General features: G+C 43.2%; 62 protein-coding genes and 1 pseudogene (1 of these 63 running past the window's edge). 48 read left to right on the top strand and 15 right to left on the bottom strand.

Going from position 1 to position 57671, the window contains the following annotated elements; all coding sequences use genetic code 11:
• Positions 1 to 339: 339 nt before the first annotated feature.
• Positions 340 to 2427 (bottom strand): TonB-dependent receptor, encoded by a 2088-nt coding sequence (locus tag GFB57_RS18115; RefSeq protein WP_003030749.1) that lies wholly within the window; start codon positions 2425 to 2427, stop codon positions 340 to 342.
• Positions 2428 to 2821: 394 nt separating this feature from the next.
• Between GFB57_RS18115 and GFB57_RS18110 the strand changes: the two genes are divergently transcribed.
• The 10 genes from GFB57_RS18110 to GFB57_RS18065 all read left to right on the top strand — a co-directional run bounded on the left by GFB57_RS18110 (position 2822) and on the right by GFB57_RS18065 (position 10684).
• Positions 2822 to 4444, top strand: coding sequence for an ABC transporter substrate-binding protein (locus tag GFB57_RS18110; protein WP_003030747.1), 1623 nt, complete (start codon positions 2822 to 2824; stop codon positions 4442 to 4444).
• On the top strand, positions 4444 to 5418 hold the full coding sequence (locus GFB57_RS18105) for an ABC transporter permease (protein WP_003030745.1): 975 nt from the start codon (positions 4444 to 4446) through the stop codon (positions 5416 to 5418). The genes GFB57_RS18110 and GFB57_RS18105 overlap by 1 nt, the downstream gene beginning before the upstream one ends.
• The gene (locus tag GFB57_RS18100) at positions 5408 to 6220 is read left to right on the top strand and encodes an ABC transporter permease (RefSeq protein ID WP_003030742.1); all 813 of its coding nucleotides are present in this window, start codon (positions 5408 to 5410) and stop codon (positions 6218 to 6220) included. Before GFB57_RS18105 ends, GFB57_RS18100 begins: the two co-directional genes overlap by 11 nt.
• Entirely contained in the window at positions 6214 to 7008 is a 795-nt protein-coding gene (locus GFB57_RS18095) for an ATP-binding cassette domain-containing protein (protein ID WP_003030741.1), read from the top strand. Before GFB57_RS18100 ends, GFB57_RS18095 begins: the two co-directional genes overlap by 7 nt.
• The gene (locus GFB57_RS18090; RefSeq protein ID WP_003030739.1) at positions 6992 to 7582 is read left to right on the top strand and encodes an ATP-binding cassette domain-containing protein; all 591 of its coding nucleotides are present in this window, start codon (positions 6992 to 6994) and stop codon (positions 7580 to 7582) included. Before GFB57_RS18095 ends, GFB57_RS18090 begins: the two co-directional genes overlap by 17 nt.
• A gap of 89 nt (positions 7583 to 7671) precedes the next feature.
• Complete coding sequence (gene zinT / locus GFB57_RS18085; protein WP_290366869.1) at positions 7672 to 8322, top strand: metal-binding protein ZinT; 651 nt, start codon at positions 7672 to 7674, stop codon at positions 8320 to 8322.
• A gap of 139 nt (positions 8323 to 8461) precedes the next feature.
• The gene (gene leuE / locus GFB57_RS18080) at positions 8462 to 9100 is read left to right on the top strand and encodes a leucine efflux protein LeuE (RefSeq protein ID WP_003030736.1); all 639 of its coding nucleotides are present in this window, start codon (positions 8462 to 8464) and stop codon (positions 9098 to 9100) included.
• Positions 9101 to 9274: 174 nt separating this feature from the next.
• Positions 9275 to 9637 carry a DUF1971 domain-containing protein YeaR gene (gene yeaR / locus GFB57_RS18075; protein ID WP_003030735.1) on the top strand — a complete coding sequence of 121 codons (363 nt, stop codon included), beginning with the start codon at positions 9275 to 9277 and terminating at the stop codon, positions 9635 to 9637.
• A gap of 3 nt (positions 9638 to 9640) precedes the next feature.
• Positions 9641 to 9823, top strand: coding sequence for a DUF1869 domain-containing protein (locus GFB57_RS18070; protein WP_003030733.1), 183 nt, complete (start codon positions 9641 to 9643; stop codon positions 9821 to 9823).
• A gap of 216 nt (positions 9824 to 10039) precedes the next feature.
• Positions 10040 to 10684 carry a hypothetical protein gene (locus tag GFB57_RS18065; RefSeq protein WP_003030732.1) on the top strand — a complete coding sequence of 215 codons (645 nt, stop codon included), beginning with the start codon at positions 10040 to 10042 and terminating at the stop codon, positions 10682 to 10684.
• 52 nt (positions 10685 to 10736) lie between these two features.
• On the opposite strand, the gene fdhF is transcribed toward GFB57_RS18065, so the two are convergent.
• Positions 10737 to 12884, bottom strand: coding sequence for a formate dehydrogenase subunit alpha (fdhF, locus tag GFB57_RS18060; protein ID WP_290366868.1), 2148 nt, complete (start codon positions 12882 to 12884; stop codon positions 10737 to 10739).
• A gap of 360 nt (positions 12885 to 13244) precedes the next feature.
• Here fdhF and GFB57_RS18055 point away from each other — a divergent pair, with 360 nt between their 5' ends.
• A complete protein-coding gene (locus tag GFB57_RS18055) occupies positions 13245 to 13493 on the top strand; it encodes a GlsB/YeaQ/YmgE family stress response membrane protein (RefSeq protein ID WP_003030729.1) in 249 nt (82 codons plus the stop codon).
• A 49-nt stretch (positions 13494 to 13542) separates the two neighbouring features.
• Here the strand turns inward: GFB57_RS18055 and yoaJ are convergent, their stop codons facing one another.
• Genes yoaJ through GFB57_RS18040 form a run of 3 tightly spaced genes read right to left on the bottom strand, consistent with a single transcriptional unit; the run spans position 13543 to position 14791 of the window.
• Positions 13543 to 13617, bottom strand: a complete 75-nt coding sequence (gene yoaJ, locus GFB57_RS18050; RefSeq protein WP_099530266.1) for a protein YoaJ — start codon at positions 13615 to 13617, stop codon at positions 13543 to 13545.
• Between the two features lie 2 nt (positions 13618 to 13619).
• Complete coding sequence (locus tag GFB57_RS18045; protein ID WP_032941789.1) at positions 13620 to 13718, bottom strand: YoaK family small membrane protein; 99 nt, start codon at positions 13716 to 13718, stop codon at positions 13620 to 13622.
• 47 nt (positions 13719 to 13765) lie between these two features.
• Positions 13766 to 14791: a sensor domain-containing diguanylate cyclase gene (locus GFB57_RS18040; RefSeq protein WP_003030727.1), complete on the bottom strand. Its 1026-nt coding sequence runs from the start codon at positions 14789 to 14791 to the stop codon at positions 13766 to 13768.
• Between the two features lie 186 nt (positions 14792 to 14977).
• Here GFB57_RS18040 and GFB57_RS18035 point away from each other — a divergent pair, with 186 nt between their 5' ends.
• The gene (locus GFB57_RS18035) at positions 14978 to 15226 is read left to right on the top strand and encodes a DUF333 domain-containing protein (protein WP_003030725.1); all 249 of its coding nucleotides are present in this window, start codon (positions 14978 to 14980) and stop codon (positions 15224 to 15226) included.
• A gap of 7 nt (positions 15227 to 15233) precedes the next feature.
• On the opposite strand, the gene GFB57_RS18030 is transcribed toward GFB57_RS18035, so the two are convergent.
• Positions 15234 to 15581, bottom strand: coding sequence for a DUF488 domain-containing protein (locus GFB57_RS18030; protein ID WP_003030722.1), 348 nt, complete (start codon positions 15579 to 15581; stop codon positions 15234 to 15236).
• 177 nt (positions 15582 to 15758) lie between these two features.
• Between GFB57_RS18030 and GFB57_RS18025 the strand changes: the two genes are divergently transcribed.
• Positions 15759 to 16466 carry a CTP synthase gene (locus tag GFB57_RS18025; protein ID WP_003030720.1) on the top strand — a complete coding sequence of 236 codons (708 nt, stop codon included), beginning with the start codon at positions 15759 to 15761 and terminating at the stop codon, positions 16464 to 16466.
• 36 nt (positions 16467 to 16502) lie between these two features.
• Here the strand turns inward: GFB57_RS18025 and GFB57_RS18020 are convergent, their stop codons facing one another.
• Positions 16503 to 17690 (bottom strand): CynX/NimT family MFS transporter, encoded by a 1188-nt coding sequence (locus GFB57_RS18020; RefSeq protein WP_003030718.1) that lies wholly within the window; start codon positions 17688 to 17690, stop codon positions 16503 to 16505.
• A 99-nt stretch (positions 17691 to 17789) separates the two neighbouring features.
• Between GFB57_RS18020 and GFB57_RS18015 the strand changes: the two are divergent.
• A pseudogene (locus tag GFB57_RS18015) lies at positions 17790 to 18582 on the top strand (helix-turn-helix transcriptional regulator); the annotation flags it as partial.
• On the opposite strand, the gene GFB57_RS18010 reads toward GFB57_RS18015, so the two are convergent.
• The 3 genes from GFB57_RS18010 to dgcJ all read right to left on the bottom strand — a co-directional run bounded on the left by GFB57_RS18010 (position 18565) and on the right by dgcJ (position 21188).
• Complete coding sequence (locus GFB57_RS18010; protein WP_003030713.1) at positions 18565 to 19011, bottom strand: DUF441 domain-containing protein; 447 nt, start codon at positions 19009 to 19011, stop codon at positions 18565 to 18567. The pseudogene GFB57_RS18015 and the gene GFB57_RS18010 sit on opposite strands and share 18 nt — an antisense overlap.
• Before the next feature lie 139 nt (positions 19012 to 19150).
• The gene (locus GFB57_RS18005) at positions 19151 to 19654 is read right to left on the bottom strand and encodes a YbaK/prolyl-tRNA synthetase associated domain-containing protein (RefSeq protein ID WP_003030712.1); all 504 of its coding nucleotides are present in this window, start codon (positions 19652 to 19654) and stop codon (positions 19151 to 19153) included.
• 43 nt (positions 19655 to 19697) lie between these two features.
• Positions 19698 to 21188 carry a diguanylate cyclase DgcJ gene (dgcJ, locus tag GFB57_RS18000; RefSeq protein ID WP_003030710.1) on the bottom strand — a complete coding sequence of 497 codons (1491 nt, stop codon included), beginning with the start codon at positions 21186 to 21188 and terminating at the stop codon, positions 19698 to 19700.
• A gap of 164 nt (positions 21189 to 21352) precedes the next feature.
• Between dgcJ and GFB57_RS17995 the strand changes: the two genes are divergently transcribed.
• The gene (locus GFB57_RS17995) at positions 21353 to 22123 is read left to right on the top strand and encodes a class I SAM-dependent methyltransferase (protein ID WP_003030709.1); all 771 of its coding nucleotides are present in this window, start codon (positions 21353 to 21355) and stop codon (positions 22121 to 22123) included.
• Between the two features lie 65 nt (positions 22124 to 22188).
• Here the strand turns inward: GFB57_RS17995 and GFB57_RS17990 are convergent, their stop codons facing one another.
• A complete protein-coding gene (locus GFB57_RS17990; RefSeq protein WP_003030708.1) occupies positions 22189 to 23472 on the bottom strand; it encodes a YeaH/YhbH family protein in 1284 nt (427 codons plus the stop codon).
• Between the two features lie 121 nt (positions 23473 to 23593).
• Positions 23594 to 25528 (bottom strand): protein kinase YeaG, encoded by a 1935-nt coding sequence (gene yeaG, locus GFB57_RS17985; protein ID WP_003030707.1) that lies wholly within the window; start codon positions 25526 to 25528, stop codon positions 23594 to 23596.
• Between the two features lie 78 nt (positions 25529 to 25606).
• On the opposite strand from yeaG, the gene GFB57_RS17980 reads away from it, so the two are divergent.
• The 5 genes from GFB57_RS17980 (at position 25607) to GFB57_RS17960 (ending at position 30299) form a co-directional block, all read left to right on the top strand.
• Positions 25607 to 27553 (top strand): recombinase family protein, encoded by a 1947-nt coding sequence (locus GFB57_RS17980; RefSeq protein ID WP_290366867.1) that lies wholly within the window; start codon positions 25607 to 25609, stop codon positions 27551 to 27553.
• Between the two features lie 415 nt (positions 27554 to 27968).
• On the top strand, positions 27969 to 28121 hold the full coding sequence (locus tag GFB57_RS17975) for a hypothetical protein (RefSeq protein WP_170975151.1): 153 nt from the start codon (positions 27969 to 27971) through the stop codon (positions 28119 to 28121).
• An 84-nt stretch (positions 28122 to 28205) separates the two neighbouring features.
• Positions 28206 to 28751 carry a hypothetical protein gene (locus GFB57_RS17970; RefSeq protein ID WP_137370777.1) on the top strand — a complete coding sequence of 182 codons (546 nt, stop codon included), beginning with the start codon at positions 28206 to 28208 and terminating at the stop codon, positions 28749 to 28751.
• 70 nt (positions 28752 to 28821) lie between these two features.
• The gene (locus GFB57_RS17965; protein ID WP_137370778.1) at positions 28822 to 29301 is read left to right on the top strand and encodes a hypothetical protein; all 480 of its coding nucleotides are present in this window, start codon (positions 28822 to 28824) and stop codon (positions 29299 to 29301) included.
• 506 nt (positions 29302 to 29807) lie between these two features.
• Positions 29808 to 30299 (top strand): hypothetical protein, encoded by a 492-nt coding sequence (locus GFB57_RS17960; RefSeq protein ID WP_137370779.1) that lies wholly within the window; start codon positions 29808 to 29810, stop codon positions 30297 to 30299.
• Positions 30300 to 30451: 152 nt separating this feature from the next.
• On the opposite strand, the gene GFB57_RS17955 is transcribed toward GFB57_RS17960, so the two are convergent.
• Together GFB57_RS17955 and GFB57_RS17950 are read right to left on the bottom strand one after the other, a co-directional pair.
• A complete protein-coding gene (locus tag GFB57_RS17955; RefSeq protein WP_290366866.1) occupies positions 30452 to 31189 on the bottom strand; it encodes a hypothetical protein in 738 nt (245 codons plus the stop codon).
• A gap of 157 nt (positions 31190 to 31346) precedes the next feature.
• Positions 31347 to 32261: a hypothetical protein gene (locus tag GFB57_RS17950; protein WP_290366865.1), complete on the bottom strand. Its 915-nt coding sequence runs from the start codon at positions 32259 to 32261 to the stop codon at positions 31347 to 31349.
• Positions 32262 to 32605: 344 nt separating this feature from the next.
• Here GFB57_RS17950 and GFB57_RS17945 point away from each other — a divergent pair, with 344 nt between their 5' ends.
• From GFB57_RS17945 to GFB57_RS17840, 22 genes are all read left to right on the top strand, one after another.
• On the top strand, positions 32606 to 33331 hold the full coding sequence (locus tag GFB57_RS17945) for an HNH endonuclease (protein ID WP_137370782.1): 726 nt from the start codon (positions 32606 to 32608) through the stop codon (positions 33329 to 33331).
• 34 nt (positions 33332 to 33365) lie between these two features.
• On the top strand, positions 33366 to 33755 hold the full coding sequence (locus GFB57_RS17940) for a hypothetical protein (RefSeq protein WP_137370852.1): 390 nt from the start codon (positions 33366 to 33368) through the stop codon (positions 33753 to 33755).
• 235 nt (positions 33756 to 33990) lie between these two features.
• Entirely contained in the window at positions 33991 to 34284 is a 294-nt protein-coding gene (locus GFB57_RS17935; protein WP_137370783.1) for a hypothetical protein, read from the top strand.
• Positions 34285 to 34296: 12 nt separating this feature from the next.
• Complete coding sequence (locus tag GFB57_RS17930) at positions 34297 to 34566, top strand: hypothetical protein (protein ID WP_137370784.1); 270 nt, start codon at positions 34297 to 34299, stop codon at positions 34564 to 34566.
• A 635-nt stretch (positions 34567 to 35201) separates the two neighbouring features.
• A complete protein-coding gene (locus GFB57_RS17925; RefSeq protein WP_290366864.1) occupies positions 35202 to 35777 on the top strand; it encodes a hypothetical protein in 576 nt (191 codons plus the stop codon).
• A complete protein-coding gene (locus GFB57_RS17920) occupies positions 35677 to 37560 on the top strand; it encodes a terminase gpA endonuclease subunit (protein WP_290366863.1) in 1884 nt (627 codons plus the stop codon). The genes GFB57_RS17925 and GFB57_RS17920 overlap by 101 nt, the downstream gene beginning before the upstream one ends.
• A gap of 11 nt (positions 37561 to 37571) precedes the next feature.
• Positions 37572 to 38057, top strand: coding sequence for a hypothetical protein (locus GFB57_RS17915; protein WP_290366862.1), 486 nt, complete (start codon positions 37572 to 37574; stop codon positions 38055 to 38057).
• Positions 38058 to 38059: 2 nt separating this feature from the next.
• On the top strand, positions 38060 to 39556 hold the full coding sequence (locus GFB57_RS17910; RefSeq protein ID WP_290366861.1) for a phage portal protein: 1497 nt from the start codon (positions 38060 to 38062) through the stop codon (positions 39554 to 39556).
• The gene (locus GFB57_RS17905) at positions 39501 to 41315 is read left to right on the top strand and encodes a phage major capsid protein (RefSeq protein WP_290366860.1); all 1815 of its coding nucleotides are present in this window, start codon (positions 39501 to 39503) and stop codon (positions 41313 to 41315) included. Before GFB57_RS17910 ends, GFB57_RS17905 begins: the two co-directional genes overlap by 56 nt.
• Positions 41316 to 41325: 10 nt before the next feature.
• Positions 41326 to 41652: a hypothetical protein gene (locus GFB57_RS17900; RefSeq protein WP_290366859.1), complete on the top strand. Its 327-nt coding sequence runs from the start codon at positions 41326 to 41328 to the stop codon at positions 41650 to 41652.
• Positions 41652 to 42047, top strand: coding sequence for a hypothetical protein (locus GFB57_RS17895; RefSeq protein ID WP_290366858.1), 396 nt, complete (start codon positions 41652 to 41654; stop codon positions 42045 to 42047). Before GFB57_RS17900 ends, GFB57_RS17895 begins: the two co-directional genes overlap by 1 nt.
• A gap of 10 nt (positions 42048 to 42057) precedes the next feature.
• Complete coding sequence (locus GFB57_RS17890) at positions 42058 to 42945, top strand: hypothetical protein (RefSeq protein WP_290366857.1); 888 nt, start codon at positions 42058 to 42060, stop codon at positions 42943 to 42945.
• A 22-nt stretch (positions 42946 to 42967) separates the two neighbouring features.
• A protein-coding gene (locus tag GFB57_RS17885) for an IS3 family transposase (protein WP_115642645.1) occupies positions 42968 to 44115 on the top strand; the annotation gives its coding sequence in 2 pieces (ribosomal slippage) (positions 42968 to 43205 and positions 43205 to 44115; 1149 coding nt in all).
• Between the two features lie 101 nt (positions 44116 to 44216).
• Positions 44217 to 46259, top strand: a complete 2043-nt coding sequence (locus GFB57_RS17880; RefSeq protein WP_290366856.1) for a hypothetical protein — start codon at positions 44217 to 44219, stop codon at positions 46257 to 46259.
• Positions 46260 to 46316: 57 nt separating this feature from the next.
• Positions 46317 to 46781, top strand: coding sequence for a hypothetical protein (locus GFB57_RS17875; RefSeq protein ID WP_137370792.1), 465 nt, complete (start codon positions 46317 to 46319; stop codon positions 46779 to 46781).
• A gap of 50 nt (positions 46782 to 46831) precedes the next feature.
• Positions 46832 to 47131: a hypothetical protein gene (locus GFB57_RS17870; protein ID WP_290366855.1), complete on the top strand. Its 300-nt coding sequence runs from the start codon at positions 46832 to 46834 to the stop codon at positions 47129 to 47131.
• 32 nt (positions 47132 to 47163) lie between these two features.
• Positions 47164 to 47523, top strand: a complete 360-nt coding sequence (locus GFB57_RS17865) for a hypothetical protein (RefSeq protein WP_290366854.1) — start codon at positions 47164 to 47166, stop codon at positions 47521 to 47523.
• Positions 47510 to 49726, top strand: a complete 2217-nt coding sequence (locus GFB57_RS17860) for a hypothetical protein (protein WP_290366853.1) — start codon at positions 47510 to 47512, stop codon at positions 49724 to 49726. Before GFB57_RS17865 ends, GFB57_RS17860 begins: the two co-directional genes overlap by 14 nt.
• A gap of 60 nt (positions 49727 to 49786) precedes the next feature.
• Positions 49787 to 50347 carry a hypothetical protein gene (locus tag GFB57_RS17855; protein WP_290366852.1) on the top strand — a complete coding sequence of 187 codons (561 nt, stop codon included), beginning with the start codon at positions 49787 to 49789 and terminating at the stop codon, positions 50345 to 50347.
• Positions 50340 to 50966 (top strand): DUF2163 domain-containing protein, encoded by a 627-nt coding sequence (locus GFB57_RS17850; protein WP_290366851.1) that lies wholly within the window; start codon positions 50340 to 50342, stop codon positions 50964 to 50966. The genes GFB57_RS17855 and GFB57_RS17850 overlap by 8 nt, the downstream gene beginning before the upstream one ends.
• Positions 50951 to 51346 (top strand): ornithine carbamoyltransferase, encoded by a 396-nt coding sequence (locus GFB57_RS17845; protein WP_137370798.1) that lies wholly within the window; start codon positions 50951 to 50953, stop codon positions 51344 to 51346. The genes GFB57_RS17850 and GFB57_RS17845 overlap by 16 nt, the downstream gene beginning before the upstream one ends.
• Positions 51347 to 51348: 2 nt before the next feature.
• Complete coding sequence (locus GFB57_RS17840) at positions 51349 to 54606, top strand: fibronectin type III domain-containing protein (RefSeq protein WP_290366850.1); 3258 nt, start codon at positions 51349 to 51351, stop codon at positions 54604 to 54606.
• Positions 54607 to 54633: 27 nt separating this feature from the next.
• Here GFB57_RS17840 and GFB57_RS17835 read toward each other — a convergent pair whose 3' ends face one another.
• Complete coding sequence (locus GFB57_RS17835) at positions 54634 to 55086, bottom strand: glycoside hydrolase family protein (protein ID WP_137370800.1); 453 nt, start codon at positions 55084 to 55086, stop codon at positions 54634 to 54636.
• A 41-nt stretch (positions 55087 to 55127) separates the two neighbouring features.
• Here GFB57_RS17835 and GFB57_RS17830 point away from each other — a divergent pair, with 41 nt between their 5' ends.
• From GFB57_RS17830 to GFB57_RS17805, 6 genes are all read left to right on the top strand, one after another.
• Entirely contained in the window at positions 55128 to 55559 is a 432-nt protein-coding gene (locus GFB57_RS17830; RefSeq protein ID WP_290366849.1) for a hypothetical protein, read from the top strand.
• Entirely contained in the window at positions 55556 to 56128 is a 573-nt protein-coding gene (locus GFB57_RS17825) for a hypothetical protein (RefSeq protein WP_290366848.1), read from the top strand. Before GFB57_RS17830 ends, GFB57_RS17825 begins: the two co-directional genes overlap by 4 nt.
• A gap of 3 nt (positions 56129 to 56131) precedes the next feature.
• The gene (locus GFB57_RS17820; protein WP_137370803.1) at positions 56132 to 56443 is read left to right on the top strand and encodes a hypothetical protein; all 312 of its coding nucleotides are present in this window, start codon (positions 56132 to 56134) and stop codon (positions 56441 to 56443) included.
• The gene (locus GFB57_RS17815) at positions 56440 to 56730 is read left to right on the top strand and encodes a hypothetical protein (RefSeq protein ID WP_137370804.1); all 291 of its coding nucleotides are present in this window, start codon (positions 56440 to 56442) and stop codon (positions 56728 to 56730) included. The genes GFB57_RS17820 and GFB57_RS17815 overlap by 4 nt, the downstream gene beginning before the upstream one ends.
• Positions 56731 to 56992: 262 nt before the next feature.
• Positions 56993 to 57652, top strand: a complete 660-nt coding sequence (locus GFB57_RS17810; protein ID WP_290366847.1) for a hypothetical protein — start codon at positions 56993 to 56995, stop codon at positions 57650 to 57652.
• Positions 57653 to 57668: 16 nt separating this feature from the next.
• Positions 57669 to 57671, top strand: the 5' portion of a protein-coding gene (locus GFB57_RS17805; protein WP_137370806.1) for a DUF2746 domain-containing protein. Its footprint extends 249 nt past the window's final position; only the first 3 of its 252 coding nucleotides appear in the window; it begins with the start codon at positions 57669 to 57671; its stop codon lies beyond the right edge, outside the window.

The following is a 57671-nucleotide window of genomic DNA, read 5'->3' as shown; positions in this document are numbered from 1 at the left end:
CTTGAAGAATTGATTATGTGAATGTATTTTTATTATTATTTTGATAAATGTTTTTTTTGAGGGTAAGGTCTGGTAACTCAGAAAAATATGATGATGTTGGCTTTTGTTTTTCGATTTTTAAAATCCAGGCATTTGTTGTGTGAATAAATCTGATTCTGGTGTTCTTGCCTGGTAAGAATTTAACATGAAAATTAGTTACTTTTAGTTACAGGTGGCTGAGAGTGTTTTAATCATATCCTTATAAAGAGTGCGATTTTATAACATCATCCGCCTGTTATTTGATGTAACATAATTCCTGACGGGCTATCAATTCCAGTCCGTCAGGAAGGGAAAACAACATTAGAACTGATAGTTTAACGATACCCAGTAGTTACGACCCGGGTTTACGTATCCGGTGGTGGATTGTGCAGTCTGATAATAATCACCTGCGTAGGTGCTATTACGGCCCACCTGGTAAAGTTTAACCTCGCTAAAGTCTTTATCCAGCACGTTATTAACTGCCGTATTAAGTGTCAGATCTTTGGTCAGTTTGTAAGACATTCCCATGTCCAGGACGGTCCAGGCTTTTAAATTAGCACCTTTATCGTCATAGACGGCTTTTTGTACTGCGCTGAGATTGTCGTAATTTTCCGTGAAGCGTGGGGCCTTACCGCGATAACGTGCGCTCAGCCAGGCGTTCATATCTTCCGTTGCCTGCCAGTTCAGACGGGCGTTAGCCATATGCTTTGGTGTATAGCTTAACGGCGCGCCTTTATTGTCACCATCTTTTTGCTTGCTCTGAGTGTAGGTGTAGTTGAGAGATAAGGTCAGCACATCCGACCATAGAGGGAAGGTGCTGGCAAATTCAACGCCATCGGTCCTCGCCTTGCCGCTGTTGGTATAACTGTTGGTATTATCATCGATAGAATACGAGACAATTTTATTTTTGTATTCAGTATAGAAGCCGGTAATGTTGGCGTTAAGCCCGGCGTTGTTCTCGTAATACAGCCCGGTTTCGTAGCTGATGCTTTCCTCTGGTTTGAGGTCCGGGTTCCCGACCGTATTCACCGTTCCTTGTGCGGTTACGCCGCTGATCCCGTTATGCAACTGGCTAAGTGATGGCGCTTTATAACCGGTCGTTACGCCGCCTTTGAGCGTCCATTCGTCGGAAACATCCCAGACCATATAGGCTCGTGGGCTGAGATGACCGCCAAAGACATCGTTATGCTCATAGCGTGTTCCTGCGGTTAAGGCCAGCGAATCGAGAATATGCCATTCATCTTCCGCATAGGCTGCCCACGTTTTTTGGTGGAACGTCTCGCCGGTATTGGCCAGCACCACACCATCTTTCATTCGTGCATCCCAGTATTCCCCGCCAAGGGTTAAGAGGTGCGAATCACCTAGTGGTGTCAGTAGCACTGAGTCTAGTATGACGTTGGTGTTCTTCAGTTCACGCGCGTCACCGGCCCGACCTGCGTTCTCTGGTGTGAGTGCGGAGGAGACCAGTTGTCGGCCTTTGTTCTCGGTCTCATTCCAGCCGAGGGAGGATTTCCAGGTGCCAAACGTTAAGGCTGTATCGTGGCCGAGGGTCACTTTGTTACGCTCATAGCGCAGCGTTTTATCATAACCTCCCGTCAGGTTACCCAACTGACCGTCATCGTTGTCATAACGCTGTCTGGCGGAGTCGAGATCCAGCCACAGCGTATTGCTTTCGTTGGCTTTCCAGTCGAATCGCGTGCCAATATTGTAGTTTTCCGACTCGGTTGGATAAGGTACGCGGGTGGAAGAGGTATCGCTCAGCGAAGTGACGCTGGAACCCTGACGCTGGGTTGTGCTCCCCCGAACCTGCATATCCAGTATGCCCGCGATTAACGGGCCGCTTGACCAGAAGTTGGCGACCGTACTGTTACCCCATTTATTACTCTCTTGCAGGTTAACGCCGGTATTGATGGAAGTGCTCCATTTATCGGTGCTTTTTTTGGTGATGATATTCACCACGCCACCGATTGCGTCGGAGCCATAAAGCGTCGACATCGGGCCGCGGATAACCTCAATATGATCGATTGCCGCCAGCGGGGGCATAAAGCTGGTATTCATGGCAGAGAAGCCGTTTGGCGTCACGTCGCTGCTGCCGTTTTGACGAATACCGTCAATCAGGATCAAGGTATAGCTGGCGGGCATGCCACGGATGCTGATCTCCAGACCGCCAGTTTTACCGGTGCTGCTTTCAACATCTACCCCTTCAACAGAACGCAGGGCTTCACCTAAGTCATTATATTTATTGGTTTGTAACTCTTGCTGCGAAATAACAGAGACGCTGGCGGCGGCATTGGTGATTTTCTTTTCGTAACCGGAAGCGGTTACCACCATGACATCTTCAGCAAATACCAGGGGGCTGGAAAATCCTAAACAGGACAGAACGACAGAGGCAACAGGTTTTAAACGCATAGTCAAACTTCCTTTGTTAAAAATCAAAGGCAGTAAGATAAGTGATCGTAATGATAATACAAATAATTATCATTACAAATTTACATAACTTGTCACTTCTGGTGTTTTTTTTGAATAAATATACATAAATTGTCATGAGTTTTAGATAAGGAAATAGCGGGGAGGGTAAATAGTCCGCATGGGTAATTATTAGATAGGGATTAATATTCTTTGAATAAATGGCGAGGGATTAATCTATATTCTGAAATTCACATCGTACTCATAACGGAGTATCAGAAAAAAGTATGATAATTTTAGAAAATCGTCATACTTTTCTGCGCCGCATCATTTTTTTCGTCATTTCTGTCCGCCATAATCCCTTCCCCAGGAGACTGCTTAACGACTGTAAATCGTTATGCAGCATAAAAATAACGTAAATCTGGATAACATAATGATCAAAGGCAAGCTGGCACTGCTTACGTGCGCATTGACTCTCGCATTAACCTCACCACTTCTCGCCGCGCAAAATGCGAGCGAAGGGCAGACGTTAAAACTGGCAATTGGACCGGAGCCAACGGAAGGTTTTGACCCGATGCTGGGCTGGAGTCATGGCAGCTATCTGCTTTTGCATGCACCATTATTAAAACAAAATGCAGATATGAGCTGGGGAAACCTGCTGACGGAAAAAGTAGAGACCAGCGCAGACGGCAAAACCTGGACGTTGACGTTAAAACCTGACCTTAAATTCTCTGATGGTTCGCCGCTAACCGCTGAAGACGTGGTGTTCACCTATAACAAAGCAGCAAAAAGCGGCGGCAAAATTGATATGGGGAACTTCACCCATGCCAGTCTGAAAGATAACCGCACGGTAGAAATTACGTTGCGTAGCCCGCAAAGTACCTTTGTGAACGTGCTGGGTTCATTAGGAATTGTTCCGCAAAAACGGTATGACGAAAAAACATTCGCTAAAAATCCGATTGGCGCGGGTCCGTATCGACTGGTGAGTTTTCAGCCGGGGCAGCAGTTGATCGTTGAGGCTAACCCCTGGTATGCCGGTAAGAAAAATGATTTCAGTAAGCTGGTGTTTGTCTTCCTTGATGAAGATAACGCTTATGCCGCAGCGCGCAGCGGCCAACTGGGACTCGTACGTATCGCGCCATCGATGGCGGTCGCTCCTCAGCAGAAAAATTTGAAACTTTGGGTACGCGACAGCGTGGAAAACCGGGGCATTGTGTTCCCGATGGTTCCTGCAGGTAAAAAAGACGCCAATGGCTATCCGATTGGGAACGATATCACTGCCGATGTTGCCATCAGGCGCGCCATCAACTACGCCATCGACCGTAAGCAGCTTGCCGATCAGGTCATGGAAGGTCATGCGATTCCGGCGTATAGCGCGGTTCAGGGTCTGCCATGGCAGGGACAATCAGTTGCGTTCAAAGATGGCGATAGCGAAAAAGCGCGAACGATTCTGGAAGAAGCCGGCTGGAAGGTGGGTAAAGACGGCGTACGTGTGAAGGACGGTAAAGAGGCTCGCTTAACGTTGTGGTACGCCAGCGGTGACAGTACACGCCGGGATTTAGCCGAAGCCGTACGTGCGATGCTGGAGCCAGTGGGTATTCAGATTTCTCTGCAATCCGGGAGCTGGGAAACTGTTGAGCGGCATATGCATGCCAACCCGACGCTGTTTGGCTGGGGAAGTCTGGATCCGATGGAGCTTTTCCATCACTACAGTAATCAGGCTGCGGGCGTGGAATACTACAATCCAGGCTATTACAGCAATCCTGTCGTTGAGCAGCATCTTAAACAGGCTATTGACGCTCCGGACTGGCAAAAAGCGTTGCCGTTCTGGCAACAAGTTGAGTGGGATGGCAAGCAAGGGGCTGGCGTGCAGGGCGATGCTGCCTGGGCATGGCTGCTGAATATTCAGCATACCTACCTGGCAAATCCGTGTATTGACTTAGGTAAAGGCGCACCGGAGATTCACGGTAGCTGGTCACTGCTCAATAATCTGGACGAATGGACCTGGACCTGCCGTTGATGAAGTCTGTTGTGGGCCATTTTCTACGGCTGATGGTGTTATTGGTGCTGGTTGCGGCTGGCACTTTTATGCTGCTCAGCTTTTCTCCGGTCGATCCGATTCGGGCTTATATCGGCAACGATCTCCTGCATGTGCCGCCGGAGCAATATGCGCGTATCGCGGCTCGCTGGGGATTGGACCAACCGCTATGGGAGCGTTTTAGTCACTGGTTTGTCCGTGTATTACAGGGCGATCTCGGCTATTCAATGTTGTTTAACGCACCGGTTGCCAGCGTGATCAAGGAACGCTTTTCTACCTCGTTTGCGCTTCTTGGTGGCGCGTGGCTGCTCTCTGGCATATTGGGAACGGCAATGGGGTTTGTCGCGGGTCGCTATCTGAATCGCTGGCCGGATAAAGCAATCTGTCGCCTCAGTTATCTGCTTTCTTCGCTGCCGACCTTCTGGATTGGCATGCTGTTGCTGGCGTTATTTGCCGTGCGCTGGCCGGTATTTCCGGTCTGCTGCGCGTGGGAGCCGGGCAACAGCGGCGATATGGCGACGCTGACTGAGCGTCTGCGCCATTTGGTGCTTCCCGTTTGCGCGCTCAGTTTGCTGGGATTGGGACAAATTACGCTTCATACACGGGAAAGCATCGCCAGCGTGATGAAAAGCGATTTTGTCCGTTTTGCGCGTTCTCAGGGAGATAAAGGCTGGTCACTGTTACGCCATCAGGTTCTGCGTCATGCAATTACGCCTGCGCTGTGTTTGCAGTTTGCCTCGCTGGGGGAGCTGTTGGGAGGCGCATTATTGGCCGAAAAAGTCTTTGCTTACCCGGGACTGGGGCAGGCCACTATTGATGCTGGATTACGTGGAGATCTGCCGTTACTGATGGGAATTGTATTGTTCAGTACCGTATTGGTGTTTATTGGTAACTCGCTGTCTACCTGGCTTGTCCGTATGTTGAACCGTGCTCTGGAACGACCTGATGCTCTATAACCCGACGCCGACGCTGATTCGTCTTTTGCTCTCATTTAGCTGCCTGTTATTCATTGCAGTGTATGGTGCCGCAATGCTGGATAACCCGTTGAGCGTTAATCTGCTTGCCCGGCATTTACCGCCTGATGCGCTGTACTGGTTTGGCACCGACAACCTTGGTCGCGACCTGTGGATCCGTTGTTTTCAGGGGGCGTTAACCAGTCTGCAAATTGGTATTGGTGCGGCGTTGTGCAGCGGTTTCATTGCGTTAGTGATGGCGGCGGTTTCGCGCATACATCCGCGTCTGGATGTGCTTATGCGTCTGATTACTGATGCCATGCTGTCGATGCCGCATCTGCTGTTGCTCATTTTGATCTGCTTTACGCTGGGCGGCGGGAAAAACGGCGTGATTATGGCGGTTGCGCTGACCCACTGGCCGCGTCTGGCGCTGATCCTGCGTGCTGAAGCGCAGCGCGTGGCCCACAGTGACTACTTGACGCTGACCTGGCGTCTGGGACACGGCCATTTTTACTGCTGGCGACATCACTATCTACCCGCCTTATTACCTCAATGGCTAACGGGAACACTACTGATGTTTCCCCACGCGGTGTTGCACAGTGCGGCGTTAAGCTTCCTCGGTTTTGGGCTGGCACCGCATGAACCGTCACTGGGACTGCTGCTGGCGGATGCGCTGAGATTTATCAGTCATGGCGATTGGTGGTTGGTGCTGTTTCCGGGACTGATGTTGTTCAGTCTGGTGATGTTATTCGATCAGCTCGCAAGGGCGGTACATCGTTTATGGTTACGAGGTGACGCATGTTGAGTTTAAGACAGGTCTCGCTGGAGGTGGCACGTTATCGCTGGTACGGCGCGAGAAACTGGTCTTCGCTGTTGCAGGATATCTCTTTCGACGTGGCACCGGGTCAAATGGTGGCGTTAGTGGGAGGAAGCGGGGAGGGTAAGAGCCTGCTGCTGCAATGCCTGCTCGATCTCTTACCGGAGAATTTGCGCTTCCAGGGCACTATCACGCTGGAGGGCAAAACGCTGAACAGCGATGATATTCGCCAATGTCGTGGCGATACCTTCAGCTATGTCCCGCAAGGCGTTCAGGCGCTTAACCCGCTGCTCTCGATTGAAAAGCATCTGCGCAGGGCATGCCAGCTTTCTGGCCAGCAATGGAATGCCGGAAAAATTGAACGATTGCTCCAGCGTAGCCGACTGGAAAGTCGCGTATTAGATGCTTTTCCGCGTCAGCTTTCAGGCGGTATGGCGAAACGTGTCCTGGCCTGTCATGCGTCTCTGAGTCAGGCTCGCTATATTCTGGCGGATGAGATTACCGCCTGGCTTGATGCACCTCTGGCTAATCAACTCCTTGAACAGTTGCGTGAGCAATGTGAGCAAGGGGCTGGCGTTTTATGGGTAACGCATGACCTCACGCTGGCGGCCCGCCATGCGGATCGTATTGTCGCGCTGCATCAGGGAAGGGTGTCGGATAACGTCAGCCGGGAACAGCTGTTACGCGGAGAGATTAGCGAACATCTGCAACGACAATGGCGGGCGCTGCCTGAAAGAAATCAACTTTTTGGAGAGCGCGATGTTGTGCTGTCGTGATGTAACAATCCGTCAGGGAGAAAAGGTTCTGTGGCAAAATCTGACCTTCTCTCTACACCCTGGAGAACGTATTGGGATTTGTGCGCCAAGTGGGACGGGCAAAACGACGCTGGGACGCGTGCTGGCGGGCTGGCAGAAACCAACTTCGGGTGACATTCTGGTTGATGAACAACCGTTGCCGATGCACCAGTATTGCCCGGTGCAACTGGTGCCACAGCATCCGGAATTAACTTTTAACCCCCGACGCAGCACCGGTGATGCGGTTCATGATGCCTGGCGACCGGATGCTGAAATGCTTACCCGTCTTCACATCAACCCAGAGTGGTTAACTCGCCGCCCCGGACAACTTTCTGGCGGTGAACTGGCGCGAATTGCTTTACTTCGTGCGCTGGACCCGCGGACACGTTTTCTTATTGCTGATGAAATTACCGCCCAGCTCGATCCTTCCATTCAACGGGATATTTGGGCGCTGCTGCTTGAAGAATGCCAGCGTCGACCGTTGGCTATGCTGATTATCAGCCATCAGCAGGCCCTGCTTGATCAGCTTTGTTCCAGCAAACTCATTGTAACGTGAAATGAGATAGAGGCTTGTAGCTGGTCTATTGATTAAATTGATACGTTATATTATAACATTTCACTCGCAAATGATTTGAGGGTGAAATTTTGGCTATTTGTATTAATAAACTGACAATTGCTCTGGGGATGCTTGTAGTCAGTGGTTCGGTTATGGCGCACGGTCATCATTCCCATGGTGCGCCGATGAGCGAAGCAGAACAAAAGGCGTCGGAAGGGGTTTTTGATGATAACCAGGTGCAAAATAGGGCGCTGACCGACTGGGATGGCATGTGGCAATCTGTCTATCCGTATCTGGTCAGCGGCGAGCTTGATCCGGTCTTCAAAAAGAAATCGGAGAAAGACAAAAGCAAAACGGCAGAACAAATTAAAGATTACTACCGTAAAGGTTATGCAACCAACGTAGACACCATCGGCATCGAAAATGACGTAATGGAATTTCACACCGGTAATCAGGTTGCATCATGTAAATACGACTACGCCGGTTATAAAATTCTGCACTATAAGTCAGGCAAGAAAGGTGTACGTTATCTGTTTGAGTGTAAAGACGCTAACAGCAAAGCACCTAAATACGTGCAATTCAGCGATCATATTATCGCGCCGCGTAAATCGAGCCACTTCCATATCTTTATGGGAAATACCTCGCAGGCAGCTTTGCTTGAAGAGATGGAAAACTGGCCTACCTACTACCCTTACCAGTTGAAGGGAGAAGAGGTTGTGGATGAGATGCTGCACCATTAATCCGGGCTAACCTTATCTGTACACACCCGTCACCAGTGGCGGGTTTTTTAATTCATAACCTTCTCTTTCCATCACCCGATGCATTCGTTAGCATATTGTCTCGCAGCAAGTGCATGTGTTTTTTCAGGAAGAGGTTAACGTGTTCGCAGAGTATGGAGTTCTGAATTACTGGACGTATCTGGTGGGGGCTATTTTTATCGTGCTGGTACCGGGGCCAAATACGATATTTGTGTTGAAGAACAGCGTTGGTCGGGGAGTGAAGGGCGGTTATCTCGCCGCAAGCGGTGTGTTTATCGGCGATGCCGTGTTAATGTTTTTGGCCTATGCCGGAGTTGCCGCATTGATCAAAACAACGCCCGTTTTGTTCAACATCGTTCGCTATCTTGGCGCGTTTTATCTGCTGTACCTCGGTGCGAAGATCCTGTATGCAACACTGAAATCAAAAGCAAGCGATGCCGCGCCTGAAGAAGTCCCGTTTGGCGCTATTTTTAAACGTGCGTTAATTCTGAGCCTGACGAATCCTAAAGCTATTCTTTTTTATGTTTCGTTCTTCGTGCAGTTTATTGATGTCAATGCGCCGCACTCAGGGCTGTCATTCTTTATTTTGGCTATTACGCTTGAGATAGTGAGCTTTTTCTATCTGAGCTTTCTTATTTTCTCCGGCGCGTTCGTGACGCATTATATCCGTACGAAGAAAAAGCTGGCCAAAGTGGGTAATTCCCTTATTGGTCTGATTTTTGTTGGTTTTGCCGCTCGTCTGGCCACGCTTCAGTCGTGACGCCATTGGCCCGTTGGTTACGGCGGGCCTTCAATATTACACCCTGCAATTCATTTATAATTGTATTGTTATAACCAATAAATGGTATTTCAAATGAATATTATGAGGCGTACCCTGTGTACAGCAGCGGTTCAGTAAGAACTCGCTGGTTGTCGACTGGAAAAGGGAAGAAAAATGCTTCAAATTCCACAGAACCATATCCATACACGCTCTACTCCATTCTGGAACAAAGAAACGGCACCTGCCGGAATTTTCGAACGCCACCTTGATAAAGGAACCCGTGCCGGGGTTTATCCTCGACTTTCGGTTATGCAGGGGGCGGTCAAATATCTCGGATACGCAGATGAACATAGCCCGGAGCCCGTAGAGGTGATGGTTATTGAAGCCGGTCAGTTTGGCGTTTTTCCACCGGAAAAATGGCATAACATCGAAGTGATGACCGACGACACTTACTTTAATATCGATTTTTTCGTTGCCCCGGAAGTTCTGATGGAGAGCGCGAATCAACGAAAAGTCGTGCGCACCGGCAAGGAGTAAATCATGGGCAAAGCAACCTATACCGTAACAGTGACCAATAACAGCAACGGCGTGTCAGTCGATTATGAAACTGAAGCGCCGATGACGCTGTTGATTCCGGATGTGGCCGCTGAAGTGGTTAAAGACCTGGTCAATACCGTACGTTCATACGATACCGAGAATGAGCATGAAGTGTGCGGGTGGTAGGCGTTAATTACTCCTACTGATTGAATGCGCTGAATTTTAATCTAATAACCGCACTGCGTTTTGACGACGCCGCGCGGTTTTTTTATCCGTGTTAAACCTGGAAATATCCGGAAAAAGATTTCTTAAGAATACCTTAAGAAATCCGCATTGATTGCTAATGTTGGATCATTCACAGGGGTTATGATCGTGAAACAGTCACAATACAGAACCTCGCTTATGAAACTGAATACCCGACTAACATTACCCACTTTCATTCTTGGACTGATCATCGTAGCGATCCCGTTCACTGCGAACTGGAATCTACCTTTGCTCAACGGTACTGTCGTCAGATGGATTGAGAATGGTCAGGCGTTATGGCTGCTGTTTGGAGCGCTTTTTACTCTCAGCTACATCCGGCCTTTATCACGTCCTGAAGGCGAGAAACAATTTTGGCTTTGGGCGGCTGTGTGGTGGTTGGTGTTGCTGGGTCGCAGTACCAGTTGGGGCCGTGATTATTTCCCGGAGCACCCTAAACTTCTGTTCAGAGTTATCTCAGTGGTATTGATTGCAATGATTATTCTGCCTGTCCTGATATCAAAACGCTTACGCCAGGATATTGCCCGTCGCTTACGCAATGAACCGCTGCCGCTATGGCTGTTAGCGATCACCACCTGTGCATTTTTGATCTCCGATACGGTAGAGCATCATCGTCTGCTGGCCCCTGTCTTTTTGCACAACGCGCAGTACGGCGATCTCATTGAGGAGCTGTATGAACTCCCGTTTATGGCAGGATTGTTCCTGATGAACCTCGGTTTTATGCAGCGGGATAAGCAGGAAGAATCTGCTGCCATTCGCTTTAGTGAACCACAGCTGGCGAAGTAACGGGAAAATACCTGAGTCTGGATGACCAGACTCAGGCGGTTAGCGAGGTGACTTACGCAATGGCCTCGCACAAGCGTGATTTCATGTCGCTATACGTCTGTGCGGCATACTTTTCAGCCCATCCCTGATCGCTAATGTGCTCAATACTTACGGCGCAATATTTGGTTTCCGGCGTTTTCGAAATAGGATCGAGATTATCCTGAGTTAACTCGTTACACGCACCAATCCACCATTGGTAGGTCATATACACCGTTCCGGCATTGATACGCTCGGATACATCGGCGCGGCTGATGACCTTACCACGACGCGAGCTGACCCATACCAGGTCACGATGACGAATACCCAGTTTTTCTGCATCATGAGTATTGATTTGCACATACCCAGGCTCATCTGCCAGGGCTTGCAGCGCTGCGCAGTTGCCGGTCATTGAACGACAGGAGTAGTGCCCAACTTCACGCACGGTACACAGGACCAGCGGATACTTTTCATCAGGAACTTCTGCGGGTGCTCGCCATTGTGCGGCAAACAGTTTGCCTTTGCCATTGGCGGTATCAAACTGGCTGTTCGCGTAAAGGTAAGGTGTGCCGGGGTGATCGAGCTCCGGACATGGCCACTGAACATGCCCCATTTCACCCATTTTCTCATAGGTTACACCGTAGAACAGCGGGCACAGCTCGCGCATCTCATCCCAGATTTGCTGGTTACTTTGATACCGCATGGGATAGCCCATTTCACTGGCCAGCAGGCTGATGATCTCCCAGTCACGCTTGACATCACCTGAGGGTTCAATCGCTTTTTCAAAACGCTGGAGTCCACGATCGGCGCAGGTAAAGACGCCGCCGTGTTCGCCCCAGGAGGTGGCCGGCAGGAGGACGTCGGCCATTTCCGCTGTCTTGGTCATGAAGATATCCTGCACGACAATAAAATCGAGCGCGTTAAACCCTTCGCGGACCAGACCTAAATCGGCCTCGGTTTGCAACGGATCCTCCCCCATGATGTAGTAGGCTTTAATTTTGCCTTCAATAGCCAGATGCGGAACTTCGGTGATGCGCGTCCCAACCTTGTCATCCATCTGATTGACGTCAATGCCCCAGGCGTTGGCGAATTTCTCCCTGACGGTGAAATCGGTCACGTCCTGATACCCAGGGAACTGGTTAGGCAGTACCCCCATATCGCACGCGCCTTGCACGTTATTCTGCCCACGCACCGGCCCAACGCCGACGTTAGGACGTCCCAGATTGCCGGTCAGCAACGCCAGGCTCGACAAACCACGAACCACGTCAACGGCCTGGCCAAACTGGGTGACGCCCATTCCCCACATCACGGTTGCCGATGGCGCTGCGGCAAATGTACGCATCGCCTGACGAACCTGCTGTGCGGGAACACCCGTTAAATGTTCAACGGCTTCAGGCGCATAGTCCTTCACGGTTTCCCAGTATGTTTCCAGTCCTTCCGCATGCTTTTGTACATACTCGCGATCGTAGAGTTGCTCTTCGATGAGGACATGGCCAAAGGCGTTAACCAGTGCCATATTACAACCGTTTTTTAACTGCAAATGTTGGTCAGCTATACGAGCAGTTTCAATACGACGTGGGTCGCAGACAATGATTTTTGCGCCGTTCTGGCGAGCTTTAATTACCCGGCGAGCCACGATCGGGTGCGAGTCGGCGCAGTTATAGCCAAAGATCAGCAGGCATTTTGAGTTTTCAATGTCGCTGATGGAATTGCTCATGGCGCCATTGCCTAATGTTTCCTGTAACCCGGCAACGGAAGGGCCGTGACAGACACGGGCGCAGCAATCGACATTATTGGTATGGAGAACGCCACGTGCGAATTTTTGCATCACGTAGTTGGTTTCATTCCCTGTTCCACGTGAAGACCCGGTGGTCATAATGGCGCGGGGGCCATAGGTATTTTTGATTTCAGATAAGCGTTTTGCGGTGTAACGAATGGCTTCATCCCAGCTAACGGGAGTGAATTTTCCACCTTTTTCATAACGGATCATCGGGCGAGTCAGACGGGGAGTCAGAAGGCGAGTGTCGTTAAGAAAATCCCAACCATAGTAGCCTTTCAGGCATAACTGATTTTGGTTCGTTACACCCTCTGCGGCCTCGGCGCGGATGATTTTGTTATTCTCAACAACAAGCTTGAGCTTGCACCCGGCCCCACAGTATGGGCATACACTGGTGATTTTTTTCATCAATAACAGACCTGTTAAATGCTGAAATAGCGCGAATTGTAAACGGAGCCGCGCGATACGCATCGCGGACTACGATTTGTCATAGTGACCGGCTGTTTAAGCATAAATCGTGCCAGAAGTGAAAACCCAGTAATTGCAGGGACTGAGGGCGAATGAGTAACGCAGAATGACTGACGATTCGACATTAATGACGAGCTACGTCAGGGAAAATGTCGCCATCCAATGGTTTAACCTTATGAAAGATCAGAAAAAGATGAAAATAGCAGGTGATACCGATCACAAATTTTAATTTTTCAGCGCTATGCTATGCTTTTATACAACGAGCGAATCGTTAACTTAAAAACATAAGTGAGGGATATTATGGGCATTATTTCATGGGTGATTTTCGGTCTTATCGCTGGGATTTTGGCAAAATGGATTATGCCGGGTAAAGATGGCGGCGGATTCTTTATGACCATCATCTTAGGGGTTGTCGGTGCGGTAGTGGGTGGCTGGATCAGTACCTTCTTTGGTTTTGGTAAAGTTGATGGTTTCAATTTTGGCAGTTTTGTCGTAGCGGTTATCGGTGCGATTGTGGTGCTGTTTATCTATCGAAAAGTCAAAAGTTAAGTAAACATGCAGACAATAGAGGCCACTGATAAGTGGCCTTTTTCTTTGGTTACCACCACCCCAGTTCCGTGCCCAGAACCACGATGATAGCCACGCCAATCATAATAAGCGTTGTTTTTTTCATCGTTATGCTCCAGGCGCAGCGTAACCGCCAATAAAAAACCAGGATAAGAAAACGACAGCGGAAATGAAAATAATGACAGGGAAAATAATACCGAGTCGCATACGATTATCTACCAGAGTTATTTAAAGACGAGTCAGCATAGCAGGGGTTAATGTACGACAAAAGCGGTTTTATCCTGACGCTTTTTATCCTTGTACATTGCGCTGTCTGCGAGATGAAGCGCACAGTTTACATCAGTCTCCAGCGGATCAATTTCCACCACGCCCAGACTGGCACCAGGATAAAACAGATGAATATCGCCCAGGTGATAGTCGCCGCAAATTTGCTGCTGCAACTGATGTTTCACCTGCTGCAGACGAACACGTTGCTCCCTGTCATCTTCCGGCGACAGGCGAGCGACTAAAAATTCGTCACCGCCCAGTCGACCGAGAATGTCATTATCACTACATTTACGCAGCAGGCGGTGGCCAATCTGGATCAGGAACTGGTCGCCAACCTCGTGACCAAAGCGGTCATTTATCAATTTGAAATCATCCAAATCGATATAGGCGACAACTATCTTCTGCCTGAGGTGGCGGGCGAGCGAAAAAAGGGTCTCTACATTTTCAAAAATTGCGCGCCGATTCGGTAATCCGGTCAGGGCATCGGTGTAGGAGTGAGCAATCAGCGCAGCGTTCGCTTCACGTAACTGAGCAACCAGCGACTCTTTTTGAATAGACTGGGCGATTAGTCCGGCAAACAGATGCAACACCTGTTCACCACGTTCGCTTAACGCATGCTGGCGGCGACTGGTGGCGCAGAGCGTTCCGTAAAACGTTCCGTCCGGAAGATGAACGGGAGTACTCAGAAAAGTGGTGATGTCCAGTGCGCGAGCGGCGGTACATTCCGGCCATCGTGCGGGCACGTTGTCGCTGTACAGACAGTTTTCCTCAATAGCGCGTTTGCACAGCGTTTCATCCCACGGCACGGACAGCCCTTCGGGGATCTGCATTTGGCAGCTATTACGCGCATACAGAATATGCTGCAGACGGGCATCCAGATCGACCTTGGTCAAGTATGTAGATTCCATCTCAGTCACTACTTCCAGCATTTCCAGAAGTTGGCGTACCAGACTCTCAACTGACTGCTCCGTGGCTAAGGATTGTGAGACTCTGGCAAGGATCATGTCCGACATGAGGTGTAAATACTCCTGAGTGATGACAAGGCTGGCGTGGGCGCATGATAGAACATCAGGGAGCAAGATGAAACACGTGTTTCTGGCTGAAATGTAATCATAAAATTGAAATTAGAACGTAAAACATGGAGATAGAAGGGAAGTCGGGGTAACCTGCCGGAATAATGCTTTTAAACAGGAGTAGAGATGAAACTAGCGTCTATTATTTTGCCCGGCTTGCTGGTGCTGGCGGGGTGTACCACGCAGCCTGATGCCCCTAAACCACCAAAAATCGGCATGGCGAATCCGGCATCGGTGTATTGCGAACAAAAGGGCGGTACGCTGGTTGCGGTGCAGACTCCGCAAGGCGTAAGGTCAGACTGCAAACTACCTGGAGGGGAAGTGATTGATGAATGGGCGCTCTGGCGTAGAGATCATCCGACAACGGGCAAGTGATACGCGGTCAGCATTGACGTAGCCACTCAGCGAGCACCAGCGCGTGGTTTTGCTGGGTATTTTTCGCCGCATACAGTAGCGTTAAGGTTTGCTGTCGGGCAATCTCTGCGAGGCGCTTTCCTTCTTGCTGCTGTTGAGCCAGTTCAGCGCGATATTGCTCAGAAAAATGCGAGAAATCAATCAACTCTGCGTGGAATGCCTTACGTAAATCAGATGACGGGGTAAGTGCTTTATTCCATTCGTTGAAAATAAGATCGCTCTTTTTCACCCCGCGAGGCCATAACCGGTCGACCAACACGCGGTAACCATCGCTTTTTTCTGCCGGGTCATACACACGTTTGCACTGAATATTCATCTCTTCATCCGCTCCATTAAGCTATCGCTATTACGGTTAAATAAGATCGTAAAACGTGACCATTATAGCATTCCGCCAGCCCTGACTCCCAATTTAAGGGATTGTGATACCAACAAAAAATCGGTAGGCTGAGGCTCCTTATAGTGTCCCTCATTGTCTGGACATAAGGAAAGTTTAATGGAAATTTCCCCGATTAAAGATACGCTTCGCATTGCGCTGGTGGGCGATTACAACCCCGATATTGTGGCGCATCAGGCTATTCCTCTTGCCATTGATGATGCCGCTGCCGTCCTGGAATTAGTGGCTGATTATGACTGGCTAACCACATCTGATATCAGCAGCAGTGAGGACCTGGTAGGTTATGATGCCATTTGGGTCGTTCCAGGCAGTCCTTATCGCCACCTGGAAGGGGCGCTGATCGCGATACGCTATGCGCGCGAAAACCGCATCCCATTCCTGGGTACCTGTGGCGGCTTTCAACATGCCATTCTGGAGTATGCCCGCAACGTGCTGGGCTGGATCGACGCCGCCCACGCGGAGACGGACACCACGGGTCGGATGGTGATAGCACCGTTGACCTGCTCGCTGGTAGAAAAAACGGATGATATTGAGCTTCGGGCCAATACGCTGATTGCCAAAGCCTACGGGCGGGATGTTATCTCGGAGGGATATCACTGCAACTACGGCGTATCGGAAGATTTTGCCGCTGAGCTGGAGCGCGGCGATCTCCGTGTGACCGGTTGGGATGAGGCTGGTGATATTCGTGCCATTGAGCTGGTGACACATCCATTTTATGTCGGCACGCTCTTTCAGCATGAACGCGGAGCGCTGGCGGGAAAACCCGTACCTCTGGTTCAGGCGATGCTGCGCGCCGCGCGCGGATAAATATTGGGCAGGTTGTCCGCGAACCTGCCCTCAGCATTATGCGCTCGCGATCTCCCGATTGCGCCCCGCGCACAAACCAAACACCGCCATCAGCATCGCTAACACGGCGACACCCGTTAATGGAATCAGCCAACTACCGTTGAGGTCGTGAATTTTCCCCATCAGCGGTGGCCCGCAGGCGGCCAGTAAATATCCGACAGACTGTGCCATGCCGGAGAGAGCGGCAGCCTGATGCGCTGAGCTTGCGCGCAGGCCAATAAAGGTTAAGCCAAGGATCATCGTCGCGCCTGAGCCAAAGCCAAACAGGATGGTCCATAGCAATGCCTGGTCGGGCATTATGGCGAATCCCGCCGCGCCGACGGCGCACATTAACGAAACCAGAGCGGCGATGGCGCGCTGATCCTTAAATCTGTTCAGGACGAGAGGGATCAATATTCCCGGCGCGGCAGTCGCCAGCTGCAGTAAACCATGCAACGAACCGGCCTGAGATTCGCTGTAGCCATGGCTAATTAAAATGGCGGGTAGCCAGCCGATGATGACGTAATAGACAAGAGAGTTGATCCCCAGAAACAGCGTTACTTGCCAGGCGAGGCCAGAGCGCCAGATCGCGCGGGAATGCAAGGCGCGCGAGTTACTCAGGCTGGCATGAGCGGTCTGGCGGCATTGGGGCAACCAGATAATCAGCGCCAGCAGCGGGAAGGCCATCAGCACCATCAACGCACCGCGCCAGCCAAATCCATTTAGTGCCAATGGAACCACAATTGCCGAGCCCAGTGCCGCCGCCGCGCCCATGGTCAGCGAGTATGCGCCAGTGAGTTTCGCCACATGCTGGGAAAAATCACGCTTAATCAATCCGGGTAACAGCACATTTCCCAACGCGATTCCGCAACCAATGATGGCGGTACCGCTAAACAGGAACCCTGACGAAGGCAGTGAACGAATCGCAATACCTACGCAAATCAACAGCATCGCGGCAAACAGGCTACGTTCGATGCCCCAGCGGCGCGCAACAGCGGCAGCCAGGGGGGATACCAGCGCGAAGGCCAGCAGCGGCAGGGTAGTCAGAAGCCCAGTCTGGGCGGTACTCAAGCCGTAGTCGGCGCGAATGGCATCCAGCAACGGGGCTGCGCCGGTAAAGGTGACGCGCAGTGTGGTGGCAATCATCAGGATCCCCGCGATCAGCAACGCTGCGTTTTTGCCACGGGAGGAAGGTGTAGTAATCATTTTGTTCTCATATCGTCAGGCGAGGCGATACTTTAGCGTTTTTACACTATGGATGAATCAAGCTAAAATGACAGATTATCGCTAAAATAGGACATTCTTATGTTGGGGCTGAGACTGGATGGATATGAGCCCGATTTGCACCACGATGCGGCGGTCGCATTTTGTATTCAGGCTCGGGAAGATGAACTTTTCAGTCCGCTGCATCAGCATCGTAAGGGACAGTTGATCCTGGCGCTGCATGGCGCGATCACCTGTGAAGTTGAAAACGCTATGTGGATGGTACCTCCGCAATATGCGGTGTGGATCCCTGGCGAAATTCCACACAGCAACCACGTTACCGTGGGCGCGCAATTGTGTTTTCTGTTTATTGAGCCGCAGGCTGTCGTGATGCCTGAACGTTGCTGCACGCTGAAAATCGCCCCGTTATGTCGGGAGCTCATTCTGGCGCTGGCGTCCAAATCGGATGCTCAGCGACTGGAGCCGGCAACTCAGCGGCTGACGCAAGTGTTGTTTGATGAACTCCCGCAGCAACCCCAGGAGCAGATGCAGTTACCAGTTTCCGATCACCCGAAAATTCGCAGAATGGTCGCAACGATGGCGAAAGAGCCTGCACAATGGCAGACGTTGGGACAATGGGCCAGCGTATTTGCGATGAGTGAACGTAACCTTGCTCGTCTGGTCGTCAAAGAAACGGGGTTGAGTTTTCGCCGCTGGCGTCACCAGCTCCAGCTGATTCTGGCGCTGCAGGCGTTGATCGATGGCCGCAATGTACAACAGGTCGCGCAAATGCTCGGGTACGATTCGACCACGGCATTTATCACTATGTTCAAAAAAGGCCTGGGGCAGACGCCAGGCCGTTATCTGAACGGGCTGGCTACTGCTTCCCAACAATCAACGAGACCAGGCCTGCCGCAATAAGCGGCCCCACCGGCACACCGCGAAACAGCGCCACGCCCAGTACCGTGCCCACCAGTAATCCGGCAACAAGCTGGGGCTGACTGCCCATGAGCGTAACGCCGCGTCCGCCGAGCCATGAGACAAATACCCCGACGGCAATAGCGACCAGTGATTTCCAGTTTACAAAGGAGTGGATGAGCGCGGAGGGCGGTAGCGTTCCGCTGGCGATCGGTGCCATGACGCCAATGGTCAGAATGATAATCCCGACGGTCAGGCCCTGTTTTTCAATCCAGGGGAAGAAAGTATTCAGAGGGGTAACACGGACAATGATCAGCACCAGAATTGAAACAGCGACAGTGGTGTTGTGGCTGACAAAGCCCAGAGCTGCCAGTCCGAGGAGGATCAGCAGAGTGACATCAAACATCGTAGTTTCCTTGCCAAAAGAAAAAATAAGCCTGCTTACTGTACGCGTAAATGCGTGACGGAACAGGCTTTTTTTAATGATTATGATTTTTTTTGGGCTAACGCACGATGCGACGTTTTTTTACTGCTAACGCAGACCATTATTGTTCGCGGCGGAAAGGGATTAATTCAGGTTGCGCGATACGCAGGTAATCTGCGGTATCCATGATCACGGATTTTTCCAGCAACCCGGCATTAAACGCAATTTCATGAAAACGCTCAAACAATAGTGGATCAGCGACCAGCTTGAGATTAGGATGAAAACTGAACGGTGGGATAGCGCCAAATACGCAGCCAGTCAGTTCATCTACCTCCGCCGGGCTGGCAAGAGACGCTCTCAACCCGCCAATATGGCTGGCTAACCGGCTCAGGTCGGCCTGCTGATCGGCAGAGAGGATCGCCAGAACATGCTGATTGACGCCGTTGCCTTTTACTTTGCAGACCAGCGCTTTTGCTCCCTGGCCCAGTGCGGTACCACGAATTTCAGAAACTGCCTCACATTTGCCGACGGCTTCATGGCTTACCACGCGGTACGTTGCGCCTTGCTCTGACAACAGCGAGATTAAACGCTGATGCGTTGCGTTACCTTTGTTCACTTCCGTCATGACTTACTCCTGGTACAACAATGAAAATCCTGCAGAAAAATAATCACGCACCGGCGTGTTTTTTCTGTTTGTTCAGATAGAGCTGTGCATCAGATGCTTTGTAAGCATCATCAATAGTGTCGTTCGGCTGCATATTATAAACCCCGGCGGAGAAGCTGATGGATATATCATGCGCAATAATTTGTAAGTTATAGCGAATTCTCTCCAGCAGGCGGGGCGTTAAATCACTGGGGTGGTCGATGAGGATAATACAAAACTCATCGCCGCCGAGGCGGATGGCGTAGTCGCTTTTGCGAATAGAGCTTTGAATGGCTTTGGCCAGATGAGTGATAATCCGATCGCCTTCTTTATGCCCTAACGTGTCATTGATGACTTTCAGTTTATCGCAGTCGATGGCGATAAAGGTGACGAGCGTTCCCGTGTTCACCAACTGTTGCAAACGCTGCTCAAGCGCCGGCGTTAAAATTTTACGGTTGTAGAGCCCGGTCATCGCATCACTAACATTTTCCCGCGTGACGTTGTGATACAGCCGAAAATGCGTTCTGACCATATTCAGCAGTAATATTGTTGCCAGTAAATAGAATGCGAATATCTTCCAGGACGAGACAATAAAATACATAACATCGAGTGAGAGTGTGATGCGTATACCACCGGGTATGTCCTTCTCATAGTGAACATAGCGGAACAGATCGGTTTCACTTTTATGAACGAGAATCTCTTTACCGGAGCTGGTATCCGAGACCGTTACATTAAGATAGCGCCAGACGAGAGGGCGGTCGCTGGTATAGAAAATATTCTGTAAATTCTCTTTATTAATATCTACCATCACCACACCTTTTAACTTACCGGTGTAGTAGACCGGTGTTAAAAAGCTCATCACTTTTTTCTCGGTCAGGTTATCTTCATAAATACTGGAAATCACCGTGCGGCCGGTGAAAATACCATCAATATCATTTTGGTCGATTCCCAGCGTACCTTTTTGCAAAAACGACCAGTTGTGTATCGCAAATTTCCGCGAGTCGATCAAATCATAGAAATAGACGTAGTTATTTTTGAGATCGACGTAATATCGAAATTTATACTCTAACGTCCCTAATCCCTGACCGTAATCTTTCTGCTGACGATTAACATTGACCGCCCGGTCAAAAGAAGGCAGCAGAAAAATGTCATCAAGCTGTTCACTACATTTTGTTGAGGTGGTCTGCAACGTACCGTGTAATGGCAGATAGTTGTGCTTAGTAAGGTTGAGCCCATGAGTGCCGTTAACGCTGTCGAAAGCGGTGCAAAGTGCTTTTTGCTGTTCGAGAGAGGCTGGCTCCTGGGGGGACGAAAATGTGCGCATCAGATGGGCTGCGATGCTTTGATTTGTGTACTTATCATAGAGAAACGATGAGTCGGCTTTCTCATTGATATAGCGCATGTACGCATTCATTGCTTTATCGCTGGCAATGAGCTCATAAACCAAAAAAGAAGACGTCAAAACAATTACGCTGACGGAGATAAAGAGCCTGAGCGCTTTATGATGCAATTTCATAATGATTTACAGCCCTGTAAGTCTGATAATTCAGTCTATCACACGGCATACATCCGCTCTAACGCTACGGGCAAGGACATTTTGTAATAAAAATCATTCGCGCGCTTCACCTTTAACCTTTAATGTTGTATTTATAATGCAACTTATAAAAAGGAGACAGGCCAATGAGCGCGACTGAAAAAGCGGGTCATACATTTTTAGCCAGCCTGGGCAAAACCCGTCTGCGTCCGGGCGGCGTTGAAGCAACAGAATGGTTGTTTAGCCAGTCACAGCTGACGCCCGGCAGCCAGGTGCTTGAAGTGGCGTGCAACATGGCCACGACGGCGATAGAGTTAGTTCAACGCTATGGCTGTAAGGTATACGCCATTGATATGGATAAAACCGCACTGTCAAACGCAAGGAATAACGTGGCGGAAAATGGTCTGGAAAATCACATTTATGTGATGGCGGCAAACGCCAACACTCTTCCTTTTGCGGATAACAGTTTCGATGTTGTGATTAACGAAGCCATGCTGACAATGTATGCCGATAAAGCGAAGGCGAAGTTAATTGCCGAATATTATCGCGTGTTGAAGCCCGGTGGGCGCCTGCTCACCCACGATATTATGTTCACCACCCAAAAACTGGGCGCGGGCGATCAGGGCCTGCTTGTCGATGTGGTGAAATCAAACGTTAGCCCAATGACCAGACAAGGCTGGCGTGATTTGTTTCTTAACTGCGGGTTCGAACAGGTTTTGCAGCAGAATGGCAACATGTCGCTGATGTCACCGCGCGGATTAATTCGTGATGAAGGGCTTACAGGGGCAGTTAAAATTGTGTTTAACGGCTTACGCACGAGCGAAAATCGTCGTCGGTTCCTGAAAATGTTTCGCTTCTTCCGTTCGCAACGTCATCAGCTAAACTACATTGCCTGCTGCTCTGTTAAGGGAAAATAAAAACAGGATGGGGCACTATTTATAAAATCAGTCAGCACATCTACGCGCTGACTGATTTGTTTAGGTTAATTGTTACTGGTCGTACTTTGCTTATGAAACAGTTCGCGAAATACCGGGTAAATATCATCCTGGTCGCGGATATGCTGCATCGCAAAGTTATCAAAGGTTGATTGCAGATGTTCGTATTCACGCCATAAGGTTTGGTGGGCGCGGCGAGTGATTTCGATATAGCTGTAATAGCGTACCACTGGCAGCAGCTTTTTCGCCAAAATCTCATGACACAGCGGTGAATCATCTGCCCAGTTATCACCGTCCGATGCCTGTGCAGCATAGATGTTCCACTGGGCAGGGTTGTAGCGATCTTTCACCACTTCATCCATTAACTTCAGTGCACTGGAGACAATGGTCCCCCCGGTTTCCTGAGAGTAGAAGAACTCATGTTCATCCACTTCTTTCGCTTGGGTATGGTGGCGAATATAAACCACCTCCACGTTCTTATAGGTCCGGCTTAAGAACAGATACAGCAGGATATAAAAACGTTTAGCCATATCTTTGGTCGACTGATCCATCGAACCAGAGACGTCCATCAGGCAGAACATCACCGCCTGGCTGGAAGGGTCGGGGCGTTTTTCATAATTTTTGTAGCGTAAATCAAAGGTGTCGATAAATGGCACGCGTTCGATTTTTGCCCGCAGTTCGGCAATCTCTTTGCGTAACCGTTCCTCTTCCAGCAACTGCGCTGGTTCGCTTTTCGCGATGGTTTCCAGATCCGCTTCGAGAGCATGCAGTTCGCGACGCTTACCCGCTGTCATCGCCGTACGGCGCGCCAGTGAGTTTTGCAGGGATCGCACCACGCTAATGTTGGCAGGCACACCGTTAGAGGTAAAACCTGCCCGGTGTGTTTTATACTCCGTTAACTGACGCTGCTGATTCTGCTTCAGGTTAGGAAGTGCTAAATCTTCGAACAACAGATCAAGATATTCATCTTTAGAGATCTGAAAGACGAACTCATCCTGACCCTCACCATCTTGGCTGGCCTGGCCTTGTCCACTTCCTGAACCGCCACCGCCGCCCTGTGGGCGTTCAATGCGGTCATTCTGCACAAAATGGTCGTTACCCGGATGTACGCGATGGCGCAGGCCACCACGTCCCTGATGAAACATTGGTTCGCTAATATCATCAGTCGGAATAGAGACAGATTCGCCGCTATCCACATCAGTCACCGAACGCTTGTTAATGGCCTCGGAGATCGACTGTTTAATTTGCGATTTATAACGGCGTAAGAAGCGCTGGCGGTTTACCGTGCTCTTGTTTTTGCCGTTAAGACGCCGGTCAATAAACCAGGTCATAAGCCCCCCGTACTGCCAACTGTTCGCCATGTCTGTAAGTGCCGGATGGCGCTGTCGCTGTCCGGCCTACGGAACATTGTTTTGCAAGCCCGGTAAGCGCATGCGCCACCGGGCACTTATGTTAAGACGATTTACGTACGCGCAAATACCATTCGCACAGTAAACGCACTTGTTTACGCGTGTAGCCTTTTTCCATCATACGGTCGACAAAATCGTCGTGTTTTTTCTGCTCGTCAGTCGAGGTTTTAGCATTGAACGAAATGACCGGCAGCAGCTCCTCGGTATTGGAGAACATTTTCTTCTCAATAACCGTGCGTAGTTTTTCGTAACTGGTCCAGTTTGGATTGCGACCGCTGTTATTCGCTCTGGCACGCAGAACAAAGTTGACGATCTCGTTACGGAAATCTTTCGGGTTACTGATACCCGCCGGCTTCTCAATTTTCTCCAGTTCTGAGTTCAGTGACTCGCGATCAAACAGCTGCCCGGTATCTGGATCGCGATACTCCTGATCCTGAATCCAGAAATCCGCATAAGTGACATAACGGTCGAAAATGTTCTGTCCGTATTCGGAATAGGATTCGAGATAAGCTGTCTGGATCTCCTTGCCGATGAATTCAGCATATTTCGGGATCAGATAGCCTTTCAGGAACTCAAGATAACGCTCAGCTTGCTCCTGCGGGAACTGTTCACGCTCGATTTGCTGCTCCAGTACGTAGAACAGATGAACCGGGTTAGCTGCCACTTCAGCATGGTCAAAGTTAAATACGCGAGAGAGGATCTTAAACGCGAAACGCGTGGACAGACCGTTCATTCCCTCATCAACCCCGGCGTAATCACGATACTCCTGATAGGATTTCGCTTTTGGATCGGTATCTTTCAGGCTTTCGCCATCGTAAACGCGCATCTTCGAGTAAATGCTCGAGTTCTCAGGTTCTTTCAGGCGAGAAAGAATGGTAAAGCGAGAGAGCGTTTCCAACGTGCCCGGTGCGCAAGGCGCATGGGTCAGCTCACTGTGGTTAAGCAGTTTTTCGTAAATTTTGATCTCTTCAGAGATCCGCAGGCAATAAGGCACTTTGACGATGTAAACACGGTCAAGGAACGCCTCATTGTTTTTGTTATTACGGAACGTTACCCATTCAGACTCGTTCGAGTGGGCAAGAATAATCCCGTTAAACGGCAGGGCGGAGATACCTTCTGTCCCGTTGTAGTTTCCTTCCTGGGTGGCGGTCAGCAGAGGATGCAGCACTTTAATCGGTGCTTTAAACATCTCAACGAACTCCATAATCCCCTGGTTTGAGCGGCACAGTGCGCCCGAATAACCGTAGGCATCAGGATCGTTCTGGGCGTGGTGTTCGAGTTTACGAATATCCACTTTCCCGACCAGCGCAGAAATATCCTGGTTGTTTTCATCACCAGGCTCCGTTTTAGCGATAGCGATCTGCTCCAGAATAGACGGCCAGACTTTGACGACGCGGAATTTTGTAATGTCCCCGCCAAAATCATGCAGACGTTTAGCAGCCCACGGCGACATGATCGTACCGAGATAACGACGCGGGATCCCATACTCTTTTTCCAGGATCTGCGCGTCTTCCTGCGGATTAAACAGGCATAACGGATGATCGTTGACCGGGCTACGTTCGCCATTGGCGCTCAGGACATAAATCGGTACTCGTTGCATCAGCGACTTCAGCCGCTCAGCAAGAGATGATTTCCCCCCTCCCACAGGCCCCAGCAGATACAGAATCTGCTTCTTCTCTTCCAGACCTTGAGCCGCATGCTTCAAATAAGAAACAATCTGCTCAATGGCGTCTTCCATGCCGTAAAACTCTTCAAAAGCGGGATAGCGTGCAATTACCCGATTCGAAAAGAGTCGAGAAAGTCGAGGTTCATGGGCAGTGTCAACCATGACAGGCTCACCAATAGCCATTAATAGCCGCTCTGCCGCGTTGGCATAAGCACTGCGATCTTGCCGACAAGTGGTAAGAAACTCCTGCAGCGTGAACTCTTCGTCCTTGGCAGCTTCATAACGCTGGCGATAGTGATCGAATATATTCATGGTATGCCGTCCTTTCGTATACTATGGGAACATTTTGATTTAATACTTTTAGCGTAGTTCTTCAACGGGATAAAAATTATGCTCCGTCCTATATGTTATGAGCGAGTATCGTCCATTCAGCAAATCGAAGGGGGCGGTGGTCTGGATGACCAACGATCAGCACTTGAAGGTTATTTAGAAAGTAATTCTGAAATTTTTACAAAAGATAGACTTTTTATTCAAGATCGTGGTGTTTCTGCATTTAAAAATTCTAATATCTCATCCGAATCACAATTGGGAATATTTTTACAGGATGTGCAGAACCGCAAGTACGGCGAAGGCGACGCACTCATTGTTATGTCGCTGGACCGAATCAGTCGCAGGTCCAGTTGGGCAGAGGACACTATCAGATTCATTGTGAACAGCGGAATCGAGGTTCACGATATTTCTGCCAGTACAGTGTTACGGAAAGATGATCCGCATTCAAAACTGATAATGGAATTGATACAGATGCGTTCTCACAATGAGTCGCTTATGAAGTCTGTGCGTGCTAAAGCTGCATGGGACAGAAAAATCATGGAAGCGGTCAAGAATGGTACGGTGATTTCTAACAAGATGCCAATGTGGTTGAAGAACGTTGATAACAAGTATCAACGCATTGAAGAAAAAGTAAATCTGATAAGAAACTGTTTTGAATGGTACAAACATGGTCTTAGTACAGGTGAAATAATCAAAAAAATTGGAGATCCAACGCTTCAAATGGTCACGGTTTCTCGATGGATACGGGATCGTCGCTTGTTGGGGGAACATGTACGGTACAACGGTGAGGTTGTTCACAATGCATACCCAAAAGTCATTGATGAAGATTTATTCATTACAGCCAATAGGATGATGGACCGCGTTATGCTGGAAAAAAGAAAACCAGCAGATGATCTGTTGCTTGAACCAGCAGTAGTACAAGAGATTTTTAGACTCTATGAAAGTGGTATTGGAACTGGTGCCATCGTTAAACACCTATCAAAAGGATGGAGCACTGTTAATGTATTGAGAGTATTAAGAGATAAAGGAGTAGTTAAACAAAAAATTATCGATAATCTAACATTTGAGCGAGTAAATCAGAAACTTTCACAAAATGGTGTTGCTAACCGTATTCGAAAAGATATAACTATTGCTCAAGATGATTATATTACTAACTTATTTCCTAAGATCCTCAAGTGTGGCTGTTGTGGGGGGAATATCGCAATACACTATAACCATATAAGGGTAAAGTATATAATTTGTAGAAACAGGGAAGAAAAAAAGATCTGTGATGCAAAATCAATTCAATACTTAAGAGTAGAAAAGAACATACTCCAGCTAGTAAAAAATATAGATTTTAACAAGCTAATGTCTGAAGGGGTTTTAGAAAGTGGATCAATAATTGATGGTATCAGGGAAGAACTGGCAACTTTACGGAAGGAAGAACAGAAGTATATTGATAAAATAAAGAAGCGTAAATCTGAGGGTAAACTGACTGGGATTCATTTGAATGAAGGTTTAACAGAGATACAGGATAGGATTGAAGAATTAGACAAAGAGATTATTAAATCCCAAGATATAAAAGAAATACCAAAACTCGATTTCAACATTGAGGAGGTACTAGACCCATTGAATGTAGAATTGCGTGCTAAGGTACGTAAAGAGCTTAGGTTAGTATTAAAATCAGTTAAGTATAGGGTAGTTTCTAAGTCAATTTTTGTTAGTCTTGAATACTACACTGATGTTCTTGCACATGTAATTGTAATTAATAATCAACGTGGCGGTGGTGAAGTACAAACTGAATTCGCTATTGAAGAACATGATGGATGTAGAGTTTACCGAACTGATTCATTTGTATTAAGTTATAAAAAAGGGAATGAAGTACCACAGTTTCACACATATGAAGGTGTTCCGATAAATAACTTTGAGTATCTAAAGTTACGGGACCTTATCGAAGAGGTTGAGGGTAATGGGATTGTATCTAGTTGGATGTACAAAAACTATGATTTTGTTTTCATGAATCACTAAAATTATTAGTGATAGTACAAAAACGACTATTACTACATTTTTCTCCTTTTCTAATAAATAAAAGTATGAAAAGGAGAACTACATGAAAACACTAATACTATTCACAATCGGCTTCCTAGTTATGGTTACAGGTCTAATAGAATACCTATTTGTTGGGTGTTTAATCTGGCTTGGGCTGTGTACCGTTGTAGAGATTATAAATCTCTTTATAAAATAGCATGTTACAAAAAATCAAGTCTAATTTTGGGACGTTTGGGCGTCCATGTGATATAATATAGATAAATTAACGCATTTAACTGCGTTCCTATCAGTACACAATAAATAAGTATGTAATTTTATAATATTCTCCTTAGATCAAGACTGCCCCATTCGTGGGGTATCTTTATGTATTGAGAATCTAACAAAAGGTAAACAAATGAATTCAACCAAATCAATCATAATAGCGGCAAAAGTAAGCCAAGATCAAAGCGAAGCACTTGATAAACTAATATCAGATGGTATAGCTAAATCACGTTCGGCAGCGATTCAATATCTAATTTCACAACATATGATTTTAGCGAGTAAGTAAAAAGGTCGGTACTCACCTAGCAGTATAAAATAATAAACACATCTTACTAATGGATTAGTAAGCCCGTCCACAAGGAAGTAAAAAATGAAAAAAGGCGTAAAACAATATACAAACTTTGAAGTAAATGAATTCGGTACTATGGCACGTAACATTGATACGGGTGAAGTAGTACAAGTAACATTGAATGCTAGATATCCAACATTCAACTTCTCAAATACAACAGTAACCGCACATCAGCTAGTGGGGCATTCTTGGCTTGCTGAGAGCTACCGTGAGGGCTTAGAGATAGATCATTTGGGCGATGTAAAGGATAACCACTATACACGCTTAGAATGGGTTACACACTCGGAAAACTGTAAGAGGGCAGCAGCAAGACGTAAAGCAGCGGGTATCACCCGTTATAAAGGAGGCGTTATGAACTATGAAATATTCATCGATTTACTACATACTAAAGTTGACTATGATTACAGTCATTCAGAAATGAGGGATTACATAGGATACAAGTATAATCAATGGTTCAACGTTTCATACTTTCCCAACGTACTAAACAAAGTTAGTTCTTTACGGTTATGGGAATATCTAAAAACTGATACGCAAAATTCACACTTATATTTTGTATTCAAAAAATAATAAAAAAGGCTACATGGTATCACCCCAAGTAGCCAGTTTAATTCAATAATAATTCATAAAGGTATTTATCATGGCAGGAAAAAAACAGGAAAAGGATAACAGCAGATTCATTAAAATAGCGGGTAATAATAGAAAGTATAGTGATCTTACAACAGATGGGAAATCAATCGTATTAGATGTTATTGATAGTAGTTCTGGTGCTAAAGGTTATGATCCTAAGAAGTTATACTTTGTGTTTTATAGTTGCACTAAAATCACACGTAAGGTGGTTATGTATCATCTACAACGATACTATGCAGAATTCGAAAAGGGAACCAATCCCCCATCGGACAGTACAGCAAGAAAGTTTACCACGATGTGTAACAAGTTAGCAGACCTGCTACCAGACGCACACGATAACGGTACTAATTTATACAAGAAACAACAGCAGGGGATGACTTATCTACATCCTAAACAGAAGTATGAAATCGATACGATGTATAATGACGGTAAATCTATTGAAGAGATTATGTCGAAATTACAGGGATTCATTGATGATGTTGCGAAGTAATACCTTCGCAAGATACCCGTTCTGGTCGCAAGATGACGCAAGATAAAGTCAGAAATCCACTGATTTTACTGGCTTTTCTGATGTTGCGTGGCATCTTGCGACCTATAATATAATTATCCATATCCAGATATTTTAAAATAGATATACGCCGTATTAATTATTGAGGGCTAACGCTCCTACGTCGCATTATCCCTAAAAAACAAATATAGGTATAACTTTGCGTTTTTCTCGCTATCGCTACGAAAACCCGCAAGCGTCTTTTCTTTCGCTTTGCTCAATCCAGTAGGTGTAGTTACTCAGAGATACTACTTAAGATACTTTTGTCGCCCTTACGGGCTAAAGTGTTCTGGAGTCCTACCGCGTCGTAAACTCCTTGCTTGGGTCGTTCGCTGTTAAAGCTCACTAAAGTGATTATCAAGTGAATAGACTTAATCCAATACAGAACTATTAACTACTGGAGATGAGATAAAAATACTACATACAATTCATAACATAAGGAAGTAACTATGAAACACGTACTAATAAATCACCACATACAGGGAATGTTATTTTACGATAAACAAAAGAAACGCCGCTATTTCGTAACTAAACAGAACGTCACAGTAAATACTGTACCAATAGAAGAACCAATAGAATACTTCTATGACTTATCCGAAGAAGCATACTTTCAGCAATCAATAATGCGTGATGATTTGGATGAACTTATATACATGGCGAAAACATACATAGATGGAATACAGATAATGGAAATTAGAGTAGTAAACAACAACCCAATGAACTTTAAAGCACTAATCAATGGTTCACTTGAACTATCAATTCACTATGAAGATGGTGTGCGTGCAATGCCGGGCTTACCAAACGTAGAACTACTGGATCAGTACTGGAAGGGTGGAGTACATCAGAGTGCATCAGCGAATGAAGCAAAGGTACGGGAGATTCTTATGGCAACCCCAAAAGTAAATGCTAAAAAAATAAAGCCCCATAATGGGGCTACTTAGATTTGATGCTTCATTAATCAAGCTCAATTTTAATAGACAATTTTTCATCAACAGAGTTCCGTATGTAAACAAAAGCATCAACTCTCCGAAGAAAATTAGCTAATTGCTGCAGACCATTACCTATTTGTGCAGTTACTTGCCATCCTTATTCATTAGATTTTTTTCTTATACTGTATGAAATGAGTTATGGGTTTGTTATCAGCATGGGTTTTAATAACAATATCATTTATTTTTTTATTTAAACCCAAAACTTTATTTTGAATACTTCTTAATTCTTGAGTTGTTATTTTTATTGCCACTTCTTCATCATCACGCAACATTCCTACTTTAGACTCCGACTCTAAAAGATCTTCAAAAACTTCATTAAACTCTTCTGATAATGAATTGAATTCTGATATCAATTTTAAAGAATGATCACTGAGAATATAATTATATCTACCAACTGAAAATAGACGAAGATTAATTGAATATGATAAGTTGAAAAAATCATGTAAATGTTCTTCAATTATATCTAAGTTTTCTTTAAAACGACTAGAATCACAGGTTATATTAGTCAATACATGAATTAATTCATTTGTGAATTTAATCGTATCCCTTTTTATCTCAGAGCTATACGAACGAAGTTTAGGCAGATCACTATAAATAGCCTCTTCTACAATACGGTGAGTTATATCATAATCCTTTTGAGCCATCCATACTGGGGCTTGTCTATATGCAGCAAATGCAATAAAAAAAGTACCCATTGTTCCTAAGGCACTAAACCAATCACTAATACTGCCTGGTTCCCATTTAAAATTTACAGGCTGAAGATATTGTGTCGTCATAAATATAACTAATACAGCAAAAAAAAGTAATAGGAGTAACGTGATAAATGTTTTTTTCAAATTCATTTTTAATGTTCCTTACTATCATAAGAGAGTAGATTGTAAGTTCTTTAGTTCTAAGACCACAAGAGTAGAGCTAAAAATCTAAGTTCTGTACTTATAATAATTACCAATGCAATAAGTACATAGCCCACTAAATTGTGGGCTTACTTTTATAGATGTGTTAACAATTCCTTACTATTTTATCATAGCGTTCTACGAATGTAATTATTTTTAGAGAGTCTTCATTATAAGTATCAACCCATTTTTTCATTGCATTTTCTATAATAAAAAGAAAGTCAACTAAATTGAAGTAAGTTGTATCGCCAATAGTAGTTGTTTTGAACGAATTAGGGCTTTGGATAGAGAAGCTGATCCTTCTGATGTCACCATTCTTTACCTTCTGACTATCTAAATTAGACATATGGATGAGTGAATTTCTTAGTTCCCAGAGTTCATCAGCCGTAACTTCTATTGAAGATAAGTCAGCATACTTAGTAATCCATTTTTTAAAGTTATGATGTTCTCCAATATCAACCCATGCAATTGTATCAATAAAAGAAAAAAGAAGTTTTACACAACTAAGATAATGCTTATTATTGAAAAGATAATGTATTGGCTTAAAATGGTCATCAATTAATAATTGAGCTATATCAAACTTTTCACTGACGAGATATTTTGAGAGATAATCATTACTATGTGAAAAATTGTAACCTGAGAACTTATCAATATGATGTTGCCTCAGCGGTTCGAAATCCAATCTATGTTGATTCATTATTTTACCATTCAGTATTGGAGTGATTAGATGCAAACATTCATCACCAATATTGTAGGGTGCTAAAACATCTGAGAAAATCATACTTAAATTATCAATACGCATCATCGCATTAATTTTTTCTAGTGACACTCCATTCTTTTTATCCTTAAGTATCTGCGGTATATCTCCATATTTTGCCTCAGTAAGATCTGTCCCAACTTTTGATAATAAAAAATTGATTTTTTCTTGTTCTGTACCTGAATGCTCATAAAGAACAAATGCAACATGTGTTATTACATCGTCGGATGCAAAAAAATACAAATTAACTAATTGTTCTTTCATCTATCCTCCATGGTATATGAATATATTAAATTGAAAAGGAAACTTAGCAGGGAGCAGATATAATAAACTTTTCTCGACAAATTTACAATTTCTAGACTAAGAATTTGTTCTATCAGGACTAAATAGGTATTGAAATAAATATTTAGTTGATTTAGTGAATTTTCATGCGTAATGATCTACGCAATGCAATATTAATACTTTACCATCAAAAGGAACACACATACACTATCGATTGTTGGAGGTTTCTATCTACTTTGGGTAGGTTTGTTAGCTGTACGAACGATAGGAACCTCCAACAATTGATAGTATCGAGTGATGTAGATCACATAATTTAAGGATGAAAAATGTCCCGTACAGAGTTCATGCGTTCTTTGGGTGCTACATGTAAAAATGACAACTGGAGTTGGTCATTTATTGATGAGATAAACAAAAAAATAATTTTTGGAGCTTGGGAAGATCTTAGATCAGATGATGGAAAGAAAGTTTTAATCTTGGCTAGCAGTTGGCGTGAGAATGTAAATGGACACAAAAAAGCTGGTTATACACAATCTATTGAACATATAGATAAGATTTTATATGAAGGGTATAGTCTTTTTACCTTTAGTCAGACTAGGCATGAGAAAACAACTGATAATGGTGCTGCTAGGATTAAACATTTTGAAAAGGAAATAGTACGAAAATATCTTACTAAAATTGGTGGGGATTGGTATGCAACCGATGAGAATTGCTATTCATTTACTCCTGAAATAGAAAATGAATACTATGAGGGTGAAAAGCGTCGAAGGATTGCAACGTACTATGAGAGAGATCCAAAGGCGAGAAAAGAATGTATCGATAAACATGGTTTGAGTTGTGCTGTCTGTGGCTTTAATTTTGAAAAAGTGTATGGTAATCACGGAAAAAATTATATTCATGTTCATCATATAGTGCCACTACATACTATTGGTAAACGCTATAAGATTAACCCAATTAAAGATCTCATTCCTTTATGTGCAAACTGCCATGCAATGATTCATATTGGAAAAGAAATGAAGACAGTTGATGAATTAAAAGAGTTGTTAAGGAAGTAAAGTGAAATCAATTTTTACTAAGAGACGATATGTGATGATAAAATTATTAGTAATTGTGCCATTATTGTTCAGTTCTTCACTCTACGCAGCGGAAGCTAACGTTGGTCAGATCTGCAAAGCGGCGGCTGCATCTATGTTTGGGCGAGATCATAAAATAATGAAGCTTGATAAGATTCAATCAGATGTAGCCTATGTCCATTACATACGTAAAGATGACAGCACAAGATGGGCTATCAAGTGCAAACTGATTGATGATCAAGTTATGTGGGCATCAAACAATCCAGATAGCTCAGGTCGTTGGAGAAATGATCCGGCTGATAGTGTAGTAAAATACAAAGTGGATGGAAACAAACTGACTATATCAGAGGTGTATAGCGATGGTTCAAGTACATCTAACTCATATTCATTAAAACAATTAAAATAAATTTAGATGGTCAGGCAGTCGATGGGGAGTATAAATCCGCTAACAATACTAAGCCAGCGGTTATGCTGGCTTTTTTTATACCTAAATTCCTCTATGCAAGAATAAATGCAGTGTATTACCCATAATGTTCTACGCCTAAAACAGTTAGCTCAAGTATTAATGTTCAATAAAAACTAAAGATAGTGGTTTGAATGCCGATACTAGTAATTTGATGCTGAATTGATGGTTATTAATAATGAAAAAGAGTACACAGGTTATAATTGCTATTGCAATTCTTGCAACCTATTTTAAATTTAAAGATGGTAAACCCACTGCAAGTGACACATCCCCTACCGTGACACTAACAGCGGAGGAAGAACAGGATGCAAGAGACTTTGCACAGGCACTAATCCAACGGGATTATAAATGCGATAAAGTTACAACTTTCAGTACAGCCAACTTCTCAGGCTATGCAACTGTATTCTGTGATGATCGATATGAATATAAAGTATCTAAACAATCAGGACGTTGGATAGTAGAACCACAATGAGGACTGTATAACATGGGCTTATTCGATAAGGGACGCAAGACACCAACACTAACCCAAATGGCAGCAGGTGCAGTATGTTATGCCGTTGCACCTACTGTTACATTAGGGGTACTAGGTATCGCCACTGTAATTCATTACGTTAGAGAATCACATAAGGAAACAAAAGAGATTGAAGCGGCAGCAGAATCTACCGTGAAGCATCCAGTAGTGAAGCATCCAGTAGTGAAATCCAAATACACACTACAGATGGAAGAAGAAACCAAGAAACTACTAAGACGTTAACCCACACAGCCCACTATCACAGTGGGCTTTTTTATTTCTAAATACTCTTATACAGCATAGGAGTACCCCCCATGATAACCATTCACATACACTACTCAGACGGCACACAATCCATCACAGGCGATTTATATACAGGTTATGAACCATCACGCAGGGACAGTATTATAACGGCTCATATCGCCACACAGGACGGATATAACCTATATATAGATCAACACTCATTAGGCCTCAAGTATAAGTACATCACCCTGGAACACTCCCGCTTTTCAATTGGTAAATATGTATATCCAATCACATCACTATGTTTATTCAAAGGAACAGAGAAGAACCATTTAAATAGACTACGAGATCTAAGGGATGAAGTAATGAACCACGGTACGGTAGATGGTGAGGCAATACCCTATCGACTAAGAATTTTAATTGCATCGATGGTGTGATGATTCAGTACGGATAGAATTAAGTGTTTAGTATATTAAACACAACCAATGCATAAATGATAATGATTCTTAACAGCTCGACAAGATTCGAGTTTTCGCCGCGAAGTATATTAAAAATACGTGGGATTTTTAATCATAAACAAGCAAATGATTTCAAAGCAAATCAATTTGTTTAGTACAGAAAACAGGAAGGGCATAATGTCTAAAACAAAAATTAAAGATGATGGAACCCGCTATACATGGCAAGAAATTGCAGATCGTTTTGGCGTGGAACACTCAACCGTTAGCCGTATCTGGTCTGGTAAAGGCTTAGATATTAATTGGCCTAAGAAATTAGTAGATGATTGGTTATTACAGAACGTCATTGAACCTTTACGCAATGGCGACACTAAAGGCCAAATACAAAAGGCAACACTACGCAAATTAGAAGCAGAAGCAGATATAAAAGAGTTAGAACTACGTACTGCCAGTGGTGAACTAATCCCCGTTGCAGTAGTACAGCAAACCTTATCCCAATACTTCTATCAATTACGTCAGGTATTACGAAGTATTCCCGCATCCAGCTATGTAGAACTATTTGAATCAAACGATGCACAAGAATTAAAAATGAAACTACAAGATAAAATAGATCGCCAATTGGAAGAAATTGGTCAGTACGAATATGAAGGAACATATGAAGAACAATTACCAGAAGATGATGAAGATCCTAACCAGATCTGTGAAGTCGATATTACCACCGAAGAAACAAAAACCAGCAGAATGGGTAGAGAATAATCTAGTATTTCCAGATGGTGAATTACAAGGGCAAAGAGTAAAATTATTCGAATTCCAAAAATCAGCCATTAACGATATCGTAAATCCTAGAGTACGTAAGATTGTATTAATGAGTAGTGCACAACTCCTAAAAACTACAGTATTGCAAAACTCAATGTACTACTTCATGGCTAACGATCCAAGTAACCAAATATTCGCAGGTGCAACAGCAGGAACCACAAGTAAATTCCGTAGTGGTAAATGGCAATCAGTAATTGAAGCATGTCCGGTACTAAAGAACCTTGTCAGTAATAAGAACGATAAGAATTTTACTAACAATGATAAAACACAACAGAACTTAGATGGAACATTCACATACTTCCTTACATTAGGTAGTAGTGCACAGCTACGTGGTTTAACAGCCCCTAGAGTATTCCTAGACGAAGTTAGTAACGTTGATGCAGAAGGGGATGAAGGTAATCCACTTAAACTAGCAGAGCAGCGTACAAAGGCATTTAGTACACCCCTGATTATGGTATGTAGTACACCACTAGATGAAAATGATCTAATCACTCAACAGTACGAACAAAGTAATAAACAAAAATTTCACGTTCCATGCCCACATTGTGATCATGAACATGAATTAGTTTTCGAAAACGTTAAATTCGAATGGAAAATAATAGATGGCGGTCGCCGTCGCATCCCAGACGCAGACACGGCAGAATTACAATGTCCCAAGTGCAACAATGTTATTTCAGAAGCACAACGTGTACGCATGATCAAAAAAGGTCATTGGGTAGTAACAGCACCAGAAGTTACCGATATCATGGGATATCACATATCACGTTTGTACTCCCCAATCAACTCTATTAAATCCATAGTACAAGATTTTGCCGAAGCACATTATACCTTCGATCTCGCGTCATTCACCAATAATGTTTTGGGCTTGCCTTGGGTAGATAAGGAAAATACCGATCACGATTTGGTACTACTTGAAAATTTACGTGATAGTTCAATAGACATTGATAATATCCCCGAAGATGTACTTGGAATTTTATTTGGCGTCGATCAGCAGCTTTCAAGGTTGGAGGTAACTACACTTGGAGTAAGTGAAAAGAACTTATACGTATTAGACCACCGCAGCATACATAGTATTGACTGTACGAAGATTGAAGCCCCCGCATGGAATAAACTTACAGCATTTGCACAAAGCGACTTTAAAACAGTATCGGGTAAACCCTTAAAAGTCCTAGCAGGTTTTATAGACTCCAGTAACGGTAACGCTACCAGTACAGTTTACCGCTATTGTGGATCATCTCAGATATTCAGACCTATCAAGGGTGCAGCCAGTGCAACTACCCCGCTATTCAAACAGAGTACCGCAGGTGGTCACACACTAATTAACCTTAACGTTAACTTAGGTAAAAGTAACATACGCCAATTACTAAACAGGGCAGTATCTGATAATGAAAATACTAAGGAACAACAACTACATTTCAGTCATTCACTACCCGATGACTATATGATTCAAGTTACATCAGAAAAGAGAATCATTAAAGCAGGTAGTTGGGTATGGGTTAAGAAAATTAGTTCAGTACGAAATGAAGCTCTAGACTGCCTTAACTACTCTTTGATTTGCTTCCAGTGGTATCTATCTAAATTAGGTTCACAACCATATAGACAACTACGTGAATTCAACGCAAAACAAAAAGAGAAAACTATAAATAAACAAGTAAATAATGAATCACCAACACCACAGCGTAGAACAGTACGCCCACGTAGAGGGGGTGGATTCTTTAAATAAGGAAATAAAAAATGGCAGTTGTTCGCAAGGTAAATCTAAAAGGTGATATCTTCAAAGGTGAAACAATTACATTCGATTATCCATCCGGTACTGATATCGATATTATCAAACCTGATGGTACTAAAACTTCATACACATACCCATTCCCAGATATTGATACTAATGCCTGGGATGCAGGTATATACACTGCAATTATTAGCAGTCCCAAAGTATATGGTGTTCAGCAATTCGAATTAATTGATCCTAAATCAAAGGTATCCGAATACCAAGACCTACTACAGATCATCAAAGATATCGATCAAATCACAATCGACCGTATCAAAGGTGGTGGTGTAATAAGTCAATCAATACAAAATAAAGCACTAACATTTGAAAGTGCAGAAGTATTAATGAAACTACGCTCAATCTATGTATCACGTGCTAACTCCTTAATCGCAGATATGAAAGGTCTAAATACTGGTAGCCCGATTAAATCAATAACTACATTCAGGAGATAAACATGTTTGGATGGGGAAAAAACAAAGGGGATAATATCCCACAAAAGAAAACAGTACATAAAAAACCACTAATGAAAAACAATCCAATGAAGCGATCTATTCAATCTTCATTGGCACAGGGTGCACAATCACCAGTTATCTCATTTGGTTTTAGTGCTGGCAATCAGGCAGGTAACATCAACGCAATTATCAACCGTACACTACCCGTAATGGTAGCAGTAAGCCGTGAATTAAGTATTAAGAATGGTATTGTTAAAAAGTATATTGCTACTAACTCTAGCGGTGTTACTGGTGCAGATGGTCTATATATTCGACCTACTACACATACTACTGATAATGATGATCAAAACATCGCAATTAACAAACTACTTGAAAATGCTTTCTATGATTGGGCCGAAGATCCTCGTGCTTTTTCACGTTGCGGCACTCTAGATATTAGTACATTCCAAAGGCTAGTAGAACGTACACGTAGTATTGATGGCAGTTGTTTTGTTCGCGTTCACCAAGTTAAGAATGGTTTACCACAAGTAGAAATTATCGACTGTATGCGTATTAGCACATATGAAAACCAACTTCTACCATCGGGTAACTATATTTCAAACGGTATTGAATTCGATACTAGTAATCGACCTGTAGCGTACTGGATTACTAAATACAATCCTATTATGTACAACTACACAATCGGAGATCGTGAACGTGTTCCAGCCGAAGAAATTCTACATCTATTCCAGCAGGACTACCCAACACAACAACGTGGTATTCCCGATGTACACGCAGGAACTGATAAACTAAAAGAACTAGAAGAATTCATGTCAGCGGCTATTACTTCCCGTAAAGTAGCAGCGTCAGCAATGGCCTTTATTACTAATCCAGATTCAGATGATATTGATCTAATCTCTAGTGATGAAGTTTCATATTATGAGCAAGACTTTTTAAATCCCGCAGCCATTGTAGAACTACAAGCAGGGCAGGATATTAAGACAGTAAACCCAACACAGACTACCGATGGTATTAATGAATTCGTAGATAAGCAACTAATGCTAATTTCTATGGGCTTAGATATTACTACACAGGCACTAACTGGTGATACTAGTAACGCTTCATTCAGTGCTAGTAAGTTAATCGATAAGATTCAACAATCAACATTTAAAACCCGTACAAATGCGTTAATCGTTTCTGTACTAAAACCACTTTATAAAGAGTGGCTAAAATCTGCAATGCTAAATAACAGTACATTAAGTGATTTAAGTTTCAGTGATTTTAATAAACTCACAGAAGCACAATATGTACCAACTCGCCAAATCTCCCTAGATCCATATAAAGATTTACAGACGGAATGCTTGGCGATTCAAAACAAATTGAAAAGTAGAGCAATGGTTATTGCTTCAATGGGCTATGACCCAACGGTAGTAATGGAAGAAATTAAAAAGGAAGAAAAGGAAAATGGAATTAACCCAGATTCAACAACAGAGGGCGATCAACCTAACACAGATCAGTAATGCTATTAATGAGCAAGACCGCACAGTAGAACTTTCTTTCGCATCAGAAACCCCCGTAACACGTGAAATTAATGGTTCTCTATACAATGAGATCCTTCTATGTAATTCCGATAACGTAGATCTATCCCGTTTAAATGACGGTGCACCTGTACTAGTAGAACATGATTCTATGCGTCAGGTAGGCATTGTAGAAAACGCACGTGTAGATATGGATAAAGTATGTCGTGCGACAGTACGTTTTAGTGCACTTGGAAGTGCATCAACAATCTTTGGAATGATCATTGAAGGTATCAGACCAAAAATTAGTGTCGGTTATAACATCCGAGATTACTACTTCGAAGGTAATAACTTAATTGTTACCCGTTGGGAACCTTACGAAATTAGTAGTGTGTCAACTCCAGCCGATCCCGGTGTAGGCATTGGTCGATCACTAAATAGTAATGATGAAATCAATTTAGAGGATCAACCAATCATGGAAGAACAAAAACAAGAAATCGAACTAGTACAGGAAGAAGTACAAACAGAAGTGGAAGTAGAAGAATCCGTAGTAGTCGAAGATATTCAAGAAGTAGAAGTACAACTGGAAGTTGAAGAAGTTGCAGAACGTTCACTAGATATTAATTCTATTGTAGACGCTGTGAAAGAATCACTAAATAAAGATGTAGAAGATAAGCGTGTACGTGAACTTCAATCTATTTCCGATGTGTTAGGGATTAATACTGACGAAGCAATTAATAACGGTGTAAGCGTAGAGGATTTTAAACGCTCACTAAATAAAGAAAACCAATCAATTGATAAGGAAATCAAAATGGAAAATAAAAACATTATCACCGAAGGTCTACGTAGTCTAAAAGGTGAATCCAACGAACTAGAAAACTTCGAACGTGGTACACGTGGTTATTCTCTAGATATGAACGCTATGGTACGTTCTACCGCAGATACTACTTCTACTGTTACCGCAGCAGGTCTAGTAAAAGAACAACTAGCCGATTCTTATATTCGTGATCTACTTGCCCGTACTGTACTAGGTCAACTACCAGTTACTGTATTTGGTGGTCTAGCAGGTCTAGGTAATCTATCTATTCCAGTAGCTAAAGGTATGTCCCCAGTTGCTAAATTCTACGCAGAAGATGAAAGCGTAGTTGATGGATTTGAAACATTCGACAAAATCACCCTTAAGCCAGCAATGTTTGCAGCAGGTATCAAAATTACTAAAGCAATGCTACTAAGCAACGCAGCTACCGAACGTTATGTTACTGATGAATTACTACGTCATTGCTCTAATGGTCTAGAAAAAGAAGTATTCACCAAACTACAAACCGAAGTTCCAGTAGTTACTACCGCAGCAGTAGGTGTAGTAGATGTAGGTGATATTCAATCTGCAATCGAGAAACTAGGTACTGCAAACGTTGATGTTAATCGCTGTGTTGCAATTGTTCACCCAGCAATGCTAGCTAAACTACGTCAACATGCAATTTTGAATAACACTGGTGGTATTGCTGCCGTGGCCGGGCATCGTTTTGAAATGTGGCTTAATGACGAAGTACGAGTAATTGAATCTACTTTCGTAGCTCAAGATACAATTCTAATTGGTGACTTCTCCGCACTAGTATTTGCTAACTGGAATGATGGTCAAGAATTGGATTTTGATGACACTACTTATCGTGCAGCACAAACTATCGCAATCCGTTCTTTCCAGTACCTAGCAACCGCTATTACTCATGAAGAAATGTTTGTACAAATCAAACTAAAAGCATAAGGAAAAACCTATGAGGCATTTTACAAGTAATCAAATTGATTCTACTTTCTTAAATGCCTTTGGTGAACCTATCTATATTAATGGGACGGAATTTACAGGAATAGTAGATTGCCGTCCCATTGTCATTGATAGCGGAACAGAAGGACTAATAGAAAGTGTAGAAACTTTTATTTCAGTTAAATCAGAAGATGTAATTACACATAGTATTGCCATTGATTCGGTACTAAGTATCAACGGAAAACAATATATAGTTTATAACATTTATAATGATCTAAGTGGTATCAGTGAAGTATATGTACGAGATTTAAATGAAAACAACTTTGGGGAGTATTATTAATGCTTACAAAACTAACGGAGATTTTAACTAGAAGCCTTAATAGTATTCAACAGATTAAAAAGGCAATGAAGATTGGAACTGGTAAAAGTTTATTTGCTCTAGTATCAACTACCCAATCATATGATCTAGTAAATTACGGTACTAATCGTCAACGCGGCACATTCATTTTTGAATTTATCTTATCGGCAGATCCTACAAATACAGTACAGCTATCTTCTAGTACATATAGTGAAATTATGGATCATTTCATTTCATCCACACTACTAGAGTTTTCACCAAATGGTATTACATTACTTTCCTATGAATTCGGAGATAGTGAACTAGTAACCGATCCAACTACAGGCCGTCAATCGTTATCGTTTTCTATAAATATTGTAGCGACGAAGAAACAATAAGGATTAAACGATGGCTAATATATACACAGGGAACGGACTACAGATTTTTTATAATGAAGATATTGCAAACCGTCTACCACAAAACGCAGGTAATGAAAAAATTAATGAAATTGCGGCAATGCCAACCTTGCGTATTGCCTCCGCAATTTCCACAATTGAAACTTATAATAGTGAGTTCTCAGAAAAACTACCAAGTGAACAGGACGTAGCACCAATTGAAATTACGGTTAACTATATCCCAGATGATTACACCCATACATTTCTAGATAGTGCTACCGAATCACAAGAAGAATTTCAGTTGATTATGGTACGCCGTCATTCAGAAGGAACACTAGATTATTCCCTAATGAATGGGCGTATTGCCTCCGCTTCATTAAGTGGTGATAAAGATGCAGTAGTACAGAAAACGTATTCATTCGTTACTTCTGAAATGATTGTACGCGATGCTACAGCACTAGCCAGTGTAGAACTATATGAAGGTTCTTATGGTGTCGGTAGTAATGGCGTGGACGTACCACAATATGAACCAATTACACCAACTGGTAATAGTTTTATAAAGGTTCCAGCAACCCAAGATAGCAACCCATTGGGTGTAGATATGATGGGCGTAGGTCTAATTGATGGGAATACTTTTAGTTCCATTGCAATGACCAAAACCGGAAACCTTGCAATTTATGCAAAGAATGCCACTAACGCATGGCAACGCATACTAACTAGTAATCTAGGTGATTCAAAGTATGTAGCACTAACTGGTGATCAATCTATTGATGGTGTTAAAACCTTTATTAAGGGAATCTATGTAGATTCACTAACAGCCAGTAATGGTATTAGTGGTAAATCACTAGCAGTAACCGAAGTGAATCGCCACGGGTTTAACAGACACCTCAGAGTCATTTAAGATGGCTTAAAGAGAGGTGCCCATGAGCGGTAAGCGTTATCCCGAAGAGTTTAAAACTGAAGCAGTCAAACAGGTTGTTGATCGCGGTTATTCTGTTGCCAGCGTGGCAACACGTCTCGATATCACCACCCACAGCCTTTACGCCTGGATAAAGAAGTACGGTCCGGATTCTTCCACTAATAAAGAACAGTCAGATGCTCAGGCCGAGATCCGTCGTCTCCAGAAAGAGCTGAAGCGGGTTACCGACGAACGGGACATATTAAAAAAAGCCGCGGCGTACTTCGCAAAGCTGTCCGACTGAGGTACGCCTTTATCCGTGACTACACCTGTTGCTGGCCTGTTCGCCTGCTCTGTCGGGTGCTGGATGTTCATCCCAGTGGTTTTTACGCCTGGCTTCAGCAGCCGCATTCTCAACGCCATCAGGCAGACCTGAAACTGACAGGACAGATTAAACAGTTCTGGCTGGAATCGGGATGCGTCTATGGTTATCGCAAAATCCATCTGGATCTGCGGGACAGCGGGCAACAGTGCGGAGTGAACAGAGTCTGGCGACTGATGAAACGTGTCGGGATAAAGGCTCAGGTCGGATACCGGAGCCCGCGGGCACGTAAAGGCGAGGCCAGTATCGTGTCGCCCAACAGGCTCCAGCGACAGTTCAATCCGGATGCTCCTGATGAGCGTTGGGTAACAGACATAACCTACATCAGGACCCACGAAGGCTGGCTGTATCTTGCTGTGGTTGTTGATCTGTTCTCACGCAAAATTATCGGCTGGTCCATGCAATCCCGGATGACAAAGGACATTGTCCTGAACGCACTGCTGATGGCTGTATGGCGGCGTAATCCCCAAAAACAGGTGCTGGTTCATTCGGATCAGGGCAGTCAGTACACAAGCCATGAGTGGCAGTCTTTCCTGAAATCACACGGCCTGGAGGGCAGCATGAGCCGTCGCGGTAACTGCCATGATAATGCGGTTGCAGAAAGCTTTTTCCAGTTGTTGAAACGCGAACGGATAAAGAAAAAGATCTACGGAACGCGGGAAGAAGCCCGCAGTGATATTTTTGATTACATCGAAATGTTTTATAACAGTAAGCGTCGGCATGGTTCTAGCGATCAGATGTCACCGACAGAATATGAAAACCAGTATTATCAACGGCTCGGAAGTGTCTAGATTATCTGTGGCGATTCAAAGGGATCACGGCAGATAACATCACTGTTACTAATTCTACATTAGGTGTAGCAAGTGCAGATTCATTAACTCTAGGTCAACCATTGAGTGTTGCTAATGGCGGTACTGGTGCTAAGACTCCAGCAGATGCACGTACAGCACTAGGTGTAAACGCCGCAGGTACATTTGATGTTGTTCCCGTACTGAATGGCGGTACAGGAGCTACTACAGCAATTCAAGCACGTATTAATTTAGGTATTGGTTCTACAGCAGGTTTTGAAGTTCTACCCGTTGCTAATGGCGGTACTGGTGCAGTAACCGCACTAGGTGCACGTACTAACTTAGATGTTTATTCAAAAGGTGAGGTTTATACTAAATCAGAAACTGATGGTAAGTATCTAGATAAATCAAAAAACTTGTCTGATATTATTAATATTGGTACTGCAAAAACTAATCTCCAAGTTGATAGACTCCAACAAATTAATAACTCAACATTACTAACATCCCAAGATACAAACCAACGGTTAATTCTACGTGATGATAAAGTATGGGGTTATTTCGATGCCACTGGTAATAGATGGAATGCACTGGGAGTTACACAGGGCGGTACAGGTGCAAGCACACCAGCCGACGCTAGAACTAATCTACAAATTGATAGATTTATTCAATACGATAATATAGCAACACATATATATGCAGACGCAGCCAAAACCCTAAGACTTACTATTGCATCTTTTAGTGATACTACCGGATCGTGGGGCGTGTATAACAATAAATCTGCTACTTGGATGCCATTGGGAATTGCACAGGGTGGTACTGGTGCAACCAGTGTTAACGGTGCAAGAATTAACCTACAATTAGATCGTTTAGCTCAAGCAAGCGATGCTACGTCTATCCGGTCGGCAGATCCTGCATTCTATTTCTATGTAAATGATACAAGGGAATGGGGAGCGTATGACAGTACAACACGTAGATTCGTTGCATTGCCTGTAAACCGTGGCGGTACTGGTGCACTAGATGCAGCAGGTGCAAGAACTAACCTACAGATTGATCGTATTCGCCAAGACCCAACACTAACCCACGTATTCACCCAAAACGGACGTTATTCTATGGCGGTGGATAATAACGGTAGATGGGGCGGCTATGATTTACAAGATGGTATATATGTACCATTGCGTATTACCGATGGTGGTACAGGTGCAACTACAGCAGCAGGTGCACGTGCTAATTTAGGTTTAGATACTTATTCGTCTGGTGGTTCACAAACTATTATTCAATCACCAAATAAAGAACACTACCTATATGTCAATGATTCCGGTGGATGGGGTGCATATTCAAACCGTTCTGGGGTAGGTGCAGTAGCACTTGGTGTAGGTAATGGCGGTACTGGCGGTAAAAATCCAGCAGACGCAGCAAAAAACCTTAATACGCTATATATGGGGACAGAAGTCGGTGGTAGTGGTTTTAACTATAACGATTTAAATGGTAATGCAGGTGCAGCGGGTGTTATACGTGCCGTTAACAACGCGGGATTAGCAACGAACGCCCCTACAAGCTACCGCCGAAACGCACAGCTTTATGGCTATGGTGGTTTAACAACTACATCATATAATGCAATCGATGGTATTACATCACAAATGTATATTTCACACCGTGGTCAACTTGCCTATCGTATGAAATGGGGTGGTGGATACGTGGATTCGTGGAGTACATCACTAGATAACTCTAACACTACAATTGATGCTAATGGATTTATTAAAGCAGCAAGCCCAATTGTAAAAGTATTTGCAGATGGTACAAGTGAATTAAATAGTGAATCCGAAGGTGTAGTAACTAAGCGTGTTGAAATGGGTGTATATGAAGTATTCGGTACTAAAGGATTAAATCAGGATGGGTGGACTATTGAGATCCCACAGGATGTTAACGGTAATCGCCTATGTTTTGTTGAAACATCATATGATGAAGAAAACGAAGTATTAACCCTAAAAACCTTTACCCGTAAATTCGATATTAACACGGCAATGGTAATTGCAGGTGAACCGATGGAAATCCCATCCGGCAGGTGGATTGATCTACGCGTAGAGATGCCAGAAGATTCAATCTATAATCTTCGCTTCCCAGAACCACAAGACGAACAAAATAAATAAATACAACGTGGGTAGAAGGAACTACCCACAAACTAACTTATATAAGGATATAAAATAATGGCTATGGATATTTTCAGCGGAAGTAATTTACGCGTTTCAGTAGGTTCTAGTGCAGGTAGTACAATCGCTACCGATTTCGTAGAAGTCCCAGAAGTGGCTAGCTTCACTACTTCCGGTTTTGAGTCAGTAGTAATTGACGTTGTAACTTTTAACAGTGCATACAACCGTAAGTTACTAGGTACTAAATCAATTCCAGATATTGAACTAATGGTTAACTATCTACCAGATTCAGCAGTACACCAGAAATTGGAACAACTAGCAGACGAACAAAAACGCTGCCAGATTAAACTAGAATACTTTACTGATGCTTCGATGAAAGAAGGCTTTTTTGTAATTTATACTTGTTTCGTTGCCAGCACTACTATTGATGGGGACAAGGACGCCGTACTAACGAAAGCATTCACCCTTGCCGTGGATGGTGCAGCAATTGATTCAGGTCTAGTAGAACTACCTCTACCATAATAAATAAAGGTGATGGCAAAATGTCGTCACTTTTTTTATTGGAGAAACACATGAATATTGAAAACCTAAAGAACAAATTAAAACCAAAACTAGTACCATTCGAGATTGAAGGGGAAACCGTATATATTCACCGTCCTACCGCACGTGACATTGCAAAGTGTGACACAGTAGAACGTACTATTATGTACTGTACTAAAGATGAAAATGGTGATCCTATCTTTGCCGATAGTGATATTGATGGACGTATTAACGTTACCGCTATTGACTTCATTTATCAAAAACAACTTTATGATGCGATCCTAGCTATGACTATGGAAGCAGATAAAGTAGACGAAATGGAAAAAAAGTAATTGAGTCACCAGAACTACGCTACTACCTAAAAATGATCAACAAACGGGGGTTAAGCCCCCAAGAATTTGAAGATTTAGATCCTGATTTATTTGAAGCATTACTAATTTATGATCAATTCATTGAACCATCAGGGGCTAAAATGGATATGTTATTTTATACACATCTTTGCCATACCATGACAATTAATACACCAGGAATGACTAAAGAGATCGCAAGGAAAATCAAATCAAAAGATTTCGACTTTTTAGGGATACTGGATGACCGAGAAACAAGAAAAGAGCGTATAGAACGCATTACTAAAGACCGTCAAACAGCGGAGTTAAATAAAATTGGTGATGCTATAAAGGCACAAGTTGCCCAAATGAAAGGAAAAGGAAATGGCAAAAAATGAAAAAATAAAAGTAGAGATAGTTGGTGATAGTACAGGACTAGAAAAGAGTTTAAATTCCGCAGAAAAGAAACTAACTACATTCGGTAAAAATGTGGGCGGTGGTTTAGGTGGAATGTCTCAAAACTTGGGCGGTGCTTTCGGTACTATCTCTACTGGTCTTACTGGTCTTACTGGTCTTACTGGTATTGCAACTGGTGCAGGTATTGCAGTTAGTGCTATTGGTGGACTCGCATTAAAGACTAATGCACTAGTAAAAGAACTAAATCAGTTGTCCTCCCAATCAGGTTTATCAGTTTCGTACCTACAAAAACTAGATAAAACTTTCCGCGACACAGGTCTAGGAATGGAAAAACTAGTAGATATCAATACTGATGTAATGGATAAAATGGGCGATGCGGTAGTATCCGGTGGTGGTGAATTCGCCAGTGTAATCAAAGATATGGGCTTTAATATTCAGGAGTATTCACAATTCCTTAATCAACCTGATGGGGGTATTAAAGCTACACTACATCTAATGGACGCTATGAAACGTGCGGGTGTATCGGCAGCAGAGCAGAAATTCGCACTAGAGGCTATTGCTAGTGACGCATCACGCTTAGGATCTGTATATAACGATCTAGGAAGTAAACAGGAAGTATTGAATGCAATCTCTAATCAGTCAGTAGCAGTTACTGATGAACTAGCTAGAGAATATAAAAAGTTTGATAAGAACCTAGCCGACCTAAACAATACAGGACAGGAATTTTTATATGAATTCATGCACCCCGTAATTCGAGAATTTAATGATCTATGGGATTGGTTTAATAAAGGATGGGGTGATAGTGATTTTATGAAGGCAGTTGAAGAACTGAATTCTAAAGGTGTATCCCCCTCCGGTATGAGTACAGGCCAGTTAAATTCACTAGGTAAAAATAGTAATGTATCGGCAGCAGCTAAAGCTAATGATCAATCGGTAATTGATGAAACTACCAAACGTTTTTTAGAATCAAATAAAGAACAGGGCGATGCCGCATTTAAACGTATGACCGATCAAATGCAAAAATTCGAAAAGGTAGAAAAGGATTCACGCGATAAACTACAGAAGGAACGGGACGCAGCAGCAGCACGTCAGCGTATAGCAGATAAGAAAGCAGCACAGGAACGTATTAACGCACAGAAAACTTTAGATGCAGCCATTACAGAAATGGTAGTCGGTACTAATGAACGTCAATTAGCAATCTTTGACCGTCAACAAAAAGAATTAGTACAGAAGATTAAAGACAGTGCAAAAACTCTAGGATTATCTCAAGGTGATCTAAACAGTTTACTACTACAGCAACAATTATCCTCAGCAGCTACCCGTACTGAAATGATTAATCAAATGATTGGTTATCAAGATCCCAACCAACAGATGAAAAATAATATCGGACTTCTACAGTCTGGTGCTTTGAATCAAGAGCAACAGGGATACTTAGCAGATCAACAGGCTAGTAGTATCGGTAGTGTCCCAAATACTGATAGGGCATTAGCCCGCAATGACGAAGAACTAAATCTAGCACTACAGCAGAATGATCTACTACTCAAAGGGCATGAAGAATACGAGAAACGTAAAAGTGAAATTACGGCGTACTATGCAGAACGTGCCGTACAGATCCAGAATCAAGAATCTATGCAGCTATTACAGGGCATGGAAAATTCATTCGGTCAAATAGGTCAAGGTATGGCGGCGGCATTCGGTGAATCATCCGGGGCGGCAGAAGCAGCATTTGCTATTCAGAAAGGTCTAAGTATTTCTATGACTATTATGAAAATACAGGAAGCATTAGCAGGTGCACTTGCTACACCGTGGCCTATGAACATAGCAAACTATGCACAGATTGCAGCTATGGGTATGAGTATTATCGGTACTGCTAGGGGGGCTTCATCTGGTCAATTCCACGGTGGTGTAGATGAATTACCATCTGCCTATGATAATAAATCATTCCTACTAAAAGCGGGTGAACGTGTAGTACAACCAGAAGCTAATAAACAGTTAACTGCATTCTTGGAAGAACAAAAGAATTCATCTGGTAATTATTCCGGTACTGGTGAAGGGATTACAATCTATTCCCCACTAATCGTTAAAGGTAACGTAGACGATCCAGAAACATGGAATAAGATGTTGCAGAAAAACCAGAATAACGTAGCTCAGGCAGTACGAAGCAGCCAGAAACGTAATACATAAGAAGGGGGCTTAATGCCCCTTTCTTTATAAATACAGGAGAATTATTAGAAGGAATCTAAAATGAATTTTTCAAAAAATATTAAAGTGAATGGTGTAGCACTATCAAGTACAGTACCGCAATACTCACAAAGATCATGGACGGGTGAAGAACTACGCCGTAGTGTCGGCATTCAATACTACACAATGAAATTTACACTAACCTTTGAAATGAAGGATCGCCACGAAGTGCAATCCTTTATTGCACAATATCAACAGGGTAAAGCATTTACCTTTTCACTAGGTAGATTAGGTGAATATCAGGGAACAGAGCAGGGGGCTATTACAGTACGTGCAAAGGCATCAAAAGGTTCAATGCTTGTAACGGCATCCACTAATGCACTACGTGTAGGTGATATGATTCAATTTACCAACCATAAAAAGCTATATCAAATCGTAGAAAAGAATGGCAATACTCTTACTATCTTCCCACAACTACGTGCAGACGTTAACGTAGACGAACCATTAAAATATAACAATCTAGAAATTGAACTATCACTAGATGTAGATCAATCATTTGATATGCCTATTCAGAGTGTCAGTACAGTACAGTTCAACGCAACGGAGGTATTACGTAATGGATGATTCTATTCTAACTAATCCCCAACTTATTAAGTATTGGGAACTACTACGCGGTGAGAAGGTTACACGCCTTTCTGTAGCCGATGTAATGTCTATGGGCGTACATGTAACTATCTTCGAAGTGTACCCACGTAAAAGTGATGCCATATACTGGAATGATGGATTCACCCAATTAGAATTAAATGGTGTTGTATACCAATCATTTCCCGATCTAGTACAGGACTCTTTACCTTCATTTAGTGAAGAAAAGGGTATTAGTAATGATTCAATTGATTTTACTATTTCCAACGTAGATAACGCCACACGTATCATGGCAATGTCCGGGCAATTGGATAAAGCACAATTGAATATTGGATTAATTATTTTAAACCCATATGACAGTACACCAATCTATCAACAAAGAATGTTTACCGGATTTATCGAAAACTTTCAATGTACTGTAAACCCCTTTAGTGAGATTAACGAAATGAAAGTAACAGTAAACTCAGTATATAAGCGTTTAGACCTAAGCCCGAAAACTCTAGCAGCTAATTCAGTATATCAAAGTTATTACCCCAATGACGCTATTATGTCTCTATTGGGACAGGTGAACAAGGAAGATCAAGTATGGCGTTACAAATAAATGAAATAGTACAGATATGCCAAGACGCACTATATACACCCTACGTTTACGGTACTAATGATTGTAACATTGTAGCAATTCGCATACTTGATAGTATTGCGGGTACAGATTGGGAATCTAAAGCCGATTATAACAGTCTACGTAGTGGTATTAAGAACCTAAATGATCTAGGTTTTGAGAGTACAGCAGATATTATCAAACAACATGCCGATGAAGTGAAATATACAATCGATGGTGATATTTGGTTAGATCCAACTAATCCCCATACCGTAGCTATTGTCATTTCTGGACGTTTATTAGGGGTAAATACAGAACATACAGAATTTAAATTAGTTCCAAAAAGAAAGGATGGAACTTATTACAGAATAAGGAATAATTAATTATGGGCGGCGGTGGCGGCATTGGTAAGTTTTTTGGGGCAATTTTAACAGCCGTTGTAGTTGCAGCGGCAGTATATTTTTCCGGTGGTACGGCATTGGCCGCTATTGGATGGGGTGCGGCAGCGGGTGCAGTGTCACTAGTAGCGACTAGTATGCTTTCACAGATTGGTGCACAGGGCTATGGGGATGTAACGGAAACATTGAACCGTTCTACATCCCCTGCTACTGGTCTACCTGTAATCTATGGTGGACAATACCCCCATAAAGACGACGCAAAACTAAACGGATCTTTCGTATTAACGGGTACTATTAATAACTGGTACGGTGTTAAAGATAACGATTCACAATATTTCTTTTCATCCCAAGTTGTAGCAATGGCGGGTGTACAGAAGAATATTGAACAAATATTTTTTGATAACGTGCCTGTACTGGCAGGACCGATCACTACTGATGGTATAGTAGCTAATGGTTTAATTGATGAAAGATTCAGACCTTACCTACAATTAGAAGTTAGATTTGGTGGAGACTATACAACCACTTCTACACTTGCTAAATCATATGCGGGTGATAAGTGGAAAGATAACTTTTACGGTAAAGGTGTAGTATCCATTTATGCAGTAATTAAAAAGACACAAACCAGTTTAGAAGAAAACATTTTAACTAATGACAACTTTACAATGAATGTGGAAATGAAAGGCCAGGAAATCTATGATTTTACATCTGGTACTACATTCGCTACTTCATGCCCCGTAAGCCAGATTTATGACTATATGACCAATACCATTTACGGTATGGGGTTAGAACCTGCATTGTTTAATCTTGAATCATTCCATGAAGTAGCGGCATATACTCAAAGTGTTGGGTACTATTCAAATGGTGCAATTTCATATCAAGATACTTTTAAAAAGAATATTGAAAACATTCTACAAACATTCGGCGGGATTACTTATGTACATGGTGGGCAGATCTGCCTAACGGTAGATAGAAAAACTCTATCAGTACAATCATTCGATGAAAGTAATATGGTCGGTGATTTGAAGGTAATCACTTCCGGTAATCAGGACTACTATAACGTCCTAGATTGTCAGTTTACTAGTGTTAAGAACCAGTACAGTACAGATATCATCCGTATACCAAGTGATATTTCCACTGATGAAGTAATTCGGGGTGATGGTCAGGTAATCCCACTAAGCAGGGATTTTTCATGGATCTACTCAGAAAAGACAGTAACTACACTTGCAAACAGTGAACTACGCAAGGCACGTTTTGCACTTAAAACGGTACAATTCGCTACATCCGAAGCGTGGGATCTTAAAGTATGGGATTCAATTACAATCAAAAATACCGAATTAGGTATTAATGGTAAGTTTAAGGTATTAACTAAATCAATCGCAACGGATCAGGAAAATGTAGGTTATTGTCAAGTATCGGCAATTGAATACCCAGATGCAATATTCGATGGTGATGATTCAATGGTATTCCCTCCGGCGGGATCGATTAGTGGCGGTACTGGTAATATAACTACCGTAATTCCCCCATCTAACCTAGAGGTCACTAGAAAGGGTACAGTAACTACTGGTAACGTTGTTAACGTGTCATGGACAGAATCACCAGATCCTAACCTACGGGGCTACTACGTGTACTACAAGCTCACTACGGCTACACAGTGGACGTATGCGGGATCAGTATCACCCCTTGCTACCGATTTTGATATCTATAGCCTAAGTGAAGATACAGAATTTGATTTTTCGGTAGAGGCATATAACATCATAAACCGTCGCAGTACTAAACTAACCCTAACAGGTATTAAGCCAGCATATAACTTTACTCTACCATCCGTAACTGGTGTTATTCTTTCAAACAGTACAGAATCAACATTCGTCACAGATTCGGGTGATTTTAATATTCGATGGGATAACCAAAAGAACCTACCCGTAAATGGTGGTGCATTTATTGACTATTTCCGGTACTACGTAATTAACGTATATAATGGTAATTCACTAGTGAAAACCTTCTATACACAAGATAACTTCTTTAATTATACTCTAGCACTCAATGAAGCAAAGGTACGTAAACCTACCATTGGGATCATTGCACAGGGTTACAGTACGGGAACCTATTCACAGGAAGTGAAGATCACTGTAGAGAACAAACAGGCCAAACTAGCGACAGGTTTAACTATTGGTGGTGGATTCGGTAATCTATTTTGCTCATGGACTCCATCAACAGAACGGGATTATGCAGGATGTATCATTTCATTAACGTCAGCACTAACTACGCGTATATTCGTAAGTAACAAGCCAGAATTTGATAGCGTACCAAACATCACAGATGGTGATTATAAGGTTAAGATTGGATTCTTTGATATTTTCGGACAGGACAACGTACAGTACACCGCAGAGCAATCTATAAGTATTAACTCTAGATATCAATTCACAGAGCAGGACGCTGGCGAAATAAACAGTATTCTAGATTTGAATAATCGACTAGATGAAACACTAAAGAATGCAGTTAATGAAAGTAACGCATATACCAATACACAGGTTACAGTAATTCAGAATACTATTGATAATGAAATCAATGCTGCCATTACTGAAATGAATCAAACTATCGTAGATAACAATACGGCAACTACACAGCAAATTACACAATTGAAAAGTGAAGTTGATGGTAATATAGCCAGTGTTAACCAACAGATGGTGACTAAGGCCGATAAATCTACAGTAGATGCACAATATACACTTTCAGTTAATGCAGGTGGTACAGTAGCTGGCATGCGTTTAGTTGCCAGTGAAGGTACAAGTAATAACTCAGCAATTTACTTTGCAGCAGATAAATTCGTAATTTCCGGTTCTACAGTAGCAACGGTAGGAGGTACAGCCCCGTTCTCTATTGTTAATGGACGTACATATATAAAGACGGCATTAATCCAGGAAGGCTCTATAGGTTCAGCCCTAATTGGCGATGCAGCAATCACCAATGCCAAAATAGCAAACCTTTCAGTTAATACAGCTAAAATTGTAGATGGAAGTATTACTACTGCTAAAATTGGTAATGCTCAAATTGGTTCAGCACAGATTGCAAATACTATTCAATCTACTAACTACGTAGCTAATAGCACAGGCTGGCAAATTAACAAAAGCGGTACTATATATATTAACGGAAATACAGCGGGTCAAGGGCGTATGTCTATCGAACCAGATAGAATATCAGTATTTGACGCAAACGGCGTATTACGTGTACGTATGGGACGTTTATAATAATAAAGGGGGCTTAATGCCCCCTTTTTATTTGTGTTCTAAATTCTTTACCATATCATTCAAACGGTTAGGTGTTTGCCTATACCATAGTGAATCTTTGGCCTGATTAATTGCTTCCTTCCAATCTTGTTTTTGTAGTGCTGCAATCATCTTTTTGAATTTCTTAGTACCGGATAATCCCAACTGAAAAACCATAATGATCATAAAATCTTCCCAATCTTTAGGAAGGGTAAGACCTAGTGTCTGTACATCTTTTTTGGTTCGGTCAATGTCCCATGCCAATAGTAAATCGGCATCAATTGGGGTAATACCATCTTTGAACTTTTCACGCTCAGAATTGAGCACTAAATGACCGTATCCAATAGTGTCGTATCCTTCACTATCTTTATACATCCAAAACTTGCCTTGTTTATAGTATCCGCGTGTTTGCTGATATTCTTTAGTACCTTCATAATTAATTAAACGTTGTTTTAAATCCATCGGTAAATACTCCTATATAATAATAATTAATAAGGGTATTTATGGAAGAATGGCAGTATTCACCAGATTGGACTGAAAACGATTTATTAGATGGTAGTAGTGTTGGATTTGTATATGTATTTTACTTTCCAGAGACAGAACAAAAATACATCGGTGTAAAACAGATATGGAAAGGGGTGAAGGATTCAACAAAACTAACGGGAATTGAAAAAGAGAATGGCTGGAGATCTTACAAGACTAGCTCTAAGAAAGTACAAAAGATGATCGATTCAGGAATGCAATATACCCGTACTATTCTATGGGGATTTGAAACTATGACCGAAGCCAACTATGCAGAATCAATGCTAATAATGTTGCATTCACTGGATGATAACATTCTAAATATGGCAATGATGACTAAATGTAGAATTCCAACGGGTGATAGGAAAAGAAAAATGAAAGGGATCATACAAACTATAGAGGAATGGTTATGAAATTAAAAGTAAAGGGGTTATCAAGTGCTAAGGGTTATCTCAATAAAGAGGGTAAACGATTCGGTACTGAATTTCAGAATGAAGTAATTAGACGTTCTAGAGAATTATCACGTAAGATTCAAATGGATATGTCAGCGGCAATTGATAAAGGTCCAGTACCTTTTACCAATAATGCAATCTTATTCTTCTATAAGAAAAATACTACTAGTGTTACCTGTACTATTATGGTTAAGGACGTACAGGCAGAATACCTATATGATATTATTGTTAAGCCAACTTTCATTAAGAAATTCATCCCCACTAGCCAAGCCCGTTTAACCAAACAGGGTAACATATCCCAATTAAAAAGCGGTTTAGCAAAAGGTAAATATAATACGGTAGTACAAAACGGTAAGAAATATCTCATAGATACTACTAAACGAGATACAAAAGAAAAGACAAAGAGAATAATCGGTGTACGCGAGAATAAGCGGCGTAAGTTAGTATACGACTTCTACAATGAAGCCGAAAAAGGAACTATTGCAATTATAAGCGGCATCAGAGGACACTTTAAAATTAAAAAAGGATGAGTAATGGACTTTGAAGATCATTTCAACACTGATACACCGTACATCACATTGGATGGACTTACACCAATGGCAAATAGTAAACCGATCCCCAATTATTTTGTTAATAAGAAAATAAGTAAGGTACTGAAAAAGAGCAACTACGATACATCACAGCATATGAATGTAATCTATGAACGTAAACAGCCAATTAAAACGGGTACTGTACTACGTTGGGAACTACACGGCGTAGGCTTTGATGTATACGTAGCTGGCTATAGTGAACTATTTGTTAAGGGTATGAGAGTACATGCTTACTGCGTAGGAATTATAGAATGATTACGGTAATTGTAGAACTAATCAAATCTGGATTATCTTTTTTCCAGAATAAAAATGAAAAAGAAAAAACTAAAGAGACACTACAGATTGAAGAAACCAACGAAACCAACCGCGAAGAAATCAAGAAAGGTTTTAATGGTCGTAACTTTATGTTTTATGTGTTGGGATCAATCATCGCATGGAACTACATTCTAGTACCTCTATTAGATGCCTTTGGTATTGTGCTTTTTTCCCTCCCATTGGGTGAGATCTTTGCACTACTACAGCTAATGTTAGGGGGGATGTAATGGCATACGGTTTTCAAGTACAACGTAATGGTATTATGATGAATGCCGTTACCAACCCAACTAACGTACTAGCAGTTATTACCAATGGTAGCGGTACAGTGTCATATCCGGCGATGGCTGGATGGGTCTTAGAAGCATGGCCTACGGAGATCCTAATCAATGGTGATCGTGGACTCAGTACAGCAACAGTAAACGGATGGACGGTTACATACTCTAATGTGTCAGACCTACGCCCACTAATAATTACAATCAGGGGTGTATAATGGCATATGGTGGACTGATATCAGATAGTAATGGTAGGAACTGGATAACACCAGAAGCGGCCCCATTAAACCTAGTAAATCGTTTTCAATGGACGTTACCCGCATCAGGACAATTAAACGCTTTTATTAATACTGGTATTAGCCAGAATCAAACGTGTGTAATTTTCACAAAACAGATCAATGGTAATCAAACGTTCAACGGTAGAATGATTAAACAGGGTGGTACATGGCAGTATGATGTACTAAGTGCGGGAACGGGTGGATATGCCAACCCTACCGCATCAACTTTCATGGTATATGTATTCGCTAACATTGTACCAACTCCCGAATATTGGGGAATGGCAGTATACAATGCACAGGGTCAATTAACATGGAACGGTACAATGATACCGCTAGAAATGAAACGCTATAATATCCCCTTAACAGAACGCCCAATAACTATTTCACATGGATGTGCTGTAATGCCTGGTGCTAGCCAGTGGGCATTAATTTTAGAGGAAGAAGGTAGCTATTACTACTCAAGTAGTTTTAATGCACGTGGTAATTTAATCGAACGTGCATCAACCCAAGTTGAAGATGGCGTATATGGAAACGAGAATGAAGGGGTTATAAACCGTACATGTTATTACATAAACACAGACGTGTACGATACATTTTAATATAAGGATAAAAATAATG

This window comes from Citrobacter sp. S39, from assembly GCF_009495675.1.
In the GTDB taxonomy this organism is placed as follows: Bacteria; Pseudomonadota; Gammaproteobacteria; order Enterobacterales; family Enterobacteriaceae; genus Citrobacter; species Citrobacter freundii.
Note: the sequence above shows the minus strand (reverse complement) of the source record. Positions and strands in the feature narration are given on the sequence as shown.

Coding starts and splice junctions, on each gene's coding strand:
- GFB57_RS17980 (WP_290366867.1), top strand. CDS start 25,607: ATGCTCCGTCCTATATGTTATGAGCGAGTATCGTCCATTCAGCAAATC.
- GFB57_RS17895 (WP_290366858.1), top strand. CDS start 41,652: ATGCTTACAAAACTAACGGAGATTTTAACTAGAAGCCTTAATAGTATT.
- GFB57_RS18090 (WP_003030739.1), top strand. CDS start 6,992: ATGTTGTGCTGTCGTGATGTAACAATCCGTCAGGGAGAAAAGGTTCTG.
- GFB57_RS17865 (WP_290366854.1), top strand. CDS start 47,164: ATGATCAACAAACGGGGGTTAAGCCCCCAAGAATTTGAAGATTTAGAT.
- GFB57_RS18020 (WP_003030718.1), bottom strand. CDS start 17,690: ATGATTACTACACCTTCCTCCCGTGGCAAAAACGCAGCGTTGCTGATC.
- yeaR (WP_003030735.1), top strand. CDS start 9,275: ATGCTTCAAATTCCACAGAACCATATCCATACACGCTCTACTCCATTC.
- GFB57_RS17835 (WP_137370800.1), bottom strand. CDS start 55,086: ATGGATTTAAAACAACGTTTAATTAATTATGAAGGTACTAAAGAATAT.
- GFB57_RS17995 (WP_003030709.1), top strand. CDS start 21,353: ATGAGCGCGACTGAAAAAGCGGGTCATACATTTTTAGCCAGCCTGGGC.
- GFB57_RS17945 (WP_137370782.1), top strand. CDS start 32,606: ATGTCCCGTACAGAGTTCATGCGTTCTTTGGGTGCTACATGTAAAAAT.
- GFB57_RS18030 (WP_003030722.1), bottom strand. CDS start 15,581: ATGAATATTCAGTGCAAACGTGTGTATGACCCGGCAGAAAAAAGCGAT.
- GFB57_RS17935 (WP_137370783.1), top strand. CDS start 33,991: ATGAAAAAGAGTACACAGGTTATAATTGCTATTGCAATTCTTGCAACC.
- GFB57_RS17890 (WP_290366857.1), top strand. CDS start 42,058: ATGGCTAATATATACACAGGGAACGGACTACAGATTTTTTATAATGAA.
- GFB57_RS17825 (WP_290366848.1), top strand. CDS start 55,556: ATGAAATTAAAAGTAAAGGGGTTATCAAGTGCTAAGGGTTATCTCAAT.
- GFB57_RS17950 (WP_290366865.1), bottom strand. CDS start 32,261: ATGAAAGAACAATTAGTTAATTTGTATTTTTTTGCATCCGACGATGTA.
- GFB57_RS17925 (WP_290366864.1), top strand. CDS start 35,202: ATGTCTAAAACAAAAATTAAAGATGATGGAACCCGCTATACATGGCAA.
- GFB57_RS17975 (WP_170975151.1), top strand. CDS start 27,969: ATGAATTCAACCAAATCAATCATAATAGCGGCAAAAGTAAGCCAAGAT.
- GFB57_RS17915 (WP_290366862.1), top strand. CDS start 37,572: ATGGCAGTTGTTCGCAAGGTAAATCTAAAAGGTGATATCTTCAAAGGT.
- GFB57_RS17855 (WP_290366852.1), top strand. CDS start 49,787: ATGAATTTTTCAAAAAATATTAAAGTGAATGGTGTAGCACTATCAAGT.
- GFB57_RS17870 (WP_290366855.1), top strand. CDS start 46,832: ATGAATATTGAAAACCTAAAGAACAAATTAAAACCAAAACTAGTACCA.
- GFB57_RS17810 (WP_290366847.1), top strand. CDS start 56,993: ATGGCATATGGTGGACTGATATCAGATAGTAATGGTAGGAACTGGATA.
- GFB57_RS18045 (WP_032941789.1), bottom strand. CDS start 13,718: ATGCGACTCGGTATTATTTTCCCTGTCATTATTTTCATTTCCGCTGTC.
- GFB57_RS17990 (WP_003030708.1), bottom strand. CDS start 23,472: ATGACCTGGTTTATTGACCGGCGTCTTAACGGCAAAAACAAGAGCACG.
- GFB57_RS17850 (WP_290366851.1), top strand. CDS start 50,340: ATGGATGATTCTATTCTAACTAATCCCCAACTTATTAAGTATTGGGAA.
- GFB57_RS17875 (WP_137370792.1), top strand. CDS start 46,317: ATGGCTATGGATATTTTCAGCGGAAGTAATTTACGCGTTTCAGTAGGT.
- GFB57_RS18010 (WP_003030713.1), bottom strand. CDS start 19,011: ATGTTTGATGTCACTCTGCTGATCCTCCTCGGACTGGCAGCTCTGGGC.
- yeaG (WP_003030707.1), bottom strand. CDS start 25,528: ATGAATATATTCGATCACTATCGCCAGCGTTATGAAGCTGCCAAGGAC.
- GFB57_RS17900 (WP_290366859.1), top strand. CDS start 41,326: ATGAGGCATTTTACAAGTAATCAAATTGATTCTACTTTCTTAAATGCC.
- GFB57_RS17820 (WP_137370803.1), top strand. CDS start 56,132: ATGGACTTTGAAGATCATTTCAACACTGATACACCGTACATCACATTG.
- GFB57_RS18055 (WP_003030729.1), top strand. CDS start 13,245: ATGGGCATTATTTCATGGGTGATTTTCGGTCTTATCGCTGGGATTTTG.
- GFB57_RS18110 (WP_003030747.1), top strand. CDS start 2,822: ATGCAGCATAAAAATAACGTAAATCTGGATAACATAATGATCAAAGGC.
- GFB57_RS17920 (WP_290366863.1), top strand. CDS start 35,677: ATGAAGAACAATTACCAGAAGATGATGAAGATCCTAACCAGATCTGTG.
- dgcJ (WP_003030710.1), bottom strand. CDS start 21,188: ATGAAATTGCATCATAAAGCGCTCAGGCTCTTTATCTCCGTCAGCGTA.
- fdhF (WP_290366868.1), bottom strand. CDS start 12,884: ATGAAAAAAATCACCAGTGTATGCCCATACTGTGGGGCCGGGTGCAAG.
- GFB57_RS18040 (WP_003030727.1), bottom strand. CDS start 14,791: ATGTCGGACATGATCCTTGCCAGAGTCTCACAATCCTTAGCCACGGAG.
- GFB57_RS17845 (WP_137370798.1), top strand. CDS start 50,951: ATGGCGTTACAAATAAATGAAATAGTACAGATATGCCAAGACGCACTA.
- GFB57_RS18095 (WP_003030741.1), top strand. CDS start 6,214: ATGTTGAGTTTAAGACAGGTCTCGCTGGAGGTGGCACGTTATCGCTGG.
- GFB57_RS18105 (WP_003030745.1), top strand. CDS start 4,444: ATGAAGTCTGTTGTGGGCCATTTTCTACGGCTGATGGTGTTATTGGTG.
- GFB57_RS17840 (WP_290366850.1), top strand. CDS start 51,349: ATGGGCGGCGGTGGCGGCATTGGTAAGTTTTTTGGGGCAATTTTAACA.
- GFB57_RS17815 (WP_137370804.1), top strand. CDS start 56,440: ATGATTACGGTAATTGTAGAACTAATCAAATCTGGATTATCTTTTTTC.
- GFB57_RS17910 (WP_290366861.1), top strand. CDS start 38,060: ATGTTTGGATGGGGAAAAAACAAAGGGGATAATATCCCACAAAAGAAA.
- GFB57_RS18035 (WP_003030725.1), top strand. CDS start 14,978: ATGAAACTAGCGTCTATTATTTTGCCCGGCTTGCTGGTGCTGGCGGGG.
- GFB57_RS18065 (WP_003030732.1), top strand. CDS start 10,040: ATGAAACTGAATACCCGACTAACATTACCCACTTTCATTCTTGGACTG.
- GFB57_RS18025 (WP_003030720.1), top strand. CDS start 15,759: ATGGAAATTTCCCCGATTAAAGATACGCTTCGCATTGCGCTGGTGGGC.
- GFB57_RS17970 (WP_137370777.1), top strand. CDS start 28,206: ATGAAAAAAGGCGTAAAACAATATACAAACTTTGAAGTAAATGAATTC.
- GFB57_RS18100 (WP_003030742.1), top strand. CDS start 5,408: ATGCTCTATAACCCGACGCCGACGCTGATTCGTCTTTTGCTCTCATTT.
- GFB57_RS18070 (WP_003030733.1), top strand. CDS start 9,641: ATGGGCAAAGCAACCTATACCGTAACAGTGACCAATAACAGCAACGGC.
- GFB57_RS17830 (WP_290366849.1), top strand. CDS start 55,128: ATGGAAGAATGGCAGTATTCACCAGATTGGACTGAAAACGATTTATTA.
- GFB57_RS17940 (WP_137370852.1), top strand. CDS start 33,366: ATGATAAAATTATTAGTAATTGTGCCATTATTGTTCAGTTCTTCACTC.
- GFB57_RS17860 (WP_290366853.1), top strand. CDS start 47,510: ATGGCAAAAAATGAAAAAATAAAAGTAGAGATAGTTGGTGATAGTACA.
- GFB57_RS18005 (WP_003030712.1), bottom strand. CDS start 19,654: ATGACGGAAGTGAACAAAGGTAACGCAACGCATCAGCGTTTAATCTCG.
- GFB57_RS17965 (WP_137370778.1), top strand. CDS start 28,822: ATGGCAGGAAAAAAACAGGAAAAGGATAACAGCAGATTCATTAAAATA.
- GFB57_RS17930 (WP_137370784.1), top strand. CDS start 34,297: ATGGGCTTATTCGATAAGGGACGCAAGACACCAACACTAACCCAAATG.
- GFB57_RS17905 (WP_290366860.1), top strand. CDS start 39,501: ATGGAATTAACCCAGATTCAACAACAGAGGGCGATCAACCTAACACAG.
- GFB57_RS17960 (WP_137370779.1), top strand. CDS start 29,808: ATGAAACACGTACTAATAAATCACCACATACAGGGAATGTTATTTTAC.
- GFB57_RS18115 (WP_003030749.1), bottom strand. CDS start 2,427: ATGCGTTTAAAACCTGTTGCCTCTGTCGTTCTGTCCTGTTTAGGATTT.
- GFB57_RS17955 (WP_290366866.1), bottom strand. CDS start 31,189: ATGAATTTGAAAAAAACATTTATCACGTTACTCCTATTACTTTTTTTT.